Below are 51,147 nucleotides of genomic sequence, written 5' to 3'. Positions count from 1 at the left end.
TGGTGGTGGTGGCTACAGTGGTGGTGGTGGCTACAGTGGTGGAGGATCATATTGATGGCCAACACACGCAGTGTAGATTTTCTTCCTGAGATATTTCAGACTGATGCCAACAAGCAATTCTTGGCAGCCACACTTGATCAACTGATTCAAGAACCTAATTTTAGAAAAACACAAGGCTTTATTGGTCGTACTGTTGGTCCAGGCGTGAACCCCAACGACAAATATGTGGTTGAACCCACAAAAACACGGGCCGACTATCAACTCGAACCAGCGGTAATCAGTCTTGTGCCTGACACTGATACTATCAAAAATGCTATCACCTATCCGGGCATCAATGACGCTGTGGGATTTCAAGGAGGCAACAGCAGTCGCCCTGACAGATTATATTCAAGTGAATACTATACCTGGGATCCGTTTGTTGACTTTGATGCATTTATAAATTTCAGCCAGTACTATTGGATTCCTGCTGGCCTGGCCGCAGTGGACGTGGCATCTGCTGGTATTCCTACCACTGATAATTTTGTAGTAACCACCAGTAACAACGCTTACAATTTTTCAGGCGTCAACGGCAATAATCCTGTGATTGAATTAGTGCGCGGCGGCAGTTACACGTTCCAAGTATCTGATGAATTTTGGATACAGTCAGAACCGGGCATATCAGGGCAAATACCTGCAACCCCAAACATCAGCAGTAGAGATGTGTATGGGGTTGCTAACAATGGTGAAACGTCTGGGACTGTGGTTTTTAATGCTCCGCTTAAAACCGCACAAATCTTTTATAATAATTTGAACAGCATTGGTTCCATTGATCTGGTGACCACATTACAATTCTCTCAAATTAATAATAAATCAGTAACAGAATTTATCATAGCACAAGGTGGAATTGACGGCACTACCAATTTGGATGGGCGTACCTTGATATTCACCAATCAGATCAGTGATGCCGAAGCCGGCGGCTGGCAACGGACCACTGGATACGATCCGTTAGTTGCAGGATCTGCTAACAACGGACTGGTTGGTAGTTATGATACTACAACATACAGTCAAACAACTGATATACCACCCGAAGATAGATATCAAGTGTGGACTATTACCTATGTAGAAAGCGCAGGTGTCAACTATATTAATTTGGTTAAGACATCAAATATTGCAAACCTTGACAAGTTTAATATTATCTACGGTACTGTTTATAGCAATACCCAATGGTTCAAAGATGCAACTGGTACATTAAAACAGATTCCTTTATTGACCGCGCCACAAGATACCTTGTATTATCAGTCTGGAACCAACGCAGAAATTTTTGGCCGCATTCTTTTGGTTGAGCCTGGCAACAGCAGTATACTTGATGTTGACAGTGTTATTGGTCAAAAAACATACACCAGTCCCAATGGAGTGGCATTTACCAATGGCCTCAAAGTACGATTTACTGGAGACATTGTCCCTGTTAGTTACGGTTCGGGCACCAGTAGTTTTCAATGCACAGCCACCGAAGCCGGCACAAATTATATTACCTACTACAATTCTACCAATTTATATGTAGGACAGGAAATCGTATTCTTAACACCAACTCTAGGTGGACTTGATGCCGGCACAACTTATTATGTAAGATCAATCGCGGCCAATGGGCTTAAATTCACAGTAAGTACAATACCAAACGGCTCGGTAGTGACGTTGCAAACAGGCACCGGCACAATGAATGCAATCTCTATAAGCAATCACGAATATTATGTGAGTGGTGTAGGTACTGCAATTGAATTGTTACCTGTTGAAAATTTCACAGTATACGAAAGTTATGCAACTGATTACACTGACAGTACCATTGCAGTGGAGCCAGCAGATATAGATTATCTAACTATCAGTCGCGCCAGCAAAGATTTAAACGCATGGACAAGAAGTAATCGCTGGTTCCATATTGATGTAATCAACGCCACCGCGGTGTATAACAACACAACCGCCGACATTGACAACAATTTCCGTGCCAAGAGACCAATCATACAATTCCGTCCGGGCATACGTTTATGGAACATGGGAACCAGTGGCAAAGCACCAGTGGATATCATTGACTTCACAGAAACTGATGCGTTTTCAAACGTAGAAGGATCTACTGGTTATACAACCGACGATTATACCCTGGCAGAAGGCTCACGAGTTATCTTTGCCGCAGATGAAGATTTAAATGTACGTGACAAAATCTATGTGGTAAGTTTTGCAACGCCGGATACTGTGCCTCCGCTGATTGCACAGCCAATTATTGTGTTGACCGAAGCCGCAGATGGTGCAGTTCAATTGGACGAATCTACGGTTTGCATTGATGGCAACACCATTGCTGGACTAACATTCTGGTTTGATGGCACAGCCTGGATTGAAGCACAACAAAAAACTTCAGTACAACAGGCACCGTTGTACAACGTATACGATATAGATGGTGTGAGTTTTGGCGATCGAGTCAAATATCAATCCAGCGACTTTGTAGGCTCAAAGTTGTTCAGTTATGCTGTGGGCGACACAACCATACTTGATCCTGTTTTACAATTTCCTTTGCAATATCTCAACATCAACAACGTTGGTGATATTTTGTTTGACAACAACTTGTACGTTGACACATTCACCTATACCATCGACAATGTCAGCACAGTTACTCCTATCAGTTCAGGCGCCGCAAGAGAGTATGAAGATCGTGTGACTTATCGCAAACTGATTGGTTGGCAAACTGCGGCAGTTGAACAACAAATCTATCAACAATTTAAATTTACCTATACAGGACAAAGTCTTAAACTTGATATTGCAGTGACATCACAAACCGCAATTGCAGTTCCTGTAATCAAAATTTACGTTGGCAGTGTATTCATTGAACCCAGCATGTACACCTACACTGTTGGCACCGACAGTACTGTTATCACATTGACTGATACTTACTTGCCTACTGACATTATTGAAGTGTTGGCATTGAGTGATCAAACTAGCACGGTAGGTTTTTATCAAGTCCCTAATAATTTACAAAGTAATCCCCTTAATGCAAACAGTTCTGCATTTACACTGGGCACAATTCGTACTCACTACGAAACCATTTGCGAAAACTTGTTAGATCTAACTGGACCAATAAATGGCTCAAACAACAGTCGAGACCTTGGCAATATTATTCCTTATGGCCTAGAAATTCTACAACAAAGCGCACCGTTGACCTTGGCCGGCTACTTCATGCGTAGTCCCAGTTACAATATATTTGCATCTTTACAATACAACAGTCGCGAATACACAAAGTTCAAAGCGCAAATGCTAGACGCAGTGTTGACCCAAAACAATATTGCTTTTAAAACCACAGCCACAATTCTTGATCAAGCCATTCAAGACATCACTCTGGGAAAGATCGAAACACAGCCTTTCTACTGGAGTGACATGATCCCGCAAGGCGTCACAAGTTACAGCAATACCTACACTGTGGGACTAACCACCAGACCCACGTTTGATACTGTGCAGGTGTATAACTACACTTCGGCCAACTATCTTGGACTATGTGTATATCTGAATGATATTATATTAACCAGGGACCTAGAATATGTTGTGGCAACCGACGGCCCAAGACTAACAATATCAGCGACTCTTGCAGTTGGCGATACTGTTACCATCAATGAATACAGCGCCACTTACGGAAATTTTGTACCCAACACTCCTAGTAAGATGGGCCTGTATCCAAAATATGAACCAGAGATAACAACACTGGTAACTTCAAATGGCACAGGCGAATTTATACTCGGACACGACGGCAGTGAGACGCCAGTGTTCGGAGACATTCGTGATCAGGTATTGTTGGAATTTGAAACAAGAATATACAACAATATCAAACAAGATGGCAACCCAGTACCTCTCACAATAGAAAATGTGTTGCCCGGACAGTTCCGTGACACAGGATACACCTTTGAAGAAATTAACAATATCTTTGCCGAGGACTTGTTGAGTTATTGCGGATGGAACAAACTAAATTACAAAGAACAAACATTTAGTGCCACCAATGAGTTTACCTGGAACTATAGTGGCACTACCAACCGCCTCAACAACCAAAATTTACTAGGCGCCTGGCGCGGTATCTATCGCTACTTCTACGACACACAACAGCCCGAGTACACACCTTGGGAAATGTTAGGCTTAGAAATTGAACCCACCTGGTGGCAAGATCGTTACGGTCCTGCCCCATATACCGCAGACAACTTGGTGTTGTGGGACGACTTGGAAGCCGGCCTTGTGGCAGATCCTGTTGTGCCTTACTACAAGCCCAACTACGCAAGACTAGGGTTGACATCGGTCATACCCACAGGCGGCGAAGGCGAGTTACTGAGTCCACAAAACAGTGTTGTGGGCGGTGTGCCATTGAATCAAAATGTCAGCGCCAGATATCAAAAGAGTTGGGCCATTGGCGATGGCGGCCCAGTTGAAGCGTCATGGTGGAATTCCAGTTCATATCCTTTCTCGGTAATGCATGTGTTGGCAGTTACTCGTCCGGCCGAGTTCTTTGCGCTGTTTGCCGATCGTGATTTGTATAAGTTCGATACTGACTACAATCAATATCTCTACAATCAACGTTATAGATTGGATGCCAATGGTATCGAGGTGTATGGCAACGACGTCAGCAAAGCCAGTTACATTAACTGGATTGTAGATTACAATAGACAAACTGGTATCAACTCAACTGATCTTTTGACTGCGGATCTTGCGGCACTAGATGTGAGATTGTGCTATAGAATGGCCAGTTACTCAGACAAACAATATGTCAAATTGGTTACTGAGAAGTCTAGTCCCAACAGTACCAACACAACGCTGACGATTCCAGACGAAAGTTACAACATCTTGTTGTACAAAAATCAGCCGTTTGATCAGATAAAATACAGCAGTGTGGCTGTGCAAAAAGTCGATGGTGGCGGATACGCTGTATTTGGTTATGGCACAACTCAACCGTATTTTGAAATATTACAAAGCCAAGCAGTGGGCAAACTGGAAGAATACAGTGCCGGCGGTATCACGGTGCGGGTACCAACTTTCTATTCAGACAATGTGACACAAGTTCCGTATGGATTTGTGTTTGTGAATGAAACCGCAGTGAGTGATTTCTTACTGAGTTACGGTAAATTATTGGAAAAACAAGGACTAACATTTACCGACAGAGTCAATGGTTACACACTGGACTGGTCAAGAATGGTCACGGAATTCTTGTACTGGAGCCAACAAGGCTGGAGCACAAATGCCATTATCAATTTGAATCCATTGGCCGGAGGGCTGACTGTTACCCGACCAGGTGCAGTGGTCGACAGCATTGTGACTGAAACCAGCGAAAACTTATTACTGGATCAAAATTCAAACGAAATACCCACACGTTCGTTAAATGTTGTACGACTGGGAAATACATTTACTATTCAGCCACTGACCACACAAAGCATAAGTTATATCAATTTGAGATTTACCAATTACGAACACATGATTGTGTTGGATAATAAAAGTGTGTTTGGAGATTTGATTTATAATCCAGTCACTGGTGCAAGACAGAGTAGATTGAATCTAGTAGCGGTGACCACCAGTGACTGGAACGGCAGCGTAGATACTCCAGGATTTATTTTAAATCAAGACAACGTCAAAGAGTGGACTGGATTAAAAATCTATCCCAAGGGCGAAATTGTCAAGTACAAAAATGTATACTGGTCAGCATTGACAATTGTGCAACCCAGCGCAAAGTTTGACTTTAATGTTTGGACTCAGAGTGACTATTCACAGATTGAACTAGGACTATTGCCTAACTTGGCCAACAAGGCCAATCAGTTGGCCAACAGTTACAATATCAACGCTGCCAATATTGAAACAGACAATGATTTATTATCCTATGGCTTGATTGGATTTAAGCCACGTCAGTATCTAGCCGCACTTAACCTTGACGATGTGAGTCAGGTCAATGTATATCGGCAATTCCTAGGCACCAAAGGTACTAGACTAGCCACAGACTTGTTCAAGTCTGCCAACCTAGGTAAAGAATCTGCTGACTACACAATCTATGAAAACTGGGCAGTACAACGTGCAACATATGGTGCCAATGCCAATCGCAGTTTTATTGAATTGCAGTTGAACCGTGCGTTATTGAGTGCAAATCCTAGCCTGGTACAAGTTGTTGTGCCGCAACAAGCAAGCGCCGCAGACCAACAAATATACTTGACCGATGTGTGGCGTAGTAGTTACAAACTAACCAGCACAGATATTCTTCCCACCACTACTGAATTGCCCACAGACATTGGGTTACCCACGGCAGGTTATGTGAGTCTTGACGACACTGATATCACAGTGTTTGACATCACAAACACAGAGAGTATGGCAGCAAATATTGATTCAATCCAGGTAGGCACCAGCATCTGGGTGGCCAAGATCAACGACTACGATTGGAACATTTATCGTGCGCAGGCAGTACCTGGACAAATTCAACACGTTTGCGACAATTTGAACGGTACAAGTCGTGTGATTTTTAATGATCAACACGGTCTGGCAACAGGTGATAAACTGATCATCAAATTCTTTGACACCGAAATCAATGGAGTGTACCAAGTACTCAGTGTACCAAACCTGGACACAGTAAACATTGCATTTGCATTTACCAGCAACCGTGCAGTGGCCAATGGCACAGGAATTGGATTCACATTACAGACCATGCGAGTGGCTCAAGCCAGTGATGTTGATAGTTTGCCTTATGCTCTAAATATCTTGCCAGGCGCCAAAGTTTGGGTCGACGACAACGGTGACGGACTCTGGGAAGTATTGCAAAAAAATGATGTGTTCTCAAGCATTGTTGCATTGAATCCAGTACTGCTAGATGCTGGAGAACAATACGGTGCCAGCGTGGCACAGGCCAGAAACAAATTGGCCGCATTTGTAGGCAGTCCAAACTATGGATTTTACACAGGCACCGCCAAAGGCGCAATATATGTATATGTCAAGAGTTACAGCGATCAGTATACACCTGTTAGTCCGTTAGGCACCGGCGATGCAATACTCACACTAGATGCAACAGGTGTACGCGGATACGGTAATGCCGTAGACTTTGGCAATCAAACCTGGGCAGTGGCCGGTGCCAGTGCTAGTTTGGGATCAGGCAGTCAACCCAACAATGGTTATGCCTGTGTGATCTATCGAGATCCATTATTGGGGGTACCAGGATCTATTCCGTTTGGACAATGGCAATTGCTTACCCAACCCGCAGGATATGGTACACTACTAACTGGCGCTGGAGAATTTGGTTACAGGGTGGCCATGAGTCTCGACGAGCGTTGGATGTACATCGGCGCACCGGGACTAAACAGTGCTCATGCATATGGGTATGTTGATTGGCAGAATCAAGTTATCAAAACGATTGCCAACGGAGTGACCACAACATACACCATCGATGATACCATACAAATCAACAACGACTACCAACTCAAAGTCACATTAAATGGACAAATACAAACAGTTGGAACCGACTACACAATCAATGGCAGTTTTGGCACAGTCACTTTTGTATCTGCACCAGGAAATACCACAGCAGGTAATTTTATTCCGGGCGCAACATATACAATTTTAACTGTGGGCACCACTAATTTTACAGCAATTGGCGCAAGTTCAAATACTGTGGGAGTTGAATTTATTGCCACTGGTGCGGGATCGGGTACAGGTACTGCCCTTGCTGAAGTACTGATTGAATTTGCACGATACAACAGTTTCCAAATTCCATATACTGCGTCAACAGTTGATCTTGATAATACTATCGATGCGGATGGACGCAATGTGGGATTGTTTACTGCCACAAATATATACTCATTCAGTATCACAGTTGATGATGAGTTGTTGCGCCCCAACATCGATTACACATTTGCAGGCACAACGGTAACATTTACCGGATCATATATCAGCAGTAATATTATAGTTGCAAGAGCCGAAGGTTACTTTGAATATGCAAACACTCTCACAGTGGCTGGGCTTGGTGCTTCTGATCGCTTTGGTCACAGCATTTCATGTACCACAGATGGTCGCCAGGTCCTGGTGGGAACTCCTTATATCACAGTTGATGGCGACGTGGAAGCCGGGCAAGTTTACGTGTTTGACCGCAACGTGCAACGATTCATCTGCGACAGCAATTCGTCTAGTACTGACTTTACAGTGCTAGGATCTGCGCCAACTGCGCCGGTGAGTGTGATTGTGAACAATGAGTTTTATATCAATCAAACTGACAGCGTGATTGATGCGCTAAACTCTTTCACAGTAAGCGGTAATACTATTACAATCTTGGGTGACCTAAAGGTAGGCGATGTGGTTGAAATTGAAACTAATCAATTCAATTTGTTACAAACAGTTTCGCAAAACACCGTGGCTGACTTTTCAAACTTTGGACAAGCAGTAGAAATCTGCGACAACAATTGTAGTCTATATGTGGGAGAACCACAAAGCAGCCAACAAATTTTTAAAGGTGGTGTGGTTGAACGTTTTGTTAATCAAAGCCGTGTGTATGGCACCCTGGCCTGCGGCAACCCATTTGGCACATTGACCCCTGGTGATACTCTGAGGGTGAACAATCAAGACGTGATAGTGCCTGGCGCTTGGTCTGCGGGTATATCATACAATGAAAACACAGTGGTCTATAACACCAGTGGCACGTCAACTATCATCTATGTTTCTCTGCAGTATACTCCATCTTCTACAGCATTAACCAACACAACGTATTGGTCGCAAGTTAATTCAACCATAGTATCAGCATCGGTAAGTTATCGGACTTTGGCCGCACAAATCAACGCAACTGTTTCTAATGTAATAGCAGTCGTGAATGTTGACGGACATCTTACTATATCAACCAAGAACCTAGCGGCGGCGCCTGAATATGACAAATTGCAGATAGCACCCGGTAGCGTGGGCACTGCATTTGATACTATTGCATTTACAACATTTGCTTGGACACAGTTGATTACCAGTCCTTATCCTGTGGAATATGCGGCGTTTGGCAGCGCCATCAGTGTCAACGACAATGCTATCAATTTGGTTGTTGGCGCACCACGAGGCACACTGTATCTCGAAACTGTATTTGATGATGGCACAACTTATTTTGATGCTGGCAGTACCATATTCTTCTCTGTGATTGTACAAAGTGGTGCAATCTATACTTTTGATTATTTGCCAAGCAGTTCGTTGACTGTTACCAACCCAGGTAAATTTGTATTTGGGCAACAAATCAACAACAGCCAAGTACAATCGTATGACACATTTGGCACGGCAGTAAATTACACGTCAGGTGTGCTCATGGCAGGCGCACCCAAGAATGACAGTGAAGATAGCACAGCCAATTTTGGTGCGGTGTTTGTGTTTGAAAACCCAACCGGTTCGGCAGCATGGAGTGTGGCAGAGATTGAACAGCCCACAGTTGATATTCGACTGTTGAATAGTGTGTTCTTTTACGATAGAATCACCAGCGCCAGAACACAGTTCTTGGACTTCATTAACCCACTGCAAGGTAAGATATTGGGTGCGGCGCGGGCCAATATCGATTACATTGGTGCAGTTGATCCTGCCGCTTACAACACAGGCCCTGCAAACATCAAAGGCACCACCTGGTTTGCAGATCATGTGGGAGAAATTTGGTGGGACATCGGAACAGTGAGATTTATTGATCCCAATCAAGACAGTGTTGTTTATGCTTCTCGGCGTTGGGCGCAATTGTTTCCAGGCAGCGAAGTCGATGTGTATCAGTGGATACAAAGCACAACGCCTCCTTCTGCCTACGCTGGTGAAGGAACTCCGTTAACCACGGCATCTTACACTGTGAATACCAATCTGTCACAAGACGGAACCTTTGCCACCTATTACTACTTCTGGGTGAGAGGTATCACCGTGACTGCGACACAACTGGGCAAAACATTACCAGCCAGCACAGTTGCATCATATATTGCCGATCCCAAGGCCAGTGGCATTGCTTACCTGGCACCAATCAATGCCAGCACTGTGGCTCTGTACAACAGTGCTGACTATATTGAAGCCAGCGATACTATTATTAACATTGAGTATGATCGTGAATATACCACGGATAATGTACACGTTGAATATGAATTGATCCCACAAGATCGTGCTGATGGATTCTTGAGCGACAGTTTGTACCGCAAACTTCAAGACAGTTTCTGCGGTGTGGACACATTTGGCAACAAAGTTCCTGATCCTAATCTAAGCCCAGCGGAACGTTATGGGGTGCAATTCCGTCCACGTCAATCCATGTTTGTGGATCGTTTTGCGGCTCTTAAAAATTATTTAAAACGTGCAAACACAGTGCTGGCACAATATCCTATTAGTGAAAGTAGATCGTTTGCGCTACTCAATACCAGCGCACCTATTCCTCCACAAACTGAAATCATAGACAGCGTCTCTGTAACCAACTGGAATTTACAAGTAGCCAATTTAGAAATACTAGGATTCCAAACTCCGTTTTGGTCTAATACCAGTGGATCAATTCCACTGGGGTACAAATATCTTGTGACCACTGACAGTCTCAATCGTGGACTGTGGACAATCTACACAGTTGAGGAAAGTGACACTCAAGCCAACACAAGAGTGTTAAAATTATCCAAGGTCCAAGGATATAATACACCTGACTATTGGAGTTACATCACCTGGTACCGCCCAGGATACAATTCCAGCACCAAGGTCGTGGCTGAAGTTTCTACATATTCAGCACTGACTACTCTTACAGTGCCGGTTGGTAGTAGTGTCAAAGTCACTGCCAATGCACAAGGCAAGTTTGAAATTTATTTGCTAACTGACCTTGGGTTTGAACGAGTTGCACTGCAAGATGGCACCATTGAATTTTATGCAGAACTTTGGGATTATGCACTAGGCCGCTTTGGATTTGACGTTGAGGTATTTGATGCACAATACTTTGATCAAGAGCCAGTGATTGAAACAAGAAAAATTATTCAAGCCATCAACGAAGAATTATTGATTGATGATCTTGCCATACAACGCAACAAGGCCTTGGTGTTGATGTTTAACTTTGTGTTGAGTGAATTCTCTGCACCTGAATGGTTGGTAAAGACCAGTCTGATCGATGTGGACCATAGAATTCGTCAGTTGATTCCATACCAAAACTACATAATTGACAATCAAGAATTTGTAAGTGACTATATTCAAGAAGTCAAGCCCTATCATGTTAGCATTCGTGAATTCAATTTGAAATACTCTGGGTCAGATGAATTTTTCGGCGACTTAACTGACTTTGATTTGCCGGCCTATTATAACACCACGTTAGAAATACCTAAATTTACAAGCCCAATTTTGTTGCCATACAACCATGGCGATGCGTTTAATTCGCCAACCAATACACAAAGTGACTTGCCAGCAACCAGTGCGCTATGGTCAACATGGCCTTATAACCAGTGGTACAGTAATTATTTGATAAAACTAGTAAGAATAGAAATTATCGATGGAGGATCAAGTTATACTGAACCACCGGTAGTTATTATCACAGGAGATGCAATTGATCCTGCAGAAGCCACAGCAGTGATCAACAGCCTGGGACAAGTAGTTGCTGTAAATGTTACTAATTCAGGCTCGGGCTATAGCCAAACGCCAACAATTACATTTGATGGTGGCAATGGTGTTGCGGCTCGTGCGTATGCTGTGATGAATCGCATAGCAGAAGCAGGCTTTACAAACGGAAGATATACTGGTTTAGCACGTAGTTTTCGCACAGTGATCAAATACGATCGTTTCCAATATTTTAGTGATGTTTTGACCTGGAGTCCAAATGGCACTTACCTGTCAGGCATGCTAGTACGTTACGATGACCGAGTATGGTCGGCCACTCCTGCAGATTCTACCGCAGTGGTGGGACCAGACTTTAATCTTGAAGACTGGACTGTGGTTCCTGCAAGAACACTAACTGGCGTAGATCGTACCATGGGATACTATGTTCCTGGAGTTAATCAGCCAGGGCTTGAGTTGCCACTGTTGATTGACGGAGTTGATTACCCAGGTGTGCAAGTCTACGGCGATTATTTCTTGCGCGATCCATTGAGCATTGATGCTGAATACACCAGCGAGTTCACAGACACCACACTGGGAGAACTGCCTACAGACATTAACGTTGATGGTGGAGCATTCATTGGCTTGTATGAAGGCCATTCTCCAGAAGAATTAATCAATGGTGCAGAATTTGACACTCTTGATTTCCGCGTTTACACTCGTCCGGGTGCAGACTGGAACAGAGATGGCCACGGATTCCAATGGAGCACAATTCGTTACACATACGACCCTGCTGTTGAAACTGCATATAGTTGGGCTGGAATCGTAGAACATCCAGTTCAGGTATTGATTAGCAATCTCACTACTGGGTTAGATCTCTCACTTGATATTGATTATACTGTTGACTACGTGGACCAAACTGTTTCTTTACTGACCATGTCAGTGGGCAATCAGTTCCAGATCAACATGTTTGAATTGGGGGGCGGCAGCCAGTTATATCGTGCCAATTATATCGGCGGCGACATTGGTGAGACAGTGGTGGTCCCGGTTAACACAGCAGAAATTGTCAGCATTGCGGTATTTGTAAATGGCGAAAATGTTGACAGTGTAACCTGGCAACCGTATGTTGACAGTGTTGATTGGGATACACTAGATAGTTATAGCAAACTTGACGTAGTGAATAACAGTGGCAGTTACTATCGCGCACTGCAAGATGTGCCGGTGGGTGTGGGTATTGACAACCTACTGTATTGGTTTGAATTTGTTCCTACCCTACAAAGTACAGTGGACTTTGGTACAGATTACGGTGCTACAGATGGCATTGCCATGGTGATATTTGGAACCAACACCGTGGATGCAGGATATTTTGTAATAGGCAAGTCCTATACAATTACCACGGTTGGAACAACCAACTGGACTACTATTGGCGCCGCGTCAAACACCCTGGGCGTGAGTTTTGTTGCCACAGGTGCGGGATCAGGAACAGGCCAAGCATCTACTGTATACTCATGGAGCACACCACAGGTGCAATATCAAGTGGCCGATGCCAACTTGGTTTCAAACAAGATTATAGTGTTGACCAATAGTGTGCAAGGTTCAAATCCAGCCAACGCTGTGGTTACTAAAAACGGATTGAGATTGAGACCACCAGAAGGTATTGAATGGATTGGTGATGATTCTAGCGTGAGTTTTGGGTTACCGCAACGTGGCAACTATAGTCAATCGGCGATCAATGCCATTAGTGATGTGACTGTTTGGGTAGACAATATTTTACAAGTTCAAAACGTTGGATCCACTCAGGGCAACTACGCTGTGACTGCTTGGACTGGTAGTAACACACCGGGTCGTCAGGTTGTGTTCTTTACTCCACCGCCTAGTGGTGCAAGAATTTTGATTGCAGTTGACACGCTGGCAGATTATGCGATTGTTGGAAATCAGGTGCAGATCAGTGCCACAGTAAACTTGAATGATGTGTTTGCCGTGACCACCTGGAATGATACTGCGCAACAATGGCCGTTGACCCTAGTATTCCAGGGCCCTGAGTCAGAAGGCCTAACTCTTACTGAAGGCTACGACACTACACTTTATGATCCATTGTTTATTGATGGTGCTGGGTCAGGAACTTACCCCGCTGGGCAATTTATAATAGGTAACACCTATACTATTTTAACTGTTGGAACAACTAACTGGGTATCAATTGGAGCCGCATCAAGCACTGTGGGTGTATCTTTTGTTACAACTGGCATTGGTTCTGGCACAGGAACTGCCACTGGAACTACCTTTGTTAGAAGTTCTGCAACTGATGCTTTTAATAATACCTCAGGATCATATGATTTTTCTTTAGGAACCACCGTATCTGTAAACAATTTCTATCTAGAAAGAAACCTGAACAATGCCAGTAGGTTGTGGGTAACACTAGATGGTAATAGACTGTTCGAAGGTATTAATTATACTGTGGAAGGTGATTATTTGATACTGGCCACTGGGGTGATTGGGTCAACACAAGTTTTAGTAATTGAAGCATATACCAATAGTGTGGTGCCAGATGCCATGGCATTCCGTATATTCCAAGACATGCGCGGTGTGCAAGCAACTTATAGAATCACGGAAGCAACTACCACAACATTAGCACAAGACTTATCAAGCACTGCCAACATTGCTTATGTTGCAAATGCTGGTCAATTGAGTGAGCCTGATTTAGAAATGGGAATTTTTGGCGTTGTCACAATTGACGGAGAGCGCATTATGTATCGCGCTAGAGACGTTGTGGCAAACGCCATTACAGGACTCATGCGTGGCACAGCAGGCACTGCCGCGTCAGATCACAACACCGGAGCCAATGTATATGACACGGGCCGAGGCAATTTGTTGCCTGAACAGTTGCAGGACTACATTGTGAGTGATACCAGCACAGGGGATGACAGTACCACGATATTCTATGCACCCAGCATAGAATTTAATAATTTTGAAGATTCTGCAGTTGAAACTGCCGCAGTTGAAGTCTATGTAGGCGGGAAACGCCAATACGCTTACAGCGATAATACAGCAACCAGTCAATACCGTTATTTTGTAACAGACTATAATCCACTGGCTGTTGAATTTAGGGTGGATGATTCTGTATTCCCACCGTTGACCGCTCCTGCGGCAGGCGTAGAAGTAACAATTCTAGTGCGCCAAGCCGTAACTTGGTATGCACCAGGTGATGGCACAGCCAGCGATGGAATTGCGCTACAAGATACAGAAACGCAAGCCGCAAGGTTCTTGCGTGGGTTATAAACAAGATAAATAAAAGACCATGTCAAATACACAACAAAATCAAAAAGTTGAGTCTATAAAAGAGCAAAAGCCCGGCAAACCCAACGAAACCGGCACAGTCAACGTGCAAGGATACTTCAGAGTGTTTGATCCAACAACGCAAAAGACTTATGTGGAGGGCCGAGCATGATTGAGCCTGGACTAGCAAAAATTACTGGGCATGTGAAGATCTATGACCCCACAAGCGGCGAAATATTCTACAATGATCACAACGCTATTCACTACGAAAACATTTCAGTAGCAATGGCACAGAGCCTAGCAGATCGCAACCTGGGCTATATCTATCAAATGGCCTTTGGCAACGGCGGCAGTTCAGTAGACCCCACAGGTGTTATTACATATTTGCCCCCAAATACCACAGGACAGAATGCTGACTTGTATAACCAAACATATCAAAAGGTGGTTGATGATAATTCAGCCGCTGATACAGACCCCGAAAACAACAAAATGACCGTGCTACACACAGTAGGAAATCTTTACACTGATATTCTAGTGACCTGTTTGTTGGACTACGGTGAGCCCCCGCAACAGCAAGCATTTGATAACTCAACCAACTACAATGGTGAGTATGTGTTTGATGAACTAGGGCTTAAAACTTGGAACGGCGCTACTGACAATCTGCGCCTGATTACTCACGTGATTTTCCACCCAGTACAAAAAAGCTTGAATCGACAAATTCAGATTGATTACACGCTTCGAATACAGACATTGAGCAACATCAACGCTGTATAAATATAAAAAAGGTAACCGAAATGGCATATACAATTAATCTTACTGACGGAACAATTTTTGCTACTGTAGCAGATGGAACCATCAATACCTCCAGTAGTGTGACTTTGGTGGGTAAAAATTATGCTGGCTACGGTGAATTTTTGGATGAAAACATTATCCAAATGTTGGAAAACTTTTCAAATCCCACAGCACCAACAAGCCCACTTACTGGGCAACTTTGGTGGGATAAAACCAATAGTTTACTCAAAGTTTACAACGGTACAACGTTTAAAACAATTTCAGCCGCTACTGCCAGCGGCACAGCGCCGGCCTCAAATGTAACTGGCGATCTTTGGTATGATACTACCAACCAACAACTCAAAGTCTGGACTGGATCTGCATTTTTAGTAGTTGGCCCAGCCTATTCAAGCGTTGCTGGTACAGCAGGTGCTATTCCTGAAACAATCAATGATAACACAGCAACTCCACACTATGTGACCACGATATATGTCAACAATGTGCGAGTGGCAATTTATAATGATGGCGCTACTTTTACTGCGGCAGCCCCTGTGAGTACCTTGTTCCCCACAGTGTTTAAGGGCGTGACCATGACCAACTCGTCGGGCACCAACATGAGTGGTAACTTGATTGGCGCTGGCAATGTAACTATCAGTGCCGGCGGCACAGTAACAGGTACATTCACTGGAAGTGGTGCTAACATTGCCGGATATGGTAACGTGACTGGTAATATCACTGGTGGAAACATTTTGACCGCTGGCGTGGTATCAGCAACTGGTAACGTAACAGGCGCTAACTTTATTGGTAACGTGATTCCACCAGCAGGCGGCGCAGTTAGTACAACTGGCAATATCACTGGCGGCAACATCTTAACAAGCGGATTGATTTCGGCCACATCCACCATCACTTCAGCAGCCAACATCACAGGTGGTAATATTTTAACCGCTGGTGTAGTATCAGCAACTGGCAACGTGAGTGGTGCAAACTTTATTGGTAATGTTATTAGCCCTGCAGGTAGTAATGTCAGCACAACCGGTAACGTAACTGGTGGTAATATACTAACTGGCGGATTGATTTCGGCTGCTGGTAACATCACTAGCAACAGTTTTGTTTTGGGCAACGCATTTTACATGACCGGTATCAATGCCGCAGTCAGTGTATCACAAATTCAAAACGGCACATCAAACGTAAAAATTGGTACACTGGATGGCAACGTAACCATTGGCGTTGGTGGAACTGGCAATGTGATTGTGATTGATTCCGGTACATTATATACTGCTGGTCTCAGTGCAGTCAGTCTTGCACACAGTGGTACAAATGCTGTGGGCAATATTGGATCAACGGCTCAGTATTTTAATCAAACATTCACTGACAGAGTCAATGCCACAACCCTTTCCGCAAGTGGCAACGTCACTGGCGGTAATGTGCTTACAGGTGGATTGATATCAGCCGCTGGTGCCATCACAGGTGGTGCTATTACCGGTTCAAGTTTGACTGTGTCAACTGGCAACATCAGCGGTGGCAACATCAACAATAACAACTCAAATGGAGTTGGTAATATTGGTAGTGCAACTACATATTTTAACAGATTATTTGCCACAGCAACCACAGCACTTTACGCTGACGTTGCAGAACGTTTTGCCGCAGATGAAGTGTTAGAAGCAGGCACAGTGGTTGAACTGGGCGGGGTGGCAGAGATCACTAGATCTCGAACAGAATTAAGCGAAAATGTGTTTGGCGTGATAAGTACTAGAGCGGCATACTTGATGAACGGTGGTGCCGGCGAAGACGACACACATCCTCCAGTTGCAATGACCGGACGTGTCCCGGTCAAAGTTGTTGGCATTGTACGCAAAGGTGACAGATTAGTTTCAGCGGGAGCAGGTATTGCTAGAGCGGCCCAGCCAGGAGAAGCCACTTCATTCAATGTAATTGGACGAAGCCTGGTTGACAAGACCACCCCAGAATCAGGTACAATTGAAGCAATTGTAACGATAAAAAATTAATTAGGAAAAAATATGACATATTCAAGCGGCGGATTAATACAAGCAACAGACTACAATACCTTTGTAGGTAATACCACAGCAGGTCTAAACCGAGTGTGGAGCACAGGCTCAGGTGATGCAGGATGGGGACAGCCCACCATTGCCACAGCATCTACTGGTGGAACTGTGACAGCAACACAATGGGCCACATTGGTCAACAGTTTGAGTTCTTCTGGCACCCAAACTGGTACAACTCTTACATCAAGATCAGCACCCACAGCAGGTACCACAATTAGTATCTTGGCCAACGTGACCACAGATATTACCAGTGTCACTACCAACCGTGGCAACGCCGCGGCATCAGGAACAGAATACGGCGTATTCACGGGCACGACGTCAAAGACAACTGGTACTGGTTCTGGACAGACAGCATGGACCATTACATTTACACACACTATTACATTCCCGTCGGCCGACCAAGCACGTTATTTCTGGAACGCAGGTGGCATCGTGCGCATCAAATATGGCAAATCTAGCACAGGTACTGACGCTGATCCTGACTGGAATCAGTTGGCCGGACAGTGCGGTTCTATAAATCTCACAGGCCGGGTGAACGGAGCCACCCAAACCATTGCGGCGCAGGCCTATACTGGAACCACTCGACTCAGCGGCACAGGCGGCACTCAAACCACACTGGCTACCACAACAGGCTGGTACAATCTTACTACTTCACCTGCAACCATATTCCAACTCAATGACGCAGTCTCGCCTTACTCAACAAATTTTATCCGCACTCAAGCCACAGCCACAAGTTCCACAGTGCTGACCTTGGTCACTGTTTGGAGTGATGACGGCACATCAGGCGCAGGTACCACTGCCAACATTTCCGGGGGTACTGGTGTGGCCAGTCCTGCTACCGCAATTGGCGTAGCCACAGCACCAACTACATTGGTCACATATATTCCACCAAGTACAGCATCATTAACCAACACCTGGGGCACACCTTCTATTGCAGCCAGTGTAGCATAATCGGCTAAATCCCCGCACAAGAGGTAGACTTCTACCTCTTTTTCTTGTATAATAAATCTATGGAAACTGAAAAACTTGTGGCCCACGCACGGGCTAGATTTGATCATGCGGCTGCCAAACGCACCCTAAAAGAAAAATACGAAGCAAAATTATTGTTTGCTCATGCTGAAGGTATGTGGCGTGCCGGTCCCGAATTACAATGTGTGTTATTGGCCTGTGCCCAAGACAAGGACGTTGTGTTGCTGGATCTATACGAAACTCCTGTACGAATAAACGTTCCAGAACTGTTTGCTTTATCACATGCTCGCTGGCAAGAGCAAATGAATGCCTGGCGTGTAGAACAAGAAAATCTCAACAAGAACCGATGACCACAGGCGCACTGATATTTGCTTTTGACAATGAACAAACCAACTACGTTGCTATGGCTGAGTGGAGTGCTAGAAACATTCGTAGGTGGCTCAACATTCCCACTGCTGTTGTTACAGACGTCAACCCTAGAGACCAGCGACTCAGAGGATTTGATCAAGTTATTTCGGCAACTGCATCTGCAGGGGGAATACGTTGGTTTGAGGATTATCAAGCGACTGTTACGTGGCACAACGCAGGTAGAACTGACGCCTATACTCTTTCCCCTTGGGATCAAACCCTAGTACTGGATGCTGACTATGTGGTGGCCAGTGATCAATTAAAGACTCTGCTTGACAGCAATCAGGAGTTTTTGGCACATGCTGGTGCGTATGATATTACTGGGGTTGGTGATTTCGCAGGCCTAAATCACTACGGTGAATATAACATGCCCATGTCATGGGCTACAGTGATGATGTTTCAGAAGAGTACTCATGCTCGATTGATATTTGAGTGTATGCAAATGATTCGTGCCAACTGGCGACACTACAAAGATTTGTATCAGATTGTGAGTTCTACCTATCGCAATGATCATGCACTGAGCATAGCATTAAATATTGTAAACGGGCAAACACTAGAATATCCGAGCATACCCTGGAACTTGGCAAGCGTGACTCCGGAACACACCGTAACCAGAACCAGCAAAGATTGCTACAGAATAGATTATCAGGATCAAAACAAACGACCTCGCTGGACCACAATAAGAAATCAAGACTTTCATGCCATGGGCAAACAACATTTGGAGAAAATAATTGAAACCTGTTGAGGAACAAGGCTATCTAATAGTAGCAACTAATACTGCCAACACAGACTATGTAAATTGCAGTGAAACCTTGGCCAAGACCATCAAGTACTGGCACCCTAATGCCAGAATCTGCCTGCTGACCAATCACGCCTGTGAGCCGGACCATCTGTTTGATCATGTGCGTGAGTTTCCGTTTGCCATTGATACTGCAAATCCCTATGCCAATGACTGGCAAGTATTCGACGCTACACCATTCCGTGAAACAATCAAACTAGAAGCAGACATGTTGATCACCAGCCCGATTGATAATTGGTGGAACCTTTTGCGTCATCGCGACATAGTAGTATCAACCGGCTGTAGAGATTGGAAAGATCAACGAGCCAAGTCTAGACACTATCGTCAGGTGTTTGATGCCAACAACTTGCCGGATGTGTACAATGCCATAACTTACTGGCGACTGAGTGCGACTGCAAAGGAGTTCTTTGTGACAGTACGCAACATATTTGAAAACTGGCCGCAGTATCGTGCCATGCTCAAGTTTCCCGAAGCGGAACCATCAACGGATGTGGTGTATGCTATTGCGGCCACTATTATGGGACCTGAAACATGCACCATGCCCTTTGCCAGTTATCCCACTATCATACACATGAAGCGTCACATTATTTCAGCCAAGCGAGATCCTTGGGTGGACGAATTAATTTGCGAATATCGCGATTATGAACTGCGAGTAAACACCGTCGTGCAACGTGGTGCATTTCATTACAACGTTAAGAATTGGCATCATGAACGCTGAAGAATTCTGGGCAATCTTGCATGCCATGCCAGAGCCCCCGGCGGTGTTTTTCCGCTTGTACTATAATGAGGCAGGCGAACCAATAAACTACAGCATGGAAGATTTGCCTGGTACATACATTGACGTTGATGCTGAAACTTATGCTCGAGCACCCATGAATGTTCGAGTGCAAGCAGGTCATGTGATTGAATTAAAATCTGCTGTGCGCAGACTCACACCTACAGATACAGGAACACCTTGTCACCCTGACAACGTGGCCATAGTAGTTGACAAAACTGAACCACACCAACACTGGAGTATGAGAACATATGAATCCTATTGACATTGCAGACCTAGACTGCATTTACCTATCATATGATGAACCACAACAAGAAGAATTTTGGATCAAGATTAAGAACATGGTGCCTTGGGCCCGACGGGTCAGCAATATACGTGGAAGCGATGCGGCACATAAGGCCGCGGCCATGGCTTCTGACACCGAAAGATTTATCCTTGTGGATGGAGACAATATCCCCAACTCAGCATTTTTTAACCAAACGTTGCATTTTCCTACACCTGAATACGAAAAGGCTGTGTTCCGCTGGCGAGCACGTAACCATGTCAACGGACTCATGTACGGCAATGGTGGCCTGAGTTCATGGACACGCGAGTACGTGATGAATATGAAAACACACGAGAACACAGATGGCAGAGACGAAACTGTGGTAGAGTTTTGTTTTGATCCGCTATACTGGGCCATGCATGACTGTTACTCCACAACTTATCCCAACCAAAGCCCATTCCATGCCTGGCGTGCCGGCTTTCGTGAAGGTGTAAAGATGTGCTTGAATCAAGGTGCCAAGCCCACTATACAAGACTTCAAAAAACGTGTGCATCAACGCAACTTGGACAACTTGACCATATGGCACAACGTGGGTGCAGATGCGGAAAACGGCATGTGGTGCATTGCAGGAAGCCGAATGGGCACATACATGACCATGCTGACCAATGTGGATTACATAATGGTACAAGATTTTGAACGACTACGTGAACTATGGGACACAGTAAAGGATAGTGATCCACGCTTGCTGGCCAATAGAGTGGCAGAAGAACTAGGTACCACACTGGACTTGCCCTTGGCCATGCTGGAAGCAGAACAAAGTGAATTCTTCAAACATCACTACAGATCAAACTTTGTGAACCGTGGCATCATGACAAGAGAAATAGATGTTATACGTCAGCAGGAAGGTTGGTAATGATTGGACTAATTGGTGCAACAGGTCTAGTAGGGGGCGAACTAAAAAAACATTTGCAATTTGGGTTAAAGTATACATCTAAAACCATTGATCGTTTGCCTGATGCAAAGTTTGATACGCTATACATTGCGGCACCGTCGGGCAATAGAATGGCAGCTGCCGCAAATCCTGATCATGATGCCAAGTCTGTTGACACCATCATCAAATACCTTAAAGAAACTCAAGTTCAACGTGTGGTATTGATCAGTACTGTAGACACGCAGTATGCATACAACACGTCGTACGGGGCAAATAGGTTGCGATTAGAACAAGCAGTAAAATTTTTTCCCAAGGCACATATTGTACGTTTGTGTACACTGATTGATAATAACATAAGCAAAAATATTCTTTGGGATCTGAAAAATCGACTGTACTTGGATACAATTAAAGGCAACACACAACGACAATATTATCCATTGAATCGCTTGTGTGCCGATATTCAAAATGTCATAGCACAAGATATTCAAGAAATCAATCTTGTATCTGAACCAATACTAGACAAAGATATTGTGGCACAATTTTATCCTGAACTGTCAGTTCAGGATGATATCAATGCTGCCAACTATAACATAACAAATAAAAAACAATATACCATCACTCGAGAACACGCTCTGGAAGCCATTGCTGTATATTTAAATGATTAGTTTTGCCACAAGCGACAGCACAATTTGGAATCGCGATCAATTTATTATTGATGTTGTTACCGAAATGATCAATGGTTCTCCAACAATTTTGCTAGATACCAACGGCGAAGGACCTTGTGCCACCAGTCTAGGACTATACACACTATTGGACAATTTATGTTTGAGATTTGGATACAACAAACAATCCATAACTTTGCAAACATGTAACCTAGCAGAACATCATTCAGAATACAATGTATCATTGGTGCCCCAAGTAATGTATATAAATTCTGCTCGTAGATACCTTACCCCTGATACCAAAAAGAATTGGAACACAATCAAACACTTTGGACATTTTATCGGGCACGGAAACCTACATAGATTATCCACGGCAAGTACTTTGCACAAAAAACATGCAGATAAAACTGTGCAAACATATCATTGCAACCCAACAGATCCATACCACAGATCGTTTATAGGATTAGAGGAGATGATGTTCAACGGCACCACATCAGAGGAGATAGATGCCGCAATTGAGTTAATCAAGCAGTCACCAATAACTCAAGACAGCATCAATGAATATCCTATCTTGAATCCTGTTACACTAAACATAACCAAACTCTACCCAACTTTTTTTGTGGAAGTAGTAAACTTGACCTATTGGTCAGGTGACACATTTTATCTGGATGAAAAGATATGGCGACCCATTTTGATGCGTACTCCGTTTATTGTGCAAGGACCACAACACTTTATACCTCGATTGAGGAAGTTGGGATTTCGCACATTTTTCGACTACTGGGACGAAGGATATTCCCAAGACCCCGCATCATGTCACACACCTGCGATACATACAATATTACAAGACTTGGCGTCAAAAACCACAGTTGAACTACAAAACATGTATGCAAGCATGACAGATTCTCTAGAACACAACTACAATCTGTTTAGAACCATCACCAAATCTCAGTTGTACGCAGTATGTCAAAGTTAAAAATACCCTATGTAGAGTTTTATATAATAAACACCTGCAATCTAGCATGCTCAGGTTGCAACCGTTTCAACAACTACAACTTCACAGGTTATCAACGCTGGAACGACTATGCCGATGTATATCGACAATGGGCTGAACAAGTTGATATTGGCAGTATTGGTATCTTGGGTGGCGAGCCACTGCTCAACCCCACGTTCATAGACTGGGTGCAGGGTGTTAATCAGTTATGGCCCAATAAAAAAATAAGAATTATCACCAATGGCTTTAGACTGGATCGACAGGACAACTTGTATTCAATACTGCAAAAACATCGCAACATTGAACTCTGGGTAGGCATACACAACAAACAACACAAGCAGGAAATTGTACAACGGGTGCAGGACTTTACTCAGGCCCCGCACACTGTGAGTTTTAACTCTGACAATCCTTATCAGCAGTACATGACAGTAACTGATGCCAATGGTGTATGCATCAAAATAGAATACAATTGGTGGTTTCACCAAGGCGCTATTGTTAAAATGGATGAGGCACTGACATTGCATCAAAGTGACGTTGTTAAAGCACATGACATTTGTCATATGAAAACATGTCATCATTTCATACGCGGCGAGTTGTACAAGTGCGGGGTTGTGGCAGTATTACCCGAATTTGACCAACAACACCATCTGGCATTGAGTGCGGAAGACCTCGATCTCATGCACAGATATCGTGCGTTGAAAATCACCGACAGTGACTCATTCAAACAGCAGTTTCTGCACAATCTTGATCAGCCTATTGATCAATGTCGTTTTTGTCCTGAGCAGTACCACGGCGACCAGATTTTTGCAATGCAAAAACGGGATTTAAAATAATGTACATCTTTGCTGGAGACAGTTGGGCACTGAAAGGATTTACCAATGACAATTATGACAAAGGTAATCGTTACCCACTGCCGGGTGATGAAAGACTGGCCGACCATTGGCCGGGCCTCTATCAGCACTGCTTGACACCGGGACAAGGCAATTTGGCCTGCTTGGATCGACTGATTTCCATGCGTGTGCCCGCCACAGTGCCAGTGATATGGGTCTGGACAGAACCTGGACGTGATTATGGTAGAATAAGAAATGCCTCCCCACATGAATGGATTGAAAAAGAAGATATGTTCGATATACGCACAGCATTGAATCATGACATAATGAGTGAGATACATTGTCGCGTGGATAATCCCATTGCCTTTATTGGCGGGCTCAGCGATGTTGATCCATTACTAGCACAAGCATTTGGATTTGATGTGTTGTGTGAAAGTTGGCAACGCTGGATTGCTGAAAGATTAAATAGTCAGTGGTTTAAGTTTGGGTGGGGAGCCAGTGACGTGGGGTGGCGCATGCACAGCAATGGCATTACCCCCAGTCGAGCCGCAACGTTTGCCTGGGATGAACAAATCAAAGAGTGGTGCTGGTGGGAGGAAAATGGATATTTTTGTCATGAACACCCAACGCCGCGTGCCAACAAAGAATTTGCAGAATATCTTCAACCAACAATAGAGAAGTGGATAAATGAACAAAAGCAATGAAGTCGCAACTGACGTTAAATCAAAATTTCTAGGCGATGCAGAGTTTATGAAAGACAAACTGGGTCCTGCATTATGCCTGGCCAAATGGAAACAGGTCAGCCTGCACTTGCCCACAGGACTCAATAACTCGTGCTATCATCCGCCCTTGCATGCAATTAACCCTGTGGAAATCAAGTTTGATCCAAGTGCATTGCATAACACCGCACATAAAAAAGCACAACGTCAATTGATGTTGACAGGTGAACGTCCTGCAGAATGTTCATACTGTTGGAACATGGAAGATCAGGGCAAACTCAGCGACAGGCACTATCGTTCTGGGGAACCCTGGGCCGCAGTGGACTTTGAACAAATAAAAAATAGCACAGGAGCCGAAGATGATATTATCCCTAGTTATGTTGAAGTTAATTTTAATAACGCTTGCAATCTCAAGTGTAGTTATTGTAGTCCTCAATTTAGTAGCAGTTGGCACGATGAAGCACAGAGAATGGGGCCTTATGCTACCATTACTCCGCACAACAGCCTGGATCATTTCGCCGGGAATAGGCGCATTATTCCTGCCCGAGAGCATAACCCTTATGTAGAAGCATTTTGGGCATGGTGGCCCCGACTATATCCCACACTAGAACACTTCAGAATGACCGGCGGTGAGCCACTAATGGACAAGAACACATATCGTGTGTTTAATCATGTGATTGAGAATCCGTCAAAGAAACTGCATCTAAACGTCACATCAAACTTTTCAGTAAAGCAGAGTCTTTTTGATCGATACTTGACTGCGGTCCAAACCATTTGTGATGGCCGTATAGAACATTTCATGCAGTATGTGAGTTTAGATGGCTGGGGTGCTCAAGCAGAATACATGCGACACGGTATGAACTTTGATCTAGTGTGGTCACGTGTGGATCAATACCTAACTGACATTCCCTCCTACAACAGTCTAACGTTTATTATAACAATGAACAACTTGAGCGTTAGTAGTTTACAACAACTGCTAGAAGGCATACTAGAACTACGCCGCAAGCATAGCACCACGTATCAACGTGTGTGGTTTGATACACCTGTTCTGAGACAGCCCGCATGGCAAAGCCTGCAGACTCTGCCAGAATCTTATGCTCAACGACTAGAAAGCGTTCGGGACTGGATGAGCCAGCACTTGACCACAGATACCAATCCCTATCACGGATTCAAAGATTATGAAGTGGCACGACTAGACAGAGACATTGCCTGGATGCGCAGTGCCCAGACTCAAGATCATTCTGTTGCTCGCGCTGATTTTTATAGATTCTTTTCAGAACACGACCGGCGTAGAGACACTGACTTCTTACGGACATTTCCTGAAATGCGTGCCTGGTGGGCTGAATGTGAGTCGCATGCCAGAAACGCATAAATTGGTAATGGATGAGTTTTGTGAAGTTAAAGAACTTTTGCGAGGCTCTGGATTGATAACTGATTGGTTTTGGGATCTGGACCAGCATGAAATTGTGCCAGGTGCGGTGTATGTGTTTAGTCGGCAACAGTTCAACAAACACGCTGAGAAAATCAAAGAACTTGCGCAAGCAGGTGACATTTTTCCCATGCTGGGTAATCCAGCCGAAGGATCGGAAACCATGCTCAAACAGTCAGAAGCACTGGGTATCCTAGATCTGGTTCGGCAAGAAAAAATAGCAATAATTGCCGGCGGTGAGATGCAACCAGACATTCCTGTGTTGTTTTATGAAAACTTCTTGCCCAAGATCCTAAACTACACAGAAAATGTCACAGCCATTCAACAGTATAAAAATACCTGGACAGATACCAGGCCTTATAAGTTTTTGTTTTTGAATGGCCGCGCACGCTCACATCGACGAGCATTAATCAGCAGACTAGAACACTTGCTTGAGCAAAGCATCTGGTCCAATCTAGATGTCACGCATGGCAATGAATTAAAACTACTGGCCCCCGAATACGAATTTGATTTCTATCAAAAGAATGTTGCACTTGAGCATTCAGGATTTGCCAAGCACACCTTGTTCAACAATGACTGGGGAGAAATTTATCTCAATTCTCGTCCCTATTCAGACACATATTTTAGCCTGGTCACTGAAACTGTATTTGATTATCCTTATAGTTTCAGGACAGAAAAGATCTGGAAGCCCATTGCCATTGCACACCCGTGGATAGCAGTGGCCAATCGGGGCTTTTATCGAGACATGCACAATCTGGGATTCCAAACATTTGGTCATTTGCTAGATGAAACATTTGATCAAATTGACAACTCTGCCGACAGATTAGAAAGAATTGCAATGGTTGTTGAAGATTTATGCACACAAGACCTTGCACAATTTGCCAATGAGTGTTATAATGTATGTAAATATAACCAACAACATCTCACTGAGTTAAGTCTGCGAATTCCCCGAGACTTTCCAGGTCAATTTCAAAATTACATCAATGAACGATTCGGAATTTAAACACACAGTATTAGACCGGCTATCTGCAAGTTTTTGTGCGGCAAAATGGTACAACGCTACCATTTGGTTAGGAAGTGGGCAGACCACCAGTTGCCATCACCCGCCTGCCCATTTGGTGGACCGTGATCGAGTCACAACCAACCCTAGGCTCCTGCACAATACTGATCAAAAGAAAGATGACAGACGCAAAATGCTGTCAGGCGAACGTCCCTCAGGTTGCGAATACTGCTGGAAGATCGAAGACATGGGTTCGGACGCTATATCAGACCGTGTGTACAAATCAAAGATATATCCTATAAAGGCCTTGAATGAAGCATTTGATACTGCACCCGATGTCGACGTCAATCTCCGTACTCTGGAAATTGCTTTTGATCGTACTTGTCAATTTGCTTGTTCTTACTGCAACCCTGCTTTTAGCACAACTTGGGCTAATGATATCAAACGTAACGGACCCTATCAAGATCTTGTTAGTGACGGGCGCAATCACTTTACTCACACCCATGATAGTGCTCAGTTGTTTAAGATCACGGAATCTAATCCCTACATTGATGCATTTTTTGCATGGTGGGAATCAGATCTACATCATACCCTCCAGGAACTTAGAATCACAGGAGGAGAGCCCCTCATGTCCCACCATACTTGGCGCCTGGTTGACTGGTTTCGAGACAACCGGGGACGTAGTAGCACACGTTTGGCTATCAACAGTAACCTGGGAACCGACATTGACATTGACCGATTGCTTGCCAGCACAGAGGGAATGGCAATCGACTTATACACAAGCAACGAGGCAATCTCAACTCAAGCAGAATATATACGTGACGGACTTGTGTGGGACGACTGGGCCAACAATGTTGAAAGACTATTAGACTCGGGTCAGTTCCGAGGCATACATGTCATGGCAACAATCAACGCATTATGTTTAAGTACACTGGATCAATTGCTGGAATGCATAATGAATTGGAAATTGGAATATGGAAAGGATGCCATTAGTTTCACATTAAATATCCTACGCTTTCCTAGTTTTCAATCACCCTTGGTCCTGCCCGATAACATCCGTACAGTATACAAGCAACGCTTGATCACATGGCTAGAGCACTGGGTGGACAGCGACGTCATTCACGAGCATGAAGTAAATCACACACAGCGGCTAATAGACTATTTGGATGTGGTAAAAACTCCGCACTCAGAAGCATTTGATTGTGACAAACTATTAAATGATTTCCGGCAGTTTTATTCACAGTACGATCAGCGTCGTGACAAAGACTTTGGGTCCACATTTCCCGAATTAAAAGAATGGTACAACTCATTATGAAACTATTGAGCATGTTATTTGGATTGATCTTGTGTGCCACAGCATCAGCTGACACAGTGCGCATTTTTTCTCCTTACTCGCCCAGTCATTCGGCCACACCGGCCATGTTTCGAATCATTGATCAAGCCAATCGGGCTCAAAACACATACTTGTTTGTGTTGGAGTTCCGTCCCGGTGGCAATCAAACAATTGCATTGCAAGCACTTGACTCTACAAGCCTGGCCATTGTTGCCCCGGCATTTGTGGAAAACGTGTCTGAAGGGCGCATAACCGAATCAGACTACGTGCCGTTGCATGCCTTGGGTGATGCTTGCTGGACTGTGATCATTAATGGTGCCATAACTGATCACAAAGAGATTACTGTGGGCGGAGTAGGATTTGGCAATGCTACACATTTAACAGCACTTGCACTGGGGGAAAAATACAAGTTTACCACCAAGTACATTGTGTTTAAAAGCAATAACGACGCCTTGATCAACATGGCTGGAAACAATGGCATATTCATGGTGGTTGATCGTTACGAATCGTTTACAGCCATGAAATCTCGCAATGCCAATTTACAGGCATTTGCCGCGTCGTGCCCCACAAGACTGCCACAGGCTCCGGACATGAAAACTCTACGCGAGATAGGAATTGACGCTACATATGTGTTTAACATCACGGTGGCACATAGATCCATGGATCCTGCTCGTAGACGTGCCGTTGCTGCCATACTCAATGACGCACAGAAAAGTCTAGGCGCTGACGAAATTTTTAAACTATCGGGCATGCGAATCCCTGAATCCTCTGCTGAGGAATTTTATTCCACATCTATTCGACAAGTTCGTCGCTTACAGGAAAAATATAGAAATGATATCAATCAATCAAAATGACCCAATACAAGTATAATTCAACAGACCTGGTTCGGCCAACAGAACTCACAGAACGTGAGCGATTCTTGTTGGAAGATTCTCAAACGTTCTGTATCTACCCCTGGATTCATTTGCATGCTTACCCCACTGGTGAAGCATATCCTTGCTGTCATGCCGAAATGAAACCGGGTGTGGTAGGCAACTGTAGAACCCACACTCTTGAAGAAATATGGCGGGGTGAGCCAATGAAGCAACTACGTGATAGCATGTTGACGGAAACGCCACACGCGGCCTGCACACGCTGTTATGAACAGGAAGAGTCTGGATTCTTTTCGGGACGCAAATCAGCAAACAAACATCACGGGCATCATGTAAAGAAACTAGATTCTAATCCATTTGAAATGACTTACTGGGATATTCGCTTCAGTAACTTGTGTAACTTAAAGTGTAGATCATGTGGGCATATCTTTTCAAGCCAGTGGTATCAAGATCAGGCAAAACTTGCAGGACCTGAATGGAAAGATCGCAATACTGTGCTAAACTATGCAGGACGCACAGAAACAGACATGTGGACACAATTAGAGCCTCATTTAGACTATGTAGAACAAATCTACTTTGCAGGTGGCGAACCATTATTGATGGAAGAGCACTATAATATATTAGAAGAATTAGTGAAAAGAAAACGTTTTGATGTAAGACTGATATACAATACAAACTTCACACGTACAGACTTAAAAGGCCGGTCAGTATTTGAATACTGGCGGCAGTTTGAAAGCGTAGCCGTAGGTGCCAGTTTAGATGGCATGGGACTGCCTGCTGAATATATTAGAAAAGGCACTCGATGGTTGGACGTGGTTCAAAATCGTCACAGAATGATTGCCACATGTCCTGACGTGGACTTTTATATTAGCCCTACACTAAGCATAATGAATGCTTGGCATCTGCCGGACTTTCATCGAGAATGGGTGGCCGCAGGACTTATTCGCGCACAGGATTTAAATGTAAACATACTGCAAGATCCCGCACACTATCGTATAGATATTGCTCCCCCAGAATACAAACAACGCCTGGAAGAAAAGTATTTGAAACACCTGAGTTGGATGAGCGACCGAGATCCGCTACAGCGAGCCACGCAGGGTTTTCAATCAGCAATTGCCTTTATGAACGCAACAGACAACACACAGTTGATAGACACATTCTGGCGCCGGACACACGAATTGGATAGTATCAGAAATGAAAATATCCTGGACGTACTGCCTGAATTAAAGGCCTTAAGATGAAATTACCACAAGACAAATTTTGCGTATTGCCCTGGATCAGCCTAGAAGCCAGCCCTATAGGTACTGTGCGTCCGTGCTGTCTGGCCGATGACGAAATCTTAGATGATGCAGGCAATAAGTTTGAATTATCAACTGCCAACTTTGCTGATATACAAAACAGCGATCATATGCGTCAATTACGCCAACAGTTCTTGGACAGCGAACAACCGCAAACATGTCGCAAGTGCTGGTCAGAAGAACGTGCAGGGCGCACTAGCAAACGCATGCACACTCTAGATAGACTCAAGCACATGGGCATAAGTGACACTTGGACTGCAGATGCCAAGCCCTTGATGTTCCTGGATCTCAAACTGGGCAACATCTGCAACTTAAAATGTCGTATATGCGGATCCTGGTCATCAAGTCAATTTGCCACAGAAGAACTCAATCAATTGCCCCGGGACGAACAGAAAAAGTCACACGCTTACACAATGCTACGTGCTGGCGCTTGGCCCAGGGACAATCCTCAATTCTGGGATCAAATTGACTCAGTGGTCGATGACATACGCTATATAGAATTCACAGGCGGTGAGCCCTTTATGATTGCGGAACACTTTGTGATGTTACAGGGCATTGTGGATCGCGGCATTGCTGGGCAGGTGGAAATCCATTACAACACAAATGGCACACAGTATCCAGAGGCAGCAGAGTCAATCTGGCAGCATTTCAAAACAGTAGAAATAGCCTTTTCAATAGACGATACAGGTGAACGCTTTGAATATCAACGCTCGAATGCTGTATGGGCAGATGTATGTGCGAATCTAGACCGTTTCCGTGACTTAAAAGAAATCTACTCCAATATCCAACTGCAAGTATGCACCACAGTCAATGTGTTTAATGTGCGTTATCTTGGTGACGTTGCGGCCTGGTTAGAAAAGAATCGAGACAGTTTCGACTTTGTGTACTGGAACATGATGCACGATGCCTGGTACTTCTCAATTGCTTGTTTGCCCGACACGGCTAAAAAGGCCATTTCTGAATACTTAAATTCAGTAGAAACTATTTACAGGGACGAATTTGATCGCATACGAGACTTTATGAATTCTGGTGCGTCGACTGATGGATTTATGACACGAATGAAGATTGCAGACCTGGATCGCAAGCGAGACCAAGACCTGAGTGCAGTAGCGCCTGAACTGGCAGACTTGTTGCAGTACGAAAAACATGAGTTATGACCAATAAAATAACATTGGTATTTGAACAACGCTTGACCTTGACCAGTAACTGGTTTCAGGACATTGTGACACCGCATTTGAACCTGGAATTGTACAATCCAACCCGGTCTTACAACAAGCAATCAACTGTGTTTTATGCAAATTATTATACTGATCCCACAGTGGTACAACAAAATTTTGTTGACATGGGATATAAAATTGCCTATGATAATCTATTAGAGATTGTGACCACAGACCAGACCAAGTACCTTATACAAAACCCAAATTGGTATAGACTCAATGACAGTTTGAAATATATCTACCACAAATTCAACACATATCAACCCAATAAAAATTATAAACATCTAGCACTCATGCCGTTGCGGCTGCAGAGGGCCGAAAGGGATCGTGCAGTGCAAAAATTACAGCCCTGGTTGGGTGATTTTGTCTGGAGTTATGTAGCCAATGGTCGCCAATTGCCCAATGACGGTGACATGTCTGACTGGAGCACACAACAAAATTTTACCCCAGAATGGTATGATGATACTTGTTTTAGTTTTGTGTGTGAATCTATGATTTCTTTAAAAGATAACATAATATTTATAACAGAAAAAACCTACAAGCCCATTGCATTTTATCAGCCGTTTTTGACACTGGGTCCGCCAGGTATTTTGAAGTCTTTGCGGAATCAAGGATTTGAAACATTTGAAAACATATTCAACGAAGATTATGACTCTGACCCAGTCTGGGTCAGACGATTAGACAGTCTAGTAGACAATGTAAAACAGTTCTCCAAACAGCCTTATGATGCTGTGACACAACAAAAAATCAATCACAATCACGCACGATTTTTTGATACACAATTGGTAAGCAAACAAATTGTGGACGAAATAATTTACCCGTTGTTGAATTATGCAGAAACCCGATAACATGTGCATGGCACCCTGGGTGCATACATATCTAAGCCCTCAAACAGAACGACGTATGTGCTGTGCTTCACGCGAGCCCGCACAGAACTTTGAACAGTATATAGATACTAGTGCAGGAACAGGAAAGTATATTCCTGTCACACTTGAACAGCATTGGAATAGCGATCACATGCGCTCTGTACGCAGACGTATGATGGCCGGAGAAACACTACCAGAATGTGAGGTTTGTAATGACCGGTTACTCAATGTATCCGTATACCGCGATTATTTTTCACAATTGTTCGGAGGAAGACTTGATCAAATATGGGATAGCACTGACCCAGATGGATCGACTCATATGCGCCCTGTTTCATGGGATTATAGGTTTTCAAACTTGTGTAATTTCAAGTGTAGAACCTGTGGCGACATGCTATCCTCGTCCTGGGAAAGTGAGCAAAAACAGAACAACATGGTTGACTGGACAAATCCTAAAAATGCTTGGATGCGAAACGATATACGTGCCGAAATCTCACACTTTCAAGATAGTCAAATTGAAGCCGAATTCAGTGAGGCTGTTGAGCAACACCGAGTAGAAGAAATATACTGGGTGGGCGGCGAGCCTTTAATGTACGAACAGCACTGGCGTTACATGCAACGAATAATAGAACTAGGAGACGGAGAGAAACTATATGCTAGATATAACACTAATCTCAGCAGGATTGCTTACAGTGGGGTTGACCTTTACCGCGATATACTTACGAACATACGTGACTGGCAAATCTGCGCCAGTTTGGACGGAACAGGAGTCACCGGCGAATACATACGCACTGGTCTACGCTATGACCAGTTTTTGAACAATTTTAAACAGGGTTTGAACATAGCCACCAATACTAGGCAAATGCGTCTGGACTTTACACTCACACTACCGGGCATGACTGAAGTTGATGCCATGAATAGTCTAGCACAAGAATTAGGTGTGGAAATGTTGGCCAAGGTGATCTTCAGTTTCTCACCAGATATTGTTATGAGTCCTTTAGCATTACCCAGACACATACTAGATCCTTGGGTTGACGAACTAGCAGGCCGCTCCGCAGGTGCCATGCGTGATGTACTGCTACAATTAAAGAACCGGCCCACGTTTGCGGAACAATGGCCGGACCAGTATCAAGAGGGCTTGCGTAAGGGCAAAGCCCGTGTGTTACAACTAGAACAAATAAGAACTCACAGTGTGACAATGACAGATATCCTGGGTCCGCGTCCAGACGTACTAGAATGGTGGATGAAAATTGCTTGATCATATAGAAATAGACCTACGCGGTGCGGACGACAATATCTTGACTGTGCATATAGATGTTGTGGACAACAGCCTCAGCCGTAAATGGTTGGCCGCACTGAATGATATCATTCAACGTGATCTGCATTTAGAAAAGAACTATTGCTGGCTGGGCTGGACCGAAGGTGCCAGAACAGCAGAATTCCTTTGCACACAAATTAATAGATCAATTAATGCTATTAATTCTAGCAGTTTAGATTATCGTATTCAAGACTTCTTTTCGCCTGCCAATGTAATACAAGCAGATCTAGACATCAATCATGCGCGAATGAATCAATTGCACAGATACTTTGAAGACTTGCAGGGCACAGCAGGCGCAATGAGTCGCCATTACGATTCAGCAGATGATGTCACACGCTGGCACATACGTCAATTAAATCTATTATGCCACGAACTAGAAAGTCTTGTGTTAAGTATGCGCAAGGCTATACAATCGCCTGAATGGCGTAGACCCAGCCAACTCATGTGTTGGTTACGTGCTCCAAGATTTGAATTAGGCGAAGAAGACTTAGAGTTGTTTGGTATAGAAACAATCAATAGAAAACTAGGTGGTGTGTATGTGGGCGTAAATAAAGCAGTGGGCAAGCATCACTGGGAGGTATTTTGTGATGAGGGCAGGGATTCAAGGATTGATGAGCTTGTTACTACAGGGTTACGCACACAAACTCAAGCCGCTGGCGACTTTGACATTGAATGGGCACGTGATCCCGGCGCATACCCTTGGCAAATTGCACAGTTGGCAGAATTTCGCGAATGGCTTGCCAGGAATGGATTTGACCCAGATGACCCCGGTCTTACAATCGGCCACCCCGGCATCGGGCAAGTTGATCTTGAAAGGTCATTTGGCAGCCAATACTATGAAAAGATCTGGGCACAACTAGCCAACCATTTAGATGTGTACAGCATACGTACTGACAGTGCGTCGGCTACTTACAACTACCACTGGAGTGATCCGGACTACATAGAGCAACAAATTAGGAGTTTAAAATGAACTGGATACGAAGACTTTGGGATAGAATTACATTAGAAATACGTTATCGTAAAAAACTAAAAGAACTACGCAAACGAGACCCTTTTATCTACAAATGAATATCCTAGGTATTTCAGCAGGCTTTCACGATGCGGCGGCCACAGTTATCTCACCTGATGGGGAGATCCTGTTTGCTGGTCATTCAGAGCGTTACAGCAAAAAGAAAAATGACGCAGACTTTTGTCAAGGCTTGTTAGACGAAGTGCTAGAATATGGGCCTGAAGTAGTTGCATATTATGAACGCCCTTGGGCAAAACAAGCACGACAATGGTACGCAGGGCAAGGTGTTGAATGGGACAAGTTAACAGTAAAACAAATATTAAATAAACAGTTAGGCGGACAAATTGAAGCTGATCGTGTGCATAGTTTCAATCATCATTTATCGCATGCGGCAGGGGGATTTCAAACGTCACCATTTGAACATGCCACAGTAGTAGTGATAGATGCAATAGGTGAATGGGATACAATATCAATATGGGGTGCAGAATATGATAAAAAAGGCGTGGCAAAGTATACGAGATTATGGCGTCAGGTTTACCCGCACTCAATTGGCCTGTTCTATAGTGCGGTAACTGAACGCATTGGCCTACACCCATTAGACGAAGAATACATCACCATGGGCATGGCCGCCTGGGGTCGAAACACCTGGTATCACGACATGCGCGAGCATGTGATTGCCAACGAACGTGACATTGAATTACGACACAACTTTCACACAGGAATGAGTGAAGATTTCTTGATAGGTTCTAGTAACGAAAACATTGCGGCGGCTGCTCAAATGGTAGCAGAGGATCTTATCCGTCAAGTGATGATTCGTGCTAGAAACATGGGTTTTAGTCAAAATCTGGTATATATGGGTGGGGTGGCGCTGAATTGCACCGCCAACCGTATGCTAGGAGAATACTTTGAAAATATTTGGATTATGCCTTGTCCCGGTGATGCTGGCAGTAGCCTTGGTGCTGCCGCTTTGGCTCTTGGGCGTAGAATTAACTGGCGCAGTGCTTATTTGGGGCATGATATTTCTGGGCCTTATCCCGTTAATGGCCTTTTGGATCGGCTACTTACTGAACAGATTGTTGGAGTCGCCTCGGGACGAGCCGAGTTCGGTCCCCGCGCACTGGGAAACCGTAGCCTCCTTGCAGACCCTAGAGGCAGCGAGATCAAGGAGAAAGTAAATGCTATCAAACGTCGTCAACAGTTTAGGCCGTTTGCCCCGGTCATACTGGCTGAGGTGGCTGATGACTATTTTGATATGCCAACCGGTTGGCATCATAGTCCTTATATGCAGTCAGTCGCTAGGTGTCGCCAGCCTGACCTTACTCCTGCTATTTGTCATGTTGATGGCACCAGCCGAGTACAAACTGTGGCGCAGGACGGATCGGGCATAAGAGAATTACTGGAAAAATGGTATGTGCTAACAGGATGCCCTATGCTATTAAATACCAGTTTGAACATACGTGGGGAGCCCATGGTCAACGATCGAGCAGACGCAGATCGCTTTAAAAAGTTATACGGCGTAACTGTTTGCAGTTAACGCTGGCGCAAGAACATTATGAGTCCAATCTAGGTGCCCTTGCATGGTAGGGTGGAAATCATCTTCTTGCAATTGCGCATTCTTTAGGCAATATGAATAGAAGTTTTCAACATTAGTAAACATTGCCAAGAATTTGCTTTTCAGTTTAGTGGGTAAAAAATCCACAATATTAAAGGTCATTCCTCTGTTGGGTATTTTTGGATCAACAAATTCTAAAAACACACATTGGTACTGTTGAGTTTTTAGATAGTTCCATAAAGCAATAACATGTATATAATTTTCAAGTGCTCGGCTCAGATTATTTTTTTGGCTGTGCTTGCTTGTGGTATTAATGCCAGCAACTTGATCAGTATAGTTGTAAACAGGCCCGGTGTCAACAACAGATTTTGCAGGCACAATAATACTATCGCGTCCGTACCCACTCCACATAATAACCACCAGCGTTTCCCTGGGATTTAAATCTTGAGTTTCTAATGCATGAATTACGCTGGTTAGAATTTGATAATTGCCGGCTCCTTCAACCGAACAATCGTATACTTGATCGAATCCGCACTTGTCCCTTAGGTAATACGGCCACGAACACGAGTCAGTATTGCTGGTGTTGTAGGTAAAACTACAACCACCAACCACAAGATTTTTGTATTTCAAGTGGTTGATGATTTCAAACACTCTGGGAGTTGATCTAATTTTCATAATTCTGAGATTCTCATATACGGAATTAGCACATCAAGGCACCTGGTCAGTTGATATTCAGAGGTAAGTTTCTAACCCGCCCCTACGTCGGATGTCTTGTGTACAGCATGAGATGCCGCCATCCCAGAAGTATGAATGACGCAGTTCGCTGATGATAGGTTCAATCCGATGCTTGCGGCAGTAGTCAAACACTTCTTTGTTGTATGCTGAAAAGATAACCTGGCTTTCGTCTAGAACCAAGCAGTTGACATCAAACACAGTTTCGGCCACAAAGCCAGTCCACTTGTTTAGGTAGGTGTCCACAAACTGCGTGAACTCTGGAGTGGGCGTTTGTCCTTGTACATACCAAGCACCTGGTGATTGTTCGTACTTGAACTTGCCCACTTCCATGGCAGCCCAGATACTTGAATCCCATATCTTGCATACGTCCCAGCCAGGGAAGTCTCGGGCTAGATCCAAGTTAACATCGTGTTTGGAACTCAGCAACACTCCAGGCTTGAGAATAGCAAACACAGCATCTCCATGGCCATCTGTAATGGCTTCATGGATGCGATATTCAGAACCCAACACATTGTCCACAATCCAGCGGGTTTGTTCTGGCTTCAAGAAGTCTGAGTTATCAAAGAAGACATCGCGACCCACACGCACAATACAACTTGCACTTGCTTGATTAAGAATACAGTTCTCATCCCAGCCAGTGGGTCCGTGTGGATTGATAATGGTTCCGCCTGTTTGGGTGTATTCAGTACATAATGAGTTTAGTTCCTGAACAGCCAACACACGCAGTAGTTTGTCGCCTAGTGTGATTTGCCAGTCGCGGGGAGTTAATGGAGGTAGCGGAGCGCCTTGTCCGTGAACCTGTGATTGAATAAAGTGTTCACGGTTGGGCAAGTCAGGACGACGTACTCGAGCACCCGACTTTTCTATTGTGCGTTGCAAGTTGGCAAGGTCTTCTTCAGTCTCAAAAAGGATTTGTTGCAACTGATCGCGCACTTGTGCGTTCTCGATGAAGTCAAAATAGTCTGGGCTGTACGCACGGCCGACTATGACTTCTTCAAGGGGTTGCCAACTTGTATAACTGTTAATAGGATTCATTTATGTGCTCGAGTAGGATATTTAAGCGGGCCGTCTTGCTCTTGAGAAATAAACGTTGGTTGTGTTCTATGTCTGCCCTGGCACGAGCATGTAATCTGGGCAAATCAGATTGTGCTTGAACAATTGCATTGCGCAGTTTGGTCCAACGATGTGTATTGTTCGGATCGTAATCATAACTGTTGTCCAGGATGCCATCAAATGTTCTATAACCCAGATTGCGTAGGGTTTGTAGACTGCCTGCTGGCCCTACTACAAAAAACATTTGCCCGTGCTTGATAGGCTTGAATGTTTTTTCTGTCAAGAACGCACCGCCAGATTGATCAGCGTCAAAATGTGTTTCCATCACAATGTGGCAGTAACTGTTCGAGAAATACTTGCTCACAAGGTCGGCATGATTGTTACGTTCTGTTTGATTTAACTCATCGCTGTAGTACGGTGCTGATTTTAAGAATTGCTCTGTTGCGGCTCTTAGATTACCAAACCGATCAATCTCGATAGGGTTTTCTTCATCCACAACCTCACCTGATTCACAATAACTCCAGTAACTGTTGTTCAACACATGATGTTGTAGCAAGTCGGCCATTGCTGTGGCACGCCATGTTTTGTGTAATCTGTTCAAGGCTGTAAACTCACGCTCTCGTGGTTGATTGTGTATGGCCAATGGAGCAGTGGCATGATTGCGATGCCAATACCACAGTTCAAAATCACAGAAATACACAAAGTTTTCTAAGTCACGTGCGGCTGTGTTGCCACTGACAAATCTATAACAACCAGCGGGCAATTGGTGTTGAACTACCAATGCATCCAGTCGTTGTTTGATCTTTACAGGATTGTCACCTTCGTGATAGTAAAACAATATGCGTATGCGACCATGTGAAAGTTCGGCAAACACACGCTGGGGTAGTAGATCAAAGTAGTCTATAGCAAAGTTAAAGAATCCCAGTCCAATGGGATAAAATGCATCAGCAGGCCACACTTCGTTGGGTCCGAACATGTTCAATCGAACGCCATGATTCTCACAGTACTCTTGAGGTCTAAATGGCACAGTACCGGGCCAATGCTGTTCAAACTCACGCCATGATTGTGTGTAAGGTTCTGCTTGATGTCGAGCCAGCGCAGGATATATTTTACCCTGGACTATGCGATCCGATACTAGATTCAATACCATTTAACATTTCCTTTAGTTCTGTCCACAGTACAGCTTCAAACCCGCCGTTGTAAAAATGATTCCAATTGTGCTCTACGACTTCCTGTGCCTGATCAAACAAGTGTTGTTTACCTGCTGACGGCAATTCATCTAGACTACGTAACAAACTTGCAATTCTAGCAATACGATCTTCATCATTGGCTTGATCATAACTTTCGTCCCATATACCTTCAAATGTACGGAAACCGTAACTGCGCAAATATTCTAAACTGCCACAAGTTCCCACAATCACAAATGGCATGCCTAGGGCAATGGGTTTAAAGGTTTTCTCTGTCAAGTGATGTCTGCGTCCAGTATACACAGTTTCAGTCACAAGATACAGTAAACTTTCTGCTGATTCATCAAACAAACTCAACCAACATGAGTGCATGGGATGGTCTGTTTCGTTGGCAAAGTTGATCGGAAGGGATTGACTGGCAAACACAGTCTCAATGTCTGGATACTTGTGAGCCAAAGGCTTGATGGCTTCGTGTATTGAAATGTGTTCAGATGGACAGACATCAGGGCAACTTATGTGATTGTCAGTGAGTTTGTTCCGGAATATGTGATACAGTATTTCTAGTCTATGTTGGCGTTCGCCTGCAACGATACGATTGGGGGCAATAAATGTTTTGACTATTGTACGTTCTTTTATAGGTTTGATCAAGAATGTCTTACTGTAGCCGCGATACCAATCTAGTGCGGCCCATCCATGAAAAAAGTAATAATATCTTTTCCATCCGTACCTGGCACATAGAGTATCCACATTGTCACTATCACGTTCACTAGTACATATAGCACCAATTGGAGCACGTTTGTTTTGTAAATCTGCATTGTTTGCTCTAACACGGTCAAATGTTGCCGTGTGTATGTTCAAATGTATAGGCTCTTGGTCAAAAAAGAATATATAATTGTGTTCGTGTACATCTTCTCTACCATACCCAATAACACTGTCAGGATCACTGCGCCCAAAAGGATCGCACATCAACGCACGTACACCAGGACAATTTTGGCGCAACCAAGGCCAGAATGTATTGTTGTAAATTTCATCTATTCTAATCATGTTTGACGTATTCTATTCGGGGACTAAACCCAATCAATTTGCACACGAGCGTGAGGCTGAATCAATTGAGCATGCGCAGACCATGAGCCGCACAAGATATTTTTGGTGGATCACATACTTATGTGACTACTCTGAGTGGGATTGGCTTTGGGAGCCAGTACCTTGGCAAGCCACGCAACGCCATGCGTGGCCCAGCCAGTGGCAAAAAGATTCAGGAACATATCTAGTTCCAAAGTCTGGATACACAGACACAAACTATCATGCCACACTCGGTATTGTACGTGTTTGTAGTGACATTGCCAACTGGTCGATTCCTGATACTATTGAATCATTTGATACCACATGGCACCCAGACCCAACAGATCCTCCTTACATATATCAATTTGGCACACAGCATCAACGCACAGGTGGTCCACAGTATCATGTGCCCGGCGCAACAGACATAAAGTTTGTGGACCAAATGCGTGTGACAACCAGTCGGGTGGCCACAGCCATATATGAAATAGATCACATGGATGGTGCCGCGGGTGAAATTGCCAATACCACTCGACGTGTGCGTTACTTTGACAACTACCGGGACACACTCATACGTATAGCCAAGAGCGTGGGCTCTGAACATGAGTTTGTGTGGGTATGTAGTAGCATTTGTGATTACACTGACTTTGACTTTTCGTGGCACCCTGAACAATGGCAAGCAGGTATGTTACATGTATTTGCCAGTGATGACGAAAAGTTTGGAGACACGTTCTTCATGCATGTGCCTACATTTGCTCATCGTGCTGAGCGTGTAGAACTGCTGGAATGTTATGACTGCAACTTTGTTGACGCTAGTGTGCCACGTAGACTCATGCCTGTTATTGCACATGACTTTGACAGTCAAGCAGATGCTGTTCGCACACTAGACTGGGCAGGGCCCCTGGCATTGTTTGTCACAAAAGATTATATCCCTAACAACCAGGCCACAGTGCCATTGTGGAGGGAACAAACTAAAACTATTGTACCAATGAGTAAAGGTGCTACCAGTGTAATTGTTCCTCGAACAGCAGTTGCCTATATCAAGACACAGTTGTATGATTATCCTTACATAGATCGAACACATCGTGGTTCGGGATTAAAAGATAAACCTTTGGACATTGTGTTTATTTCAAACGGAGAAAAAGATGCAAATGCAAACTTGCGTTGGTTGGAAACAGCAACTATGGCTAATATGAACTCTAATCTCAATCGCATACATCATGTGGACGGAATCAATGGCCGTGTGGCTGCCTATCATGCGGCTGCCCAAGCAAGTACTACACCTTGGTTCTTTGCTGTGTTTGCTAAACTGCGAGTGAATCTGCATTTTGATTGGACTTGGCAACCTGATCGTATGCAAGCGGCCAAACACTATATCTTTCATGCACAAAACACAATTAACGACCTGCAATATGGACATCAAGGCATGATTGCTTACAACAAGCAACTTGCATTGGAAAATAAAGGCCGTGGGCTGGATTTTACTTTGGATCAACTACACGAAGTAGTGCCTATACTATCGGGAGAGACCATGTATTATGATTCAGCCTGGATTGCTTGGCGTACTGCATTTAGAGAATGTTTGAAGTTACGGGCCAGTTTGCCCGATGTAGAGAATGAATACAGATTAAAGCAGTGGCTCACCGTAGATCATAGCAAAGGCAAATGGAGCCAAAAAGGCGCTCAAGATGCTGTGGACTACTATGAAGAAGTTGGCGGGGATTTTGCGGCACTCCACAAGAGTTATGAATGGGCCTGGTTGGCCACCTATGCCTTGGTCAAACGATCTTTAACAACTGATCAATAGCGTTATCTTAGACTACTGAGATGACCACTAATTGCGTTATATACAGTTTGTGTATTGGTTGGATAAACAACATCTTCAAATAATAACCCGTCGTAAATTCTACAGATCATAGACAATTTGTAGTTCAACCACCCTTGTTCTATTATGGTACAGTCTATGCTGGTAGATTCGTTGGCAAATACATCTTCTAGTATACGATTACATTTAACGTATGATTGCCATCCTTGGTTATAAGCAATAAATTCTACCCAGAGTTTATATAAAGATTCGTCGGGGAAAAAAGTTTGGTCAAGAAAAATTGCCAAATGATTTAGTTCGATACAAAATTTTTCAAAAGAAAAAAATGAATCAAAATTAAATTTGAACACTGGTTGATCTATTGGAACAAAATCGGCATAGAAGTTTGCATACATCTCTCTTTCATTAAATTTACTATACCAATTGTTTCTAACAAGAACAGGATTATTTTTAATAGATTCGGGAATGGAAAGCATCTGTTTTTCAAAGCCTACATCGCCGGCTTTGTACATGAGATTTGTTAGGGCAATAAAAAATAAATTATCATCTTGGGTGTTTAGTACAATTCTAATCACAGTGTCTTCACGGTCAATTGTAAAATTATATCTTGGATCAAAATAATGACCACATGTGATTAATCGATGTGTGCGATAATCTTCATCAGGCGCATGTGCTGAATAAGTTGGCGGTTCAAATATGCTCTGTTGACTTGGGGGTGTCTGCATGATATACACATTGCTAACATATTCTAAAAAATGTCCGTGTGTGCTGCCGTGGAAATCTATTTTGATCATACTATCTCTAACAACTGATCGATAATGTATTCTACTTCTAAATCACTAAGTTCAGGATAGATAGGCAAACTCAAGCAACGCCTAGTCAACGCATAAGCCGCACTCAACATATTGTACTCGCCCATGCCTTCGTAGGCTGGCAAATCCCACAAGGGATCGGAATAGTGTACTCGGGTTTCAATCTTGCGCAAACTCATTTGCTTTTGCACTTCGTCTCGTGCATCTACTTCAATCACAAACTTGTGATAAGAATGATCTTTAAAATTGCTGTCGTCGATTAACGAACGTACATTACGCTGTTTCAATCGTTCAATCCAGTGTGCCGCAATCTCTCCACGTCGTTTCTGCCATGCATCTATATAATGAGTCTTGACCATCATCTGCGCACAGTCAACTTCACTCATGCGACTGTTGGTTCCAGGATCCCGATGGCCAAGATGTTTTCCGTTGTTGACCCAGTCTCTAGCGTAGGTCGCAAGTTGTGCATCACGTGTGACCACAGCACCGCCATTGCCATAGTTGGCAAGGTTCTTTGTGGGATCAAAACTGATAGCACAACTATTACTGAGTCTGTGGCAGTTGCTGGCCAACCAGTGCTGAGCACCATCTTCTATTATGGTATCTGTGTAGTAGAAGTATTGATCCTTGACTGACTGTCCATACAAGCCCACGGCACAGATGGCCTGTATACTCGTGTTCTTCTTGTCAATTTTGCGCAGATCCATTTGTCCATATGCATCCGTATCTACTAATTCCACTGTCCAACCTGTGCGCAAAAAAGCATTGGCAGTGGCTGGAAAGGTCATGGCAGGTACCAGCACTCGCGGCGGGCGTATGTTGATATCACCAGCATAGAAGCCAGCAATGATTTCCAAGGCTTGTGTACCTGAGTGGCAAGTAACAGCATATCCCACATTGTTCTTGCGAGCCAACCAATTCTCAAACTCAGCAGTATTGTTACCGTTCATGAGAACACCTGAACGCAACACTTCATCTGTTGTGTCCAGGATTTCTTTGCGGAGATTATTATACTGTTTTCGGAGACCAGTAAAGGGGATAGTAAGGCCGGTGGTTGTCATTAATTCCAGTATGAAGATTCACTTAACCACTTGTAATAATTTTGGAATCCTTGTTCAACGTCTACTCGGGGATCATACCCTAGTATGGTCTTTGCACGATCAATATTTAACGCACCACGTGACGGAAAGTCTGCGTCTTTGTCACGTGTTTCAATTGTGCCTTTTCCCACAATCTTCACAATCATTTCAGCGGCTTCTAGCAAACTAACAGAGTGTGATTTGGTAATGTTGAATGTTTTATTGGCACTCATAATACGGGTGGCAGCCGCAACAATACCATCAGCGGCATCATCCACATAGGTAAAGTCTAGTGTCTCGGATACCCCATTAACGCGGAGAGTGCCTCCTCGCATGGCTGTGAGCATAAATTTGGCCACAACTCGGTCTTCCACGTCCAAGGGGCCGTATACAGCACTAGGCCTAATAATAGCGTAATCGAAAGCGCCGCGACGCTGATAGTCTTTAACAAGATCTTCTCCACATAATTTCATAATTCCATACTGACCAATAGGGTTGCATGGGTCATCTTCTAGTACTTGATCTTCGAAGTCTCCGTACACCATGCTACTAGATATGTACACCACACGTTCAACTTGATGTTTTTTGGCACTCTCGCAAATGTTGATCAGTCCTTCCATCATGACTCTAGCACCCCAGGCAGGGTTGGCGTTGACAACTTTCTGTCGGGGAAAACTTGCCATGTGTATGATTACTTCAGGCTTGTGGTTCTCTACCACGCGATCAAATGCTTCGGCATTGGAGATATCAGTACGATATATGTGCTGTGTCCGGATCTTTTTACTACGCTCATCCAACAAGTACTCTAGTTCGTCTTGTGGAATGATGCCGTAGTTGGTCATGATGTCCACAATCACAACTTCGTGATCCTTGGCTTCTAGTCGTTCGACTACATTGTGTCCAATGAGGCCCATGCCTCCAGTTACTAAAAATTTCATTTATTTCCCCATTTAAGTTTCCAAAAAGTTTCGTTTTGTTCGCTGAGTCGGGCCACGATACGATATAAGTGCCCATACGTGTGTGGGTCTATACTACGAGTCCAGTAAGGTTTGTCTTCGGCATGTTCCATTATGAATTGTCCAGCATCTGATTGTTGCCATTTCCATATGGGTTCAGCAACCATTAAATCCGGATCTTCTACATCACCCATGCGTATTTCGTGTACACACACGTCACGAAAACGTATGGCTCGATCGCCGATGATTTTGACTTGTTCAGGTTGCCAATGCTCAACTTGCTCATTGTGTGTTATTGCCATACACAAGTATAGCACAGCAATTAGTTTTTTGCAACCAAGTCTGAGGCCATTGGGAAGATTGCGGCAATGGCCCGGGCACACTCAACTGCCACTGCTTGATGTTCTAGTTGTGTGCCATTACCTGAACGTAGTTCGATAAAGTGAATCCATGATCGCAATGTACCGTTCATGTATAAGCGACTTTGAATTAGTCCTTCGGGTAGCACAGCACGAGCCTGTTCCTTGGCAATACCGTTCTTGATAGCCCATTCGTACTCACGTTTTGCCGCATAGATAACTCGCTGTTGAGCACGATACCATTCGTTCTCCAACAAGTTATCGTCGTGCTCTATGCTGTTTTGTCGATTCTTTGGGTCTTGAAGTCTTCCACTGCGGGTAACGAATTCAAGATCCGTTGTCGGGTCAGCATATCGTTGACTGAATTCTTGGAAACTGAAACTTCGGTGTCTGAGGATTTGCCGTGCAATATCTCGTGTTGTCGTAATTTCCATGCAAGCACTGACCATTTCGAGTGGACTCCAGTGCTGGTGTCGCACAAGGTATCGGATGAGTTTTTCACTGGTTTCATTGTTGAACTGGTTGGAGGGATTGGATACTCGTGCGCAGAAAGCGATAAGTTCTTGAGCATCGTCAATGCCCTGGGCTCTAAAGTCTTCTGTTGGTTGCGAATAGGAGACAAGTCGGACATTCATAGATCTTTTAAAAGTTTATCGGTTTCGGGCTGAACAAGTTTGGCAACTTCGGTAACATCGACCACAAAGTCAATGTCCCGAACTGTGTCACCAAGTTCAGTTAGTGTGCGGGTCAAGATAGTTTCAACTTCTTCTAGGTCAAGACCCTGTCGTCTTAGTGCGGCCAGATTAATCGTTTTTTGACGACGATCACCTAATCTAATCACAACTTTTTTAATGCACTCAAGTGGGACTTCTGTTTTATTGACTTGTTCAATAATGTGTTCCCACTGTTGAATGAATTCATCACTGAACGGCATCGGCTGTCACTACCTTGGCTTTAGGAGGACGACCTTTTTTTGGTGCCGTAGGGGCGACTGATTCTGCAACAGGTGTAATATATTCTTTTGCATTGACACTGGGATTCAACCCTTGTGCTTGTTTCTTCATGCGAGCGGCTTCGGCAATCATGCCTTTGGCTTCTATTTCCATACGTTTGGCCTGTGCCAACATGTTGGCTGCAAGAGTTTTGTCATCTAGAGCACCGTCGGTGCTGGTCAATGGTGGCACATACGGTGTGGCTGTATCTTGTGCTTTGCGTTCTTCTCTGCGTTTGTATTCTGCTTCGGCCTTGCGCTTTTGTGCAGGGTCAACCATGCCGGCGCTGGCATCAAGTTCTTGTAGACGTTTGAGTGCTTCTCCGCCTTGTTCCATTTCGCGGATGATTTTGTTCATCTCATCCAATTTTACACTGCTTTGAGCACTGGGAGTTACAATCACTTGATTGGTAGAAATCTTCTTAATCATGCCTTCACGGTGCAGGGCTTCTAATTGAGCACGACCATCAGGCAACAAATTGCGGTGCAACACTTCTGACAAGTTCGTTGCGGCTTGTCCTGGAGCACTTTCCAATGTGGCCATGATACTATTATGAATGTGTGTGGGCATGGTTTCTGGATATACCACAAGGCACATATGCTCCTCGCCAGGTACTTCTCTGTAGAGAATAGCAACCTTGCGGTCACCGTGTCGTCCTATATGTTTAAGCATTTTGATCTCCTTGAGGTTGTGCTTGTTCTGCTTCTTGGGCATGCTGTTGGGCTACAACAGTGTCCAGAAAGGCAGAAAGTTTATCATAAACATCACCAACAGATTTCATCTCTGCGGCTCGGAATGCGCCGCGAGTACATGCGGCATCAATGATTTGTTTGAGACTTGCCAAATCGGCAATGGTAAGTTGTGCGTTTTCCATATAGATATTTAATGTCTAAATGCCTATATAAATTATTTTAATCGTCATTTTGGAGAAATTCGTTTAGGCGATCAACTGCTTCGTTGAAGTCCACTGCCCAAACCCGTGCTTCTAGTATACTACCCGTAATTTGCATATCGAATGGTATGACACCACGGAAAGCAAAATCATCTGGAAGTTCTGTAGTCACTACGAATTCCTGTAAGTTTTTTGCCCTAAAGATCAAGTTAGTGGCCATGTCGACTGAGTTCATTTATACTCCTTAATATCCTTGTGCTTGACAATGATAAAGTTATATATGCGATTGTCAAACCTGATAGGTAAATCTAGGTGTATGGTGATCTCAGGACCATCGCGGTGGTTGAGCAAGCGATCGTTGCCAACTGTGCCCACAAACGGGATCTTGTTCCATTTGCCGATCACTCGATCACCTATGTCCCATACGGCTTGGTAGCCTATACGGTTAAAGTAATCAGTTTGATTGCCCATTGTCGCCAATTTTTTTGCCCGAAAGCAATAAGTTTGCCACTGAAACAAACAGGCTCAAACTGCCATATGCCATATCGCCTCGAGCAAAGTAATCTGCGGCAGTCATCAATGCAATACCTGACACAAAGCCAGAAATAACATCTTGATGTTTTATTATCCATGCGTACATTATATCAAATCCTTAAACATTGTTTTGCGTCCGTCTTCACCAATGTGAAGGTCGAACAATTCTCTTGTGCGTTGCAACATAGCACAAGCCATCATCAATTGATCTTCACGGCTATCGCACATGAGGATCTGTTGCTCTATCGGACGCATGAGTTCAGTCATGCGTCGTTGAATCTCACTCACATCTTTCTTGTGTGAACCATTGATTCAAATGTATTCCACAAGAGATTGAACTTGCGCTCGTAATATTCGGCCAGTACCTTGAAATCTTCTGTTGCGGCACCTTGATCAACGTACATCTGAATGTCATTGGTGACTTTCCAGCACTCCAAGATCTCTTGCTCTAGATCAAATCGATCTTTTGTTTTCTCAATCATTTCAACTTCCATTGGGGTTTCTCCATTGTTGTTTGGCCAGTCGGGCCTCTTGATAAATCCTCTTGCACAAGATCCATACAGGATGCCAAAAGTATCCCAGTACAAAACCCCAGACAAAAGGCGCTAGTGCTTGCAAAAAGTCATTCATGTTGACTCCATTTGATATATCCACCATTGGTCTCACTCCACGGACAATATTGTTCCCATAGTGTTTTGCCTGTATCGGGAGTTTCTTTGATCAGTTGGTCTATACCGGGTCGAGTCGTGTACCCGTCTAAACTCCAGTTGTGATTTTTCAGCGCAGTTTCAAGTTCGATCATTGTTCAACTACATCCTTCTCAAGTTCTTCAACAATCAGGTGTGCAAACTTCTGACAAAAGATGCTAAACCAAAGGGTATTCAATACTTCCTCTGGTGCGCCGGCCTCTACTGCTATTGCTTTCAATGCGTTGTTCATGGTTCAACTCCGAAATGTTCTTTTATACATTCGTGTAATTCTAAATTACCTGTAAAATCGTATTGATGATGATGGAAAGATTCTGCCATGTGAGCACAGTCCTTGACAATCAACTCTGCGAACTTTTCAACATTAAATGTTTCTTTGGTCATAAATTTTTGATCGCCGTACACTTGATTCCAGCCGCCGCATGTGAGTGCAAGTTCTTTGATGCGTTGATTCATTTCTTGTTTTCTTTTAAAAGCCGCCAAAATTTTTCTTTGGATGTTTCTGTCCACTCAAAGTACAAACTGTTCAATGGTGGTCTACCTGTTGATGTATCATATAGTATACGATGTTGTATGTATTTTGTCAACCAAATTGATTGACCACTGGTCATTTTGGTGGGCCACCAAGCAAACCGGCTAATTTCCATCTTGTAAAATTGCAATCATCTTTGTGGCTAATTGTTTGAACCATGCTTCATCATGACCACGGGTAGTTTCGGCTGCAACACCAACTCGCACACCTGATGTTTCGGTAAAACTACGTGTTTCGCCTGGCACACCATTCTTGTTAACAGTGATACCATTTGCCTCAAGTAGATCAGCATACTCGCGACCGCTTAGTTTTTCTTTGCGTAAGTCCACAGTGAACATATGACACTGTGTTCCGCCACTGACCACATCAACTCCTGCATCTATGAATGCCTGTGCCATAGCATGTGCGTTGATACGGACTCGCTTGGCATACAGTTTAAATTCAGGTTGTAGTGCTTCATAGAAACACTGTGCCTTGCCGGCAATGATGTGCATGAGTGGGCCACCTTGAGTGCCGGGAAACACAGCCGAGTTGATCTTTTTGCTATGGTCTGGATCATCCCATAGGATCAAGCCGCCTCTGGGCCCACGCAGGCCTTTGTGTGTGGTTGTGGTCACAACATGGGCATGGGGGAATGGACTTGGGTATTCTCCGCCTGCAATTAGGCCTGAATAGTGAGCAACGTCAGCCAACAAGATGGCTCCTACGCTGTCTGCAATCTCACGGAATCGTGCCCAGTCAATCACTTGACTGTAACTACTGGCACCGGCAATGACCATTTGGGGTTTGATGAACTCAACAAATTCAGCCACAGCATCATAATCAATCAGGCCTCGAGCATTAACACCGTATGAGTGTGATTCAAACCAAGCACCACTAGCATTGACTTTGGCACCGTGACTCAAATGTCCACCTGATGCTAGATCCATGCCCACGATACAATCGCTGGGCTTTAGGAATGCCTTGAATACTGCCAGGTTGGCATTGGCACCCGAATGCGGTTGCACATTGGCATGCCCACAACCAAACAGTCGAGTGGCATACTCAATGGCCGTGCGTTCAATATCATCCACATGCTCACAACCATTGTAATAACGTTTACCAGGAAGACCTTCTGCATATTTGTTGGTCAGGATACTGCCGCACAAGTCCATTACTGCTTGGCTGGTATAGTTTTCACTGGCAATAAGTTCAATAGTATTTGCTTGTCTAAGGCCTTCATTCAGCAAGGCTGTGTGTATTCTCGGGTCTAACATTATTCATGGCCTTTGTGAATTAATTTATTCACCATATTGAGATCAAATTCTAATTTAGTGACACGATCTCGCATCTGTTGGTATTCTTCACTGTGAACGTTGCCATTGTTTGTCACAATATCTAAATACGTATGTGCGGCCTGGTCATGTGCAATTTTAAGATCGTGTTCTAATAATACTCTTCTATCTTTTAACATAATTTTTTCCTTTTGATTATCAATCAATGACTAGCCCACTCAATGGTGTCCAGATCAATTCCATCTTGATACATGTCCCACAATGGACTGAGTTCGCGTAATCGTGCAATCTTGCGTTGAATC

The 51,147-nt window shown here is 44.0% G+C and carries 44 protein-coding genes; 25 read left to right on the top strand and 19 right to left on the bottom strand.

Features of this window, described 5'->3' with window-relative positions; genetic code table 11:
- Positions 1-120 precede the first annotated feature (120 nt).
- The 24 genes from ABW391_RS01845 to ABW391_RS01730 all read left to right on the top strand — a co-directional run bounded on the left by ABW391_RS01845 (position 121) and on the right by ABW391_RS01730 (position 36,831).
- Entirely contained in the window at positions 121-14,778 is a 14,658-nt protein-coding gene (locus tag ABW391_RS01845) for a hypothetical protein (RefSeq protein WP_353480111.1), read from the top strand.
- Between the two features lie 19 nt (positions 14,779-14,797).
- Entirely contained in the window at positions 14,798-14,947 is a 150-nt protein-coding gene (locus ABW391_RS01840) for a hypothetical protein (protein WP_353480110.1), read from the top strand.
- Positions 14,948-14,979: 32 nt separating this feature from the next.
- Positions 14,980-15,549 carry a hypothetical protein gene (locus tag ABW391_RS01835; protein WP_353480109.1) on the top strand — a complete coding sequence of 190 codons (570 nt, stop codon included), beginning with the start codon at positions 14,980-14,982 and terminating at the stop codon, positions 15,547-15,549.
- A gap of 20 nt (positions 15,550-15,569) precedes the next feature.
- Positions 15,570-17,552 carry a beta strand repeat-containing protein gene (locus ABW391_RS01830; RefSeq protein WP_353480108.1) on the top strand — a complete coding sequence of 661 codons (1,983 nt, stop codon included), beginning with the start codon at positions 15,570-15,572 and terminating at the stop codon, positions 17,550-17,552.
- 12 nt (positions 17,553-17,564) lie between these two features.
- A complete protein-coding gene (locus ABW391_RS01825; protein WP_353480107.1) occupies positions 17,565-18,560 on the top strand; it encodes a hypothetical protein in 996 nt (331 codons plus the stop codon).
- Between the two features lie 59 nt (positions 18,561-18,619).
- Positions 18,620-18,928, top strand: a complete 309-nt coding sequence (locus ABW391_RS01820; RefSeq protein ID WP_353480106.1) for a hypothetical protein — start codon at positions 18,620-18,622, stop codon at positions 18,926-18,928.
- On the top strand, positions 18,925-19,731 hold the full coding sequence (locus ABW391_RS01815; protein ID WP_353480105.1) for a hypothetical protein: 807 nt from the start codon (positions 18,925-18,927) through the stop codon (positions 19,729-19,731). Before ABW391_RS01820 ends, ABW391_RS01815 begins: the two co-directional genes overlap by 4 nt.
- 67 nt (positions 19,732-19,798) lie before the next feature.
- Positions 19,799-20,503 (top strand): hypothetical protein, encoded by a 705-nt coding sequence (locus ABW391_RS01810; protein ID WP_353480104.1) that lies wholly within the window; start codon positions 19,799-19,801, stop codon positions 20,501-20,503.
- Positions 20,493-20,825 carry a hypothetical protein gene (locus ABW391_RS01805; protein WP_353480103.1) on the top strand — a complete coding sequence of 111 codons (333 nt, stop codon included), beginning with the start codon at positions 20,493-20,495 and terminating at the stop codon, positions 20,823-20,825. The genes ABW391_RS01810 and ABW391_RS01805 overlap by 11 nt, the downstream gene beginning before the upstream one ends.
- Positions 20,812-21,738 carry a hypothetical protein gene (locus ABW391_RS01800; RefSeq protein ID WP_353480102.1) on the top strand — a complete coding sequence of 309 codons (927 nt, stop codon included), beginning with the start codon at positions 20,812-20,814 and terminating at the stop codon, positions 21,736-21,738. Before ABW391_RS01805 ends, ABW391_RS01800 begins: the two co-directional genes overlap by 14 nt.
- Entirely contained in the window at positions 21,738-22,421 is a 684-nt protein-coding gene (locus ABW391_RS01795; RefSeq protein ID WP_353480101.1) for an SDR family oxidoreductase, read from the top strand. The genes ABW391_RS01800 and ABW391_RS01795 overlap by 1 nt, the downstream gene beginning before the upstream one ends.
- Before the next feature lie 406 nt (positions 22,422-22,827).
- A complete protein-coding gene (locus ABW391_RS01790) occupies positions 22,828-23,391 on the top strand; it encodes a hypothetical protein (protein WP_353480100.1) in 564 nt (187 codons plus the stop codon).
- Positions 23,379-24,242, top strand: coding sequence for a radical SAM protein (locus ABW391_RS01785; protein ID WP_353480099.1), 864 nt, complete (start codon positions 23,379-23,381; stop codon positions 24,240-24,242). The genes ABW391_RS01790 and ABW391_RS01785 overlap by 13 nt, the downstream gene beginning before the upstream one ends.
- Positions 24,242-24,943 carry a hypothetical protein gene (locus ABW391_RS01780; protein WP_353480098.1) on the top strand — a complete coding sequence of 234 codons (702 nt, stop codon included), beginning with the start codon at positions 24,242-24,244 and terminating at the stop codon, positions 24,941-24,943. Before ABW391_RS01785 ends, ABW391_RS01780 begins: the two co-directional genes overlap by 1 nt.
- Positions 24,927-26,330 carry a twitch domain-containing radical SAM protein gene (locus ABW391_RS01775; RefSeq protein ID WP_353480097.1) on the top strand — a complete coding sequence of 468 codons (1,404 nt, stop codon included), beginning with the start codon at positions 24,927-24,929 and terminating at the stop codon, positions 26,328-26,330. The genes ABW391_RS01780 and ABW391_RS01775 overlap by 17 nt, the downstream gene beginning before the upstream one ends.
- Positions 26,314-27,390, top strand: a complete 1,077-nt coding sequence (locus ABW391_RS01770; RefSeq protein ID WP_353480096.1) for a hypothetical protein — start codon at positions 26,314-26,316, stop codon at positions 27,388-27,390. The genes ABW391_RS01775 and ABW391_RS01770 overlap by 17 nt, the downstream gene beginning before the upstream one ends.
- Positions 27,371-28,702 carry a twitch domain-containing radical SAM protein gene (locus ABW391_RS01765; RefSeq protein WP_353480095.1) on the top strand — a complete coding sequence of 444 codons (1,332 nt, stop codon included), beginning with the start codon at positions 27,371-27,373 and terminating at the stop codon, positions 28,700-28,702. The genes ABW391_RS01770 and ABW391_RS01765 overlap by 20 nt, the downstream gene beginning before the upstream one ends.
- On the top strand, positions 28,684-29,574 hold the full coding sequence (locus ABW391_RS01760; protein WP_353480094.1) for a type 2 periplasmic-binding domain-containing protein: 891 nt from the start codon (positions 28,684-28,686) through the stop codon (positions 29,572-29,574). The genes ABW391_RS01765 and ABW391_RS01760 overlap by 19 nt, the downstream gene beginning before the upstream one ends.
- Complete coding sequence (locus ABW391_RS01755; RefSeq protein ID WP_353480093.1) at positions 29,571-30,833, top strand: twitch domain-containing radical SAM protein; 1,263 nt, start codon at positions 29,571-29,573, stop codon at positions 30,831-30,833. The genes ABW391_RS01760 and ABW391_RS01755 overlap by 4 nt, the downstream gene beginning before the upstream one ends.
- Positions 30,830-32,047, top strand: a complete 1,218-nt coding sequence (locus tag ABW391_RS01750) for a twitch domain-containing radical SAM protein (RefSeq protein ID WP_353480092.1) — start codon at positions 30,830-30,832, stop codon at positions 32,045-32,047. Before ABW391_RS01755 ends, ABW391_RS01750 begins: the two co-directional genes overlap by 4 nt.
- Before the next feature lie 185 nt (positions 32,048-32,232).
- Entirely contained in the window at positions 32,233-32,955 is a 723-nt protein-coding gene (locus ABW391_RS01745) for a hypothetical protein (RefSeq protein WP_353480091.1), read from the top strand.
- Complete coding sequence (locus tag ABW391_RS01740) at positions 32,939-34,228, top strand: twitch domain-containing radical SAM protein (RefSeq protein ID WP_353480090.1); 1,290 nt, start codon at positions 32,939-32,941, stop codon at positions 34,226-34,228. The genes ABW391_RS01745 and ABW391_RS01740 overlap by 17 nt, the downstream gene beginning before the upstream one ends.
- The gene (locus tag ABW391_RS01735; RefSeq protein WP_353480089.1) at positions 34,221-35,258 is read left to right on the top strand and encodes a hypothetical protein; all 1,038 of its coding nucleotides are present in this window, start codon (positions 34,221-34,223) and stop codon (positions 35,256-35,258) included. Before ABW391_RS01740 ends, ABW391_RS01735 begins: the two co-directional genes overlap by 8 nt.
- 94 nt (positions 35,259-35,352) lie before the next feature.
- Positions 35,353-36,831, top strand: coding sequence for a carbamoyltransferase C-terminal domain-containing protein (locus ABW391_RS01730; protein WP_353480088.1), 1,479 nt, complete (start codon positions 35,353-35,355; stop codon positions 36,829-36,831).
- Here ABW391_RS01730 and ABW391_RS01725 read toward each other — a convergent pair.
- Genes ABW391_RS01725 through ABW391_RS01710 form a run of 4 tightly spaced genes read right to left on the bottom strand, consistent with a single transcriptional unit; the run spans position 36,805 to position 40,868 of the window.
- Positions 36,805-37,524 (bottom strand): hypothetical protein, encoded by a 720-nt coding sequence (locus ABW391_RS01725; RefSeq protein ID WP_353480087.1) that lies wholly within the window; start codon positions 37,522-37,524, stop codon positions 36,805-36,807. The two genes, ABW391_RS01730 and ABW391_RS01725, sit on opposite strands and share 27 nt — an antisense overlap.
- Before the next feature lie 57 nt (positions 37,525-37,581).
- Complete coding sequence (locus ABW391_RS01720) at positions 37,582-38,619, bottom strand: hypothetical protein (protein ID WP_353480086.1); 1,038 nt, start codon at positions 38,617-38,619, stop codon at positions 37,582-37,584.
- Positions 38,606-39,787 (bottom strand): hypothetical protein, encoded by a 1,182-nt coding sequence (locus ABW391_RS01715; protein ID WP_353480085.1) that lies wholly within the window; start codon positions 39,785-39,787, stop codon positions 38,606-38,608. Before ABW391_RS01715 ends, ABW391_RS01720 begins: the two co-directional genes overlap by 14 nt.
- Positions 39,747-40,868: a hypothetical protein gene (locus ABW391_RS01710; RefSeq protein ID WP_353480084.1), complete on the bottom strand. Its 1,122-nt coding sequence runs from the start codon at positions 40,866-40,868 to the stop codon at positions 39,747-39,749. Before ABW391_RS01710 ends, ABW391_RS01715 begins: the two co-directional genes overlap by 41 nt.
- On the opposite strand from ABW391_RS01710, the gene ABW391_RS01705 reads away from it, so the two are divergent.
- Complete coding sequence (locus tag ABW391_RS01705) at positions 40,867-42,690, top strand: hypothetical protein (RefSeq protein ID WP_353480083.1); 1,824 nt, start codon at positions 40,867-40,869, stop codon at positions 42,688-42,690. The two genes, ABW391_RS01710 and ABW391_RS01705, sit on opposite strands and share 2 nt — an antisense overlap.
- Positions 42,691-42,692: 2 nt before the next feature.
- Here the strand turns inward: ABW391_RS01705 and ABW391_RS01700 are convergent, their stop codons facing one another.
- The 15 genes from ABW391_RS01700 to ABW391_RS01630 all read right to left on the bottom strand — a co-directional run bounded on the left by ABW391_RS01700 (position 42,693) and on the right by ABW391_RS01630 (position 51,024).
- The gene (locus tag ABW391_RS01700; RefSeq protein WP_353480082.1) at positions 42,693-43,502 is read right to left on the bottom strand and encodes a hypothetical protein; all 810 of its coding nucleotides are present in this window, start codon (positions 43,500-43,502) and stop codon (positions 42,693-42,695) included.
- On the bottom strand, positions 43,499-44,581 hold the full coding sequence (locus ABW391_RS01695) for a DegT/DnrJ/EryC1/StrS family aminotransferase (RefSeq protein WP_353480081.1): 1,083 nt from the start codon (positions 44,579-44,581) through the stop codon (positions 43,499-43,501). Before ABW391_RS01695 ends, ABW391_RS01700 begins: the two co-directional genes overlap by 4 nt.
- Positions 44,581-45,537: an NAD-dependent epimerase/dehydratase family protein gene (locus tag ABW391_RS01690; protein WP_353480080.1), complete on the bottom strand. Its 957-nt coding sequence runs from the start codon at positions 45,535-45,537 to the stop codon at positions 44,581-44,583. Before ABW391_RS01690 ends, ABW391_RS01695 begins: the two co-directional genes overlap by 1 nt.
- Positions 45,534-45,857: a hypothetical protein gene (locus ABW391_RS01685; protein ID WP_353480079.1), complete on the bottom strand. Its 324-nt coding sequence runs from the start codon at positions 45,855-45,857 to the stop codon at positions 45,534-45,536. The genes ABW391_RS01690 and ABW391_RS01685 overlap by 4 nt, the downstream gene beginning before the upstream one ends.
- A gap of 20 nt (positions 45,858-45,877) precedes the next feature.
- Positions 45,878-46,549, bottom strand: coding sequence for an FAD-dependent thymidylate synthase (gene thyX / locus ABW391_RS01680; RefSeq protein WP_353480078.1), 672 nt, complete (start codon positions 46,547-46,549; stop codon positions 45,878-45,880).
- On the bottom strand, positions 46,546-46,848 hold the full coding sequence (locus ABW391_RS01675) for a hypothetical protein (protein WP_353480077.1): 303 nt from the start codon (positions 46,846-46,848) through the stop codon (positions 46,546-46,548). The genes thyX and ABW391_RS01675 overlap by 4 nt, the downstream gene beginning before the upstream one ends.
- Positions 46,835-47,578 carry a hypothetical protein gene (locus ABW391_RS01670; RefSeq protein WP_353480076.1) on the bottom strand — a complete coding sequence of 248 codons (744 nt, stop codon included), beginning with the start codon at positions 47,576-47,578 and terminating at the stop codon, positions 46,835-46,837. Before ABW391_RS01670 ends, ABW391_RS01675 begins: the two co-directional genes overlap by 14 nt.
- Entirely contained in the window at positions 47,571-47,780 is a 210-nt protein-coding gene (locus ABW391_RS01665) for a hypothetical protein (RefSeq protein WP_353480075.1), read from the bottom strand. Before ABW391_RS01665 ends, ABW391_RS01670 begins: the two co-directional genes overlap by 8 nt.
- A gap of 37 nt (positions 47,781-47,817) precedes the next feature.
- Positions 47,818-48,018: a hypothetical protein gene (locus ABW391_RS01660; RefSeq protein WP_353480074.1), complete on the bottom strand. Its 201-nt coding sequence runs from the start codon at positions 48,016-48,018 to the stop codon at positions 47,818-47,820.
- Positions 48,019-48,029: 11 nt separating this feature from the next.
- Complete coding sequence (locus tag ABW391_RS01655) at positions 48,030-48,269, bottom strand: hypothetical protein (protein WP_353480073.1); 240 nt, start codon at positions 48,267-48,269, stop codon at positions 48,030-48,032.
- Between the two features lie 347 nt (positions 48,270-48,616).
- Positions 48,617-48,814 (bottom strand): hypothetical protein, encoded by a 198-nt coding sequence (locus ABW391_RS01650; protein WP_353480072.1) that lies wholly within the window; start codon positions 48,812-48,814, stop codon positions 48,617-48,619.
- A gap of 316 nt (positions 48,815-49,130) precedes the next feature.
- Complete coding sequence (locus ABW391_RS01645; protein WP_353480071.1) at positions 49,131-49,271, bottom strand: hypothetical protein; 141 nt, start codon at positions 49,269-49,271, stop codon at positions 49,131-49,133.
- The gene (locus ABW391_RS01640; RefSeq protein WP_353480070.1) at positions 49,268-49,495 is read right to left on the bottom strand and encodes a hypothetical protein; all 228 of its coding nucleotides are present in this window, start codon (positions 49,493-49,495) and stop codon (positions 49,268-49,270) included. The genes ABW391_RS01645 and ABW391_RS01640 overlap by 4 nt, the downstream gene beginning before the upstream one ends.
- A 180-nt stretch (positions 49,496-49,675) precedes the next feature.
- Positions 49,676-50,827, bottom strand: coding sequence for a serine hydroxymethyltransferase (gene glyA, locus ABW391_RS01635; protein WP_353480069.1), 1,152 nt, complete (start codon positions 50,825-50,827; stop codon positions 49,676-49,678).
- Positions 50,827-51,024, bottom strand: a complete 198-nt coding sequence (locus ABW391_RS01630) for a hypothetical protein (RefSeq protein WP_353480068.1) — start codon at positions 51,022-51,024, stop codon at positions 50,827-50,829. Before ABW391_RS01630 ends, glyA begins: the two co-directional genes overlap by 1 nt.
- Positions 51,025-51,147 lie beyond the last annotated feature (123 nt).

Source organism: Haliscomenobacter sp., from assembly GCF_040403615.1.
In the GTDB taxonomy this organism is placed as follows: domain Bacteria; phylum Bacteroidota; class Bacteroidia; order Chitinophagales; family Saprospiraceae; genus Haliscomenobacter.
Note: the sequence above shows the minus strand (reverse complement) of the source record. Positions and strands in the feature narration are given on the sequence as shown.

Coding starts and splice junctions, on each gene's coding strand:
- ABW391_RS01840 (WP_353480110.1), top strand. CDS start 14,798: ATGTCAAATACACAACAAAATCAAAAAGTTGAGTCTATAAAAGAGCAA.
- ABW391_RS01830 (WP_353480108.1), top strand. CDS start 15,570: ATGGCATATACAATTAATCTTACTGACGGAACAATTTTTGCTACTGTA.
- ABW391_RS01825 (WP_353480107.1), top strand. CDS start 17,565: ATGACATATTCAAGCGGCGGATTAATACAAGCAACAGACTACAATACC.
- ABW391_RS01820 (WP_353480106.1), top strand. CDS start 18,620: ATGGAAACTGAAAAACTTGTGGCCCACGCACGGGCTAGATTTGATCAT.
- ABW391_RS01815 (WP_353480105.1), top strand. CDS start 18,925: ATGACCACAGGCGCACTGATATTTGCTTTTGACAATGAACAAACCAAC.
- ABW391_RS01805 (WP_353480103.1), top strand. CDS start 20,493: ATGAACGCTGAAGAATTCTGGGCAATCTTGCATGCCATGCCAGAGCCC.
- ABW391_RS01800 (WP_353480102.1), top strand. CDS start 20,812: ATGAATCCTATTGACATTGCAGACCTAGACTGCATTTACCTATCATAT.
- ABW391_RS01795 (WP_353480101.1), top strand. CDS start 21,738: ATGATTGGACTAATTGGTGCAACAGGTCTAGTAGGGGGCGAACTAAAA.
- ABW391_RS01785 (WP_353480099.1), top strand. CDS start 23,379: ATGTCAAAGTTAAAAATACCCTATGTAGAGTTTTATATAATAAACACC.
- ABW391_RS01780 (WP_353480098.1), top strand. CDS start 24,242: ATGTACATCTTTGCTGGAGACAGTTGGGCACTGAAAGGATTTACCAAT.
- ABW391_RS01775 (WP_353480097.1), top strand. CDS start 24,927: ATGAACAAAAGCAATGAAGTCGCAACTGACGTTAAATCAAAATTTCTA.
- ABW391_RS01770 (WP_353480096.1), top strand. CDS start 26,314: ATGCCAGAAACGCATAAATTGGTAATGGATGAGTTTTGTGAAGTTAAA.
- ABW391_RS01765 (WP_353480095.1), top strand. CDS start 27,371: ATGAACGATTCGGAATTTAAACACACAGTATTAGACCGGCTATCTGCA.
- ABW391_RS01760 (WP_353480094.1), top strand. CDS start 28,684: ATGGTACAACTCATTATGAAACTATTGAGCATGTTATTTGGATTGATC.
- ABW391_RS01755 (WP_353480093.1), top strand. CDS start 29,571: ATGACCCAATACAAGTATAATTCAACAGACCTGGTTCGGCCAACAGAA.
- ABW391_RS01750 (WP_353480092.1), top strand. CDS start 30,830: ATGAAATTACCACAAGACAAATTTTGCGTATTGCCCTGGATCAGCCTA.
- ABW391_RS01745 (WP_353480091.1), top strand. CDS start 32,233: ATGGGATATAAAATTGCCTATGATAATCTATTAGAGATTGTGACCACA.
- ABW391_RS01740 (WP_353480090.1), top strand. CDS start 32,939: ATGCAGAAACCCGATAACATGTGCATGGCACCCTGGGTGCATACATAT.
- ABW391_RS01730 (WP_353480088.1), top strand. CDS start 35,353: ATGAATATCCTAGGTATTTCAGCAGGCTTTCACGATGCGGCGGCCACA.
- ABW391_RS01725 (WP_353480087.1), bottom strand. CDS start 37,524: ATGAAAATTAGATCAACTCCCAGAGTGTTTGAAATCATCAACCACTTG.
- ABW391_RS01720 (WP_353480086.1), bottom strand. CDS start 38,619: ATGAATCCTATTAACAGTTATACAAGTTGGCAACCCCTTGAAGAAGTC.
- ABW391_RS01715 (WP_353480085.1), bottom strand. CDS start 39,787: ATGGTATTGAATCTAGTATCGGATCGCATAGTCCAGGGTAAAATATAT.
- ABW391_RS01705 (WP_353480083.1), top strand. CDS start 40,867: ATGTTTGACGTATTCTATTCGGGGACTAAACCCAATCAATTTGCACAC.
- ABW391_RS01710 (WP_353480084.1), bottom strand. CDS start 40,868: ATGATTAGAATAGATGAAATTTACAACAATACATTCTGGCCTTGGTTG.
- ABW391_RS01700 (WP_353480082.1), bottom strand. CDS start 43,502: ATGATCAAAATAGATTTCCACGGCAGCACACACGGACATTTTTTAGAA.
- ABW391_RS01695 (WP_353480081.1), bottom strand. CDS start 44,581: ATGACAACCACCGGCCTTACTATCCCCTTTACTGGTCTCCGAAAACAG.
- ABW391_RS01690 (WP_353480080.1), bottom strand. CDS start 45,537: ATGAAATTTTTAGTAACTGGAGGCATGGGCCTCATTGGACACAATGTA.
- ABW391_RS01685 (WP_353480079.1), bottom strand. CDS start 45,857: ATGGCAATAACACACAATGAGCAAGTTGAGCATTGGCAACCTGAACAA.
- thyX (WP_353480078.1), bottom strand. CDS start 46,549: ATGAATGTCCGACTTGTCTCCTATTCGCAACCAACAGAAGACTTTAGA.
- ABW391_RS01675 (WP_353480077.1), bottom strand. CDS start 46,848: ATGCCGTTCAGTGATGAATTCATTCAACAGTGGGAACACATTATTGAA.
- ABW391_RS01670 (WP_353480076.1), bottom strand. CDS start 47,578: ATGCTTAAACATATAGGACGACACGGTGACCGCAAGGTTGCTATTCTC.
- ABW391_RS01665 (WP_353480075.1), bottom strand. CDS start 47,780: ATGGAAAACGCACAACTTACCATTGCCGATTTGGCAAGTCTCAAACAA.
- ABW391_RS01660 (WP_353480074.1), bottom strand. CDS start 48,018: ATGGCCACTAACTTGATCTTTAGGGCAAAAAACTTACAGGAATTCGTA.
- ABW391_RS01655 (WP_353480073.1), bottom strand. CDS start 48,269: ATGGGCAATCAAACTGATTACTTTAACCGTATAGGCTACCAAGCCGTA.
- ABW391_RS01650 (WP_353480072.1), bottom strand. CDS start 48,814: ATGATTGAGAAAACAAAAGATCGATTTGATCTAGAGCAAGAGATCTTG.
- ABW391_RS01645 (WP_353480071.1), bottom strand. CDS start 49,271: ATGAACAACGCATTGAAAGCAATAGCAGTAGAGGCCGGCGCACCAGAG.
- ABW391_RS01640 (WP_353480070.1), bottom strand. CDS start 49,495: ATGAATCAACGCATCAAAGAACTTGCACTCACATGCGGCGGCTGGAAT.
- glyA (WP_353480069.1), bottom strand. CDS start 50,827: ATGTTAGACCCGAGAATACACACAGCCTTGCTGAATGAAGGCCTTAGA.
- ABW391_RS01630 (WP_353480068.1), bottom strand. CDS start 51,024: ATGTTAAAAGATAGAAGAGTATTATTAGAACACGATCTTAAAATTGCA.